Here is a 56504-nt window from a genome sequence, read left to right as displayed (position 1 = left end):
TTTCACAGACGTTCCCACCCTTACTGCATCCACGTAATAACTGTCTTCGGTTTCGTAAACCACTTTCCAAAGTAAAAGATTCGCGAAACTTGGTTTGGCTTCAAGTTTAATCGGTGCGTGCTGTCTTTCTTGCGCCAATTGCCAGCCTGCCGCTTCCGCTCTGTCTCTTTGAATCATTCCAAACGTTAGATAGACCAGTACCCAAAGAAAGGCGACACGGGCGAACAAAGGGGTTCGCTTCAGTATTCCAAATATAAGTAGTACCAGTATAGGTAGCGTAAATACAGGATCAATAATAGACACCGTGTTCCAGGCATAACGCGCATTACTCAAGGGCCAAAACAGCTGCGTGCCGTAGCTGGTGCAAGAATCCAGCAGTGCATGAGTACCATAACCTAGCGCACAAAAGATCCAGCTTTGCCTGAACGATAGCCCCTGTCTTTTTGCGATCAGCGGATGCAAGACCAAGGCACAGATTAAGCTTCCAATAGGGATGAAAAGGAGTGAATGAGTGAACTGCCGGTGGAATTCCAAATACAGCAGTGGGTCGGTTGATGAACGAATGAGCACGTCCAAATCCGGAGCCATTCCTGCGAGCAGCCCTAACGCCCCAGCAACAACCACGTTCTGTTTTTTGCTCACCGACTGAGGCAAAGAAGCGCCTAGTAAGCCCTGCGTTAATGGATCCATCAAGTATTCTCAATTAGAGTTAAACCGAACACAGTTATACTGTATTACTTAATAGCAAGATCATCAAAAGTGCTTTGATTTCAGTGTAAAAGGGAATGAACGAGTTCGCTAATCTGAGTATCCAAAACGCGTTGTGGACACACAAAAAAACCTCGAAGATCGATATGGTCTTCGAGGTCTTTTAATCAATAGCTTGAAATCAATGCGACGACAATTTTAAGATTTCAGTTAACTCTTTCCGATCGTCATCAGTCAAATTATCATTTACATATTTTGTCAACCAGTCTATCGGATACTCAATAGTCGCCGGATGGTTACGCTCATTCCTAACACCAAAATTTTTCGATGCGCCATTATCGAGAAGTAGCTGTATTAAATCCTTGCTGGCATATCTGACTGCGTAATGTAGAGGTGACATATTCGATGTTCGGAGGGTATATTGGCACCTATCATCAGGAATAATTGTGCCAGTGTTCACTTGAGCTCCCGCTTCAATAAGTAGCTTAGTTGATTCATAACTATCATACTGAGCCGCATACATTAGCGGAGTCTTGTTGAAGACATTTTTATTATTAGGGTCAAACCCTTTTTCTAAAAGATATGCAATCGCTCTTGGATATTTGACGGAAGCATTTAATATGCTTTCATTCGTATCGTACCATCCAATTTTTTGAGAGCTTTTTTCCATATGAGATACATCTATTTTCATTATCTGATCAATAGGTAGCTTTTGCAAAATTGCCCTTCTTAACTGGATTTCTTCTTCAGTTTCAAAGGGTTTATACATATAAAACCTTATTCCAGAACTAATAGCACTTTTTAAGGCATAATTTGCTATTTTTTCCGCCTCAACTGCCCCCCAATGAAAATGGTCTTGGTAGAATTGAGTCAATTCAACTGTTGCAGAATTAATTTTTCTAACATAGGAATTAAAAGCTTCATATTCACTTAAGCCTTGTAGCGCCCAAAGCTCCAAGTTTCTAAAATCTATTTCATATGTAGAATCATCGTAATTATTGTAATTTACTTTTTCCGGTGTTTGTTTTGGTGCATGAAGTAATCTTTTAAACTCATCGCTTATCCTGATAGACCAACGTCCATGAGTTGCCATTGAACCACAGAAACTAGCCGATCCAGACTGTCGTCTCAGACCTCGTACATACCCTCTCAAACTTAAAAGAGTATCTTGCATTTCATAGTAATCGCTTTTTATTAATTTGATTTGCTCAGTCGTTGGCATTTTATTTACAGTGCAAAGATGCTTCCAAGAAGCATCACCGAGTAACTGGTGAAGTTGATCTTCTTCCTTCCCAGAGACATAAAGGTAATACTTCCCATCATCTGAAGATAAAATGTGCCCTTCTCCTATTGGAGGTGATCTTTCTGATAATTCATTATAAAAATCCCTGTCGTCCCTCCGGTTAGGAAATGGCTGAACTGATGCTAGATATTGATATCTTTCACAAGCACCTCCACAGCCTGCATGCCTAAAATAAGTTAAATAGATAGTATTTCCGTTTATTTTAATTTCTTTACCTGCATTGCGTTCTAAAGAAGATGGAAAGTTTCGATCTATATCTCCATCCCATAGTTCTTTTGTTTTTGGAAGCATCGTTTGACAAACAGGATCATTATTTACCTTTAGAGTTGGCTGAAACCATGATTTTGAGAATCCAGCCGCTTCTGAATTTAATGACATTAACGGACTAAATAACAACAGAAATAATCGACTATTCTTCATAACTTACCTTTTTAGGTTCATTTAAAGTATGTAACGTGAAGTAAAGAAGTCTATGCTCAAGTCAACGCTAACAGATAAATCAAAAGTCAAACCTATTAGGAATCACAAAATAATAATGTTAAAGAATTATATATGAGAAAAACATTTATTATTCAAAGTTTAAGTAGTATTTGTAATAAATAAAAAGCCTCGAAGATCGATATGATCTTCGAGGCTTTTTAAATGCATATAGCAATGGAATTGCGGAATCCAAATGTATTGGATTAAAGCGCTTCTTCCTGGGCTTGCTTTACCAATGCCTGACGTTGAGCTTCCTTCTCGCATGACGAGTTATCTTTGTTATCTTGCTCGTTTTCCAAATCACTTGGTACGAACACATAGTATTTATTGAACATCTTAGAACCTCAAACTGCATGATTTACTGCGCCTGAACAATGAGTGCGACGCAACAAAGAAGCAGATACTAATGACTTTGTGCTCAATATTCAATCAGGATTGTGTAATCAATTGTCAGAAGTTAGTGTTTGCGATGAGCTTCATACGGCATGATTCAAGAGGGGAAGGTAGACGGTTTCGTAACCCAAACTGATCGCGACACCAACGAGTAGCCAAGCTAATACTTTGTTAAAAATAGAGAAAACCCTTGGGATCCGGAATTTGTGACCGACTACTTCCCCTAGCATTGAATAAGAAGTGGGGGCACCAAAAGCTAATGTGGCAAGTACGCCAGACCAAAGTATTGCTTCGCTCCCCTGAATCCCTATTGCAGGAAACTGTACAGCGGCAACGGGCAAAACGGCAGCTGGCGCTTTTGGGTTAAGCAACTGCATAACAAAGCCGTCTTTAAAGTTAAGAACATGAGTTGCCACGTTTAGCGACGCAACCTGACTGCGATAGAGTTTCCAGGCGATGTAAAGGATATAACTGCACCCAATCACCGCCACAACGGGTAGCCATGCTGTTGGAATTAATGCTTTCCCTGCCCAGCTGATCGAGGCAAATAAAATGAACATTGCGCCACCAACTCCAGCGTAAAAGCCGATGTATTGTTTGGTGTTATTTTGCAGCCCAGCGTTGAGTGCCAATAGGTTTACAGGTCCGGGCGTGTACATGACCCCTATGGCGTAGGCGAAGATTTCTAACATTGGATCTATCTCTTGATAAAAGTCTAGGGTCTGTTGACCCTAGGAAAGGCGTTGTTTTTGGTATTGTGCTGGCGTCATTCCATAGACACGTTTGAAGCGCCGGTTGAAATGGCTGCTGTCAGCGAATCCGGCTATTTGGGCTATGTCGGTAGCTGTTTTCCCTAATTCAAGAAACCTTCTCGCCAGATTTAGTCGGCAATTGAGCACGTATTGATGAGGCGTCATGCCGTATTGCGCTTTAAACACCCGAATCAGATGGTATTTCGACATACTGCATGCGTGGCTGATGTCATCAATTGAGATGTCCTCTCTGGCATGCGCATGAATAAAGGCTTTGGCTCTTTGAAGCAGTGTTTCACGACGTGTGTTTTTCACGAGCACTTCGGGTGCCTGCCCACTCATTCGAATAATGGAATGAGCAACTTCAAGCAATGCGGCATCGTATTCCACAGCAGATACGCCGTCTTCAGACATCCAGCGTGACAGGGTCAAAATTTGCTGACGAAGTATCGGGTCGTTCGACAACGTTTCTTTGACTCTTGCATGATTGGGGTTTACGACTCCCAAAGTCTGAAAGTGCGAAACCAATTCGTCTGGATGAACATAGAGCATGACGTATTCAAGATCTTCTGTTCCCCCGGATTGCCCGTCGTGCACATCTTCTGGGTTGAATACCATCACCCCACCCGCTGGACTTTGGTGAAACTGAGTTCGACAGAAGAAGTCTTGCCGACCTTTTAAAGTTACGCCAAAGGAATATTCTTCATGGGCGTGTTTGTCGTACGTAAAATCGCTCATGCTAGCGCTCAGAAGCATCAGCCCATCAATGCTCTGATTTCCCTGATAGTGAAATTGATTTTTATCCTGCATGGTCAATTTCCCGTTCATCCTTCATGAGTTCAGATTACGCCTTTTATCATCGCTCAGCTTGAACAAAATTGCTCGTTTTAGAAAGCAGTTAAAATAGCAGTAGCAAACTTATAAAAGTTACCGTAATCCCACCAAAGCCGAGTGCCTGCAAAACACCTTCAGGGTATTCCTGCTGCCAACTTGGGAATAGAATAGCCATGTATGAAGCAAAGGGGACTCCAATAGCAAAGCTTCCTATCCGATGATGGTCAGGTAGTTCGACAAAGAAAGTGAGATAGATGGCGTAAACCAAAAAGTAGAATGTTCCTATCCATTCCGTGCGATGCAAATCTCTCCATACAAAAAACAGAGAAACGAAAGGAATGAAGATTAAAGCCATTGTTGCCTCGAAAATATAATTTATCTATTGCAGATAACCATACTTCAATGACTAGGTAGAAAGGGGCTATTTTTCACATACGAGTTTGCAATTGTGATCCAATTTCAGGATATAGAAGCTTTAAAAAGTAAAAAGGGCGCCGATTGGCACCCTTTGAATTTGGATTACGAAGCAATTAAACGTCGTAAGTAGTAGACGCAGTGTCGCCGCCTGTACCAGTCCAGTTCGTGTGGAAGAATTCGCCACGCTCACGGTCGATACGCTCGTAAGTGTGAGCACCGAAGTAGTCACGCTGAGCTTGAAGCAGGTTAGCTGGTAGACGTGAAGTTGTGTAACCGTCTAAGAAAGATAGCGCAGAAATCGTACATGGCATTGGGATACCAGACTCAAGAGATTTCGCTGCTACTTTACGCCATGCTGCCAGGCTGTTTTGTAGGATGTTTTTGAAGTACTCGTCAGAACCTAGGAACGCGATGTCTGGGTTTGCTTCGTACGCATCACGGATGTTGCCTAGGAATGCGCTGCGGATGATACAACCACCACGCCACATTAGTGCTACGTTACCGTAGTTTAGGTCCCAGCCGTTTTCGTTCGACGCTTCACGCATTAGCATGAAGCCTTGAGCGTAAGAGATAATCTTAGATGCAAGAAGCGCTTGGCGAAGTGCGTCGATCCACTCTTTCTTGTCGCCTTCAACTGGAGTGATCGTCTTACCGAACAGTTTTTCAGCTTCAACACGCTGGTCTTTCAGTGCAGACAGGCAACGAGAGAATACAGACTCAGAGATAAGCGTTAGAGGAATACCCAGGTCTAGTGCGTTGATACCCGTCCACTTACCAGTACCTTTCTGACCGGCTGTGTCTAGGATTTTCTCAACAAGCGCTTCACCGTCTTCATCTTTGTAGCCAAGGATGTCAGCCGTGATTTCAACTAGGTAGCTGTCTAGTTCAGTTTTGTTCCAGTCAGCGAATACTGCTTGCATTTCGTCAGCTGAAAGACCAAGACCGTCTTTCATGAACTGGTATGCTTCAGTGATAAGCTGCATGTCACCGTATTCGATGCCGTTGTGTACCATCTTAACGAAGTGGCCCGCACCATCGTTACCAACCCAGTCACAGCAAGGCTCACCAGCGTCAGTTTTTGCAGAGATACCTTGGAAGATTGGCTTAACCGCTTCCCAAGCTTCAGGCGCACCGCCTGGCATGATTGAAGGACCAAAGCGTGCACCTTCTTCACCACCAGATACACCAGTACCGATGAAGTGGATGCCTTTCTCGCGACAATGCGCTACGCGACGGTTTGTATCTGGGTAGTTAGTGTTACCACCGTCGATAATGATGTCGCCTTCGTCCAGAAGTGGGATTAGGTTTTCGATGAACGTGTCTACAACGTCACCAGCACGAACCATCAGCATCACTTTACGTGGTGCTTCTAGCTTTTCTACTAGCTCTTCTAGAGAGTAAGCACCAACGATGTTTGTGCCTTTCGCCGGGCCTTCTAGGAACTCGTCTACCTTCGCAGCAGTACGGTTGTGAGCAACCACTTTAAAGCCGTGGTCGTTCATGTTTAGGATAAGGTTTTGACCCATTACTGCTAGGCCAATAACACCGATATCACCTTTCATTATTTATCTCCATTAATCGATCAGGCAATTTTACTTGCTGCGTCTGAATCTAAGTACCACTCGGTTTCGCCCGCTTTGGACTGAATTTTCGCTGCCGGATAAGGCAGTGCTTCCGCAGGAGTGGTGTGAATTTCGTGTACGATCTCGATCTTGCCTGCACCTAGCACCAAGTAGCTAATGCGCTTTGCCGCTTCCAGAACTTTTGCTGTTTTGGATACGCGGATTTGACCGGATTCAGGATGAGAAGCCAAAACGGCTAGATTCTCATCGTTGTAATTGGTTTGCCCTGGGAACAGGGAGGCAGTGTGACCATCTGCACCAACACCCAACAGGATCCAGTCAAACACTGGCGTGCCGTTTTCGGTTGGGATTACGTCTGCCATTTCTTTCGCAAAGCGTTCAGCTTCAACCGCTGGCTCGTCTTCACCACGGATGCGGTGAATGTTTTCTACCGGAATCTCTACTTGGCTGAACAACAATGCGTTCGCTTCACCGTAGTTACTTTCCGCATCATCCGGGGCTACACAGCGCTCATCACCCCACCAGAAGTGAAGGTTGTTCCACTGAATGGATGTAGCGTAAGCGTCTGTCGCAAGCAGCTTGAACAACATCTTTGGCGTGCTGCCGCCAGACAAAGAAATGTGAACAGGTTTGCCTTGCTCGCTGAACGCTTTCAGCTCGTTTGCCAGGCTTTCTACTACCTGATCCGCAGTTTGGAAGATCTTATGATTGATCATAGTTCGCAGTAATCCGTGTCGGTAAGGTTCTTACAAGGGAAGCGCCATGCGCGTCCGTCGCGCTGAAGCAGCTTGTCGGATTCGATTGGTCCCCATGTTCCACATGCGTAGCCAAACAGCGCTTGAGGATCTTGTTTGAAGTCCAGAATCGGCTGAACATATTGCCAACAAGCTTCTACTGCATCACTACGGGCAAACAGAGTAGCATCACCGTTTAGCGCATCAAGAAGCAAACGTTCGTATGCTGTCAGCATTTGCGTTTCTTCCAGAGAAGCGTAATGGAAGTTCATTTTCACTTCTTTTGCGTTGAAACCTGCACCCGGCTCTTTCAAACCAAAGCTCATTTGAATGCCTTCGTCTGGTTGAATACGGATGATCAGTTTGTTTTCTGGCGCATCCAAACCGAATACTGGGTGAGGCGTGCGTTTAAAGTGAATGACCACTTCTGTTACACGAGTTGGCAAACGCTTACCAGTACGCACGTAGAATGGCACACCATTCCAACGCCAGTTGTTGATGTAAGCTTTCAAGCCAACATAAGTCTCGGTACGAGAATCTTCTGCCACACCCGGCTCTTCACGGTAACCCGGTAGGAATTCACCACGTACATCCGAACCTGTGTACTGACCTAAAACAAGGTTGTTTCGAAGGTCTGATTCATCAAGCGGCTTCAGGCACTGAAGCACTTTTACCACTTCATCACGCATAGAGTCTGCGTTGATTTGAGCAGGCGGCTCCATACCCACCATTGCCAGTACTTGCAGCAAGTGGTTTTGGAACATGTCGCGAACCGCACCAGAGCCGTCGTAGTATCCACCGCGCTCTTCAACACCTAAGAACTCTGCACCTGTGATTTCAACGTAATCAATGAAGTTACGGTTCCACAGTGGTTCAAACATCGCGTTAGAGAAGCGGAAAACCAACAGGTTTTGAACCGTCTCTTTACCTAGGTAATGGTCGATGCGGTAAATCTGGTGTTCCTGAAAATGTTCGTGGATTTCTTTATCCAGCTTCTGAGCCGATTCCAGATCGTAACCAAATGGTTTTTCGATAATAAGACGACGCCAGCCTTTACTTTCGTCGTTAAGACCATGAGCAGCAAGTGCTGCTGGAATCACGCTGTACAGGCTTGGTGGAGTGGCTAGGTAGAAGAGGATGTTGCTTTGTTCAAACTGGTAAGTGTCGGACAGTGTATCCAGACGTGTTGCCAGTTTTGCGTAATCGCTAGTGTCAGAAGTATTGATCGCTTGGTAATGAAGGTGATCAATAAACGCATCTAACGTTTCAGGTTCCGTTTTTTCCATTTCCTGAAGAGAGCGTTTCAACTTGTCGCGATAAGACTCGTCGCTGTACTCGGTACGACTCACGCCTAAAATCGCAAAGGACTCTGGAAGCTGCTTATTTGCATACAAATGGTATAAAGCAGGGATCAGCTTACGGTAAGTCAAATCGCCAGAGGCACCGAAGATAACGATGCAGCTGTTTTCAGGTATTACCATCATCTTTCCTTAAAAGAGGGATTTTAATGGGACACAAACTATCAGTGTCCCAAGTAAATTAACAATAGGTGTTAACTATCAGTCCGAGAGGTAAGAGCTATGGGCTACTTAGTGTTCAACTGAGGTAAAACAGCGTGCTACTTTACCTCAGCTAACCGCGATACGCATCCCAAAAACTTACCTATTTCAAATTTGTTGAGAAAAACTACAAAATTTCTGTAACGTTTACAATATATCAAACAATAATAATTATCATTTACAACAAAAACAGCTCAATCATTTGGAAATATGGTATTCCAGAAAATTCGTTACTTCGCGAGGTAAGACAACCCTTTTGTAGCACATGCTTTTGAATATTTATTGATCTTCCAGTGTTCTGGACTCCATCCCTCTAGGAACCTTAGAAAATCCGCCCAAGCCAGGTAGTAAAAGGGACGCCAGCTTTCGGTGATCTGCTTTGCGTCTTGTTCTGGATGATAGAACAAAATCGCCTCTTCAAATTGAGAAAAGTAGTAATCTAACAACAATTCCTCAAAATCTTTTGCCTGATCGACAGGTACGCAGCTGCTGATGAACAGCATCACGTCTTTCATCGCACAACCATGCCCGACGTATTGAAAATCGACAGCCGCGACCTGAGTGTTGTCCTCGGAAAAACAAAAATTTGCTAGCTTGGCATCGCCATGAACCAGGGTAGGAAATGGGGCACGTTTTAACGCCTCGTCAATGGCTGACGCTTGCTGTTTTAAGTCGCTGTCTGGCATCGCTTCCCATTCATCTGGTCGGGTGTCGAAATGCCAGTATGTCCCCTGCTCCCAAAGATTGGTTTCCTCACAACCTAAATGTTTTGCATGAAAGTTGGCGAGCCACTTGAGGCAGAGCTTCCAATGAACAAGAGAGGACTCTTTGACTATCTGAGTTAGCCCCCAATCATTGAGGTCAGACATAACGATCACATAGTTGGCTGGATCGGGGTCCACATCCAGACCAATGGGCATTAGACAGCGAGGATCTTTCTGTTTGGAAAAATGCAGATACCAGTTTGCTTCAATCACGTAGGAAGCCAGCTTTCGTTCTGTCGATCTCGCTGTATTCCACCCTCTGGGATGAGCAAGTGTGTCCGGCAGTTCTATCCATTTGGCAATAACAGACTGACGACACTCAGAGTCCAGATACCAGCGCTCAAGCCGCCCAAAATCACCCCACAGTTTTTGGATGAGTGCTTTCTTACACGGCGCAAAGGGTGGCTGCAATTTGTCCATTTCAGAATTTCTTAGAGTATTGATGAATGCTGTGTATTCTCGCTCAATTGGCAAGAATTAGCTAACAGAGTGAGTTATTACTAAACTAAACACATACAATGACTCAAATTTGAGCTTTTGAATGTATGTGCCGGACCGATGCTGGAAAATTGAGCGCAATTTATTCGCACAGCTCACATTAGGCAATGATGATTTAGCTGTTTTATAAATCATTCCTTATAATGACATCGTAGTCACTAACTTTGTTAATAAGTACTTCAATCTATTGACCTTATTGTAGATGATGAGTACCGTTGTAATCGGAAAAACAACGATAAGATAAAGCATTACAAAGACTTAAAGTCGAAAAGGAACACCATGGCTGGAAACTCTGCAGAGGCTAACCTTCAAAGCAATACTGAGCAAGAAGTATTTAAAGGCGCAGAAACAACACTAAAAAGCTCTGATGCATTAGGGATGATTGAGCACAATAGTGACACGACGATCAATATCTCGACACCTGTAGGTATCAATTACAAGGGGATTACGCCCTTTATCGGTACGTATGGATCAGATTTTATTCTACTTGCAGCCCCAGATATTTCAGACGAAGACTACGAATACTTCTTTCAGGAAGGGTTTTGGGTGAACGTGAAAGCCATTTCACCCCGCGGAGAAGGTGCACTCATCTATTTCAGAAGTCAGATCATGCACATTGTGAACGAGCCCGTTCGCATGATCATGATTTCTATCCCAAGCACCATGAAAGTACTTCAGCTAAGAAAAGAACCAAGATACGACGTTTCTCTTGCCGCGGTTGTGGCATATAACGGTCAGCGTTTGGAGTGTGAGGTACGTGATCTTTCGAAAGGTGGTTGTCGAATCGTAACCAGCCCGCTGATTCGGACCTTCCAGATCGAAGAGAAAGTTCAGATTGCGATTGTTGAACGAACCCGCAGCAAACTTGATTTGCCTATTTTGAGTGGAACAATCTGTAATATGCAGCGTTCTCATCACTATGCCCGCTACGGGATGATGTTTGATGAGAAGGGTAAAAAGAATGTGCAGAAACTCCTAAGCCATCTCAAATTTGATGGTTCAAAATTGGCACTCAAAGCCTAACGTAAATTATATTTTCTATAGAAAACAAAGGGTAAGAAACACACTTTCTTATCCTAAAAACAAATTCGCCCCGCTCTCTCAAAGAGAAAGCGGGGCGCGATATTCTGATCTAATCTAAACGATTAAATTAGATTTTTTCTACGTTCGCAGCCTGTGGACCTTTCTGACCTTGTTCTACTTCGAACGACACTTTTTGGCCTTCAGCAAGTGTTTTGAATCCGTCACCAGTGATAGCGCGGAAGTGTACAAATACGTCTGCACCACCGTCTTCCTGAGTAATAAAACCAAAACCTTTTTCTTCGTTAAACCACTTAACTGTGCCAGTTGTCTTAGACATGGGTATTTCCTAAATTGAATCTTTGTATCTCGTAGCACGACAATCGTGCCAATATATCAGCCGGAATTAGAATTACTTATGAGAGGTCTTAACATCGAAAAGAAAACACTTCAGGAACAGACCGCAGAGCAGTAGGTTAGAGAAGACTTCTTGAGTCAGAAACAGCAAATAAATAGGTCTGTGTACAGGCCAACCTCCAAGTTACGCGAGTTTCCGCTGTGTGTATATGTTTTTCTTCGATTATCGTCAAAAAATAACGTTGATTGTGATATCTGTGTGCAAATTCCACAATATTCACACAGAGTTCATGAAAGTTTTGTAGGAATTTCTCGTTTTTCCAATTTCCGAACCCTCTGTTTGTCAAAAAAATTTTCTTATTTTTGGGAATATTTTCCGCTAAACCTGGGTCTATTCCCTCGCAATAGATACAACTCTTTTGCCAGATTCTTCTATCAGCTCAGGTTTCGTGTTCATCAAACCATGAAAACGCAGCCCTGATCACTATCCTTTCGCTCCCGAATTTGGGTATTAGGTATACAATTTCAAAAGATATGAGAAACCAACACGCATCTGACATCATGCCTAACTACCCTAAGTTGCTGCTACTTCTGCTGCTCTTTTTCTGTATTTTGCCGAGTGTTGCGGCGAATACAACCGGGTGGATGGAGAATGAGCAGCACCCTCCAGTACAAGTGAAGTTATCGTTGCCCGGCACCACGAATGAAGACCAAAAGGTGGTGCACGCGCTGTTAGAAGTAACGCTGCAGGATAACTGGAAAACCTACTGGCGATCGCCCGGAGAGGGCGGTGTAGCACCTTCCATCATGTTATCGCCATCTACAAACATCGATAAGGTAAACTGGCACTGGCCAAGTCCAAACTACTTCCAGCAGTTTGGCTTAACAGTTCAGGGCTATAAAAACTACGTGGCGTTTCCGCTCGATATTCAGCTTAAAAACTGGGACGAAAGTGCCACGTTTAACGCAACCATAACTTTGCCAAGCTGCACCGACATCTGTGTGCTCACCGACTACCCAGTTTCTCTTAGTTTTACTCCAGTTGAACTAGTTCCTGACTCTGAAGTCTTGTTACGTCACAACCAGGCGATGTCCAAAGTGCCTTTGAAAGAGGGAAAAACCGAAATCAGAGAAGTTGTCTGGGACAAAACAAGCTCAATGATCCAGGTGACTTTGTTTCATCCTGATGGCTGGCAGAATCCAAACGTATTCATCGAAACCACAGAAAATTCAGACGATCAATTCCAGCAACCTTCTCTATCAATAGAAGGAACAACGTTAACAGCCGTAAGCCAGGTATCGAATACCTTTGGCAAAGTTCAATTTGATTTGCCTTCTTTGCGAGTTACGGTTCTTGATGATCTACTCGCGCAGGAACTATCGACGACGTGGAAGAAAGGAAACGTCTTCCAGATCAGTGGCAATCTGCTTTCCATGCTCTGGTTTGCTTTTGTTGGCGGTCTCATTCTTAACGTCATGCCATGCGTGTTACCTGTGCTCGGCATCAAAATAAACAGTTTGCTTTTATCTGCGCCTAACAAGCGAACCCAACAAGCCCAGTTTTTTGCATCTGCTGCTGGAATATTGGTTTCATTCTGGCTGATTGCGTTTGCCCTGATTGGCTTAAAGTGGGCAGGATACACCATCGGATGGGGTATCCAGTTTCAGCAGCCATGGTTTCTTGCCTTTCTGGCACTGATTACCCTGGCATTCAGCCTAAACCTATTTGGTGTATTCGAAATCAAATTGCCAGGACAAGTGTCAGACTCACTGGCGAAGGATCGCGGAAAAGGGTTGGGTAATCATTTTGCTCAGGGGGCATTTGCGACTTTATTGGCGACACCTTGCAGCGCTCCGTTTTTAGGCACCGCCGTCGCATTTGCGCTTGGTGGAAGCGTTCAGAATGTCTTGCTTGTCTTTACGTTTCTTGGATTGGGTTTTGCAGCGCCATGGCTCGTCTTCGCACTCTTCCCGAATAGTACGCGCTTTCTTCCCAAGCCCGGCGCATGGATGAATAAGCTGAAGATTGTCTTTGCATTGATGATGTCGCTCACCACTTTCTGGCTGATCTCGCTACTGCATGCGCATATCGGTCAGTTTGGCACCGTCGTCACGGGAATCGCGACCTTGGTTTTACTCTTGGTCCTTCTCACTTCAAAGTACGGTGCAAGGCTTGTAGCAATATTCAGCAGCGCGACGTTACTGGTGGTTGGACTGGGTATGATCATCGCAGGTTCAACATCATCATACTGGGCTGAGCCAATCGTCGATGACTTAAACTGGCAGCCGCTGGATTCGCAAGCCATTCGAGCTCACGTCGCTGATGGCAAGCTGGTGTTTGTCGACGTTACGGCGGATTGGTGCATCACTTGTAAAGCCAACAAAATCGGCACACTTCTTCAGTCTCCTACGTATGAACATTTACAGGAAAAAAATGTCGTACTGATGCGCGGAGACTGGACGACTGCCAACAGTAAAATTACCGAATTTTTAATGAGCCACGGACGTTATGGCGTACCACTAAACGTCGTCTATGGACCAGATTCACCTTTAGGCACTCCATTGCCTGTTTTGCTTACACATGATTCGATTTCACGCTCTTTAGAAGCGGCGAGAGGAAACTGACCCAATGTTTAAAATAATAAGAAACCTCACTGGCTACCTGTTACTGATTGTCCTTATTACTGGCTTACTGGATTGGTGGAGAACCAAGCATGTCGACTTTTATGACATGCCAGAAACACGGGGAATGACCATAGATGGCACCTACGTTGATTTAAAAGAGCTCAGCAAGGAAAAACCTGTTCTGGTTTATTTCTGGGCGACCTGGTGTGGCGTGTGTACCCTGACCAGCCCAACCATTGATTTGCTTTCCGGTCACTATGAAGTGGTCTCAATAGCGCTTGCTTCTGGTGAAGACGAACGCCTTCAGGAATACATGACACATAAAAACTATGACTTCAAAGTAATCAACGACTTGAAAGGCAGCATTAATCAATACTGGCGAGCTCAAGTTACCCCAACTATTGCCATCGTCAAAGATGGTGAAATTCATTCAATGACCACAGGTTTCTCAACTCCATGGGGATTGTGGCTCAGATTGTTGCTGGCATAAGGAACCAGAAAATGACTCAAATAACCAAGTGGCTTGGCGGAATAGGCCTTGCCTTCAGTATGGTGAGCGTAAGTGTCGCCGATGCCGTCAAACCTTCAGAACAGCTCACACCGGAGCAAAGTGTTCAACTGGCGGAAATCGATTCTATTCTTCGCAGTCATCCACAAATCATTGCAGACTTAAATCAGAGCCTGAAAGGTTACGTTGCGCAGTTGGAGCGCACGGAAAAGGCATTAGAAGATCAAAGAGAATGGCTGACTAAAGCGCCAGAACACAGTAAAGCAGGTTCGGACAATCCGAAACTGACCATCATCAACTTCACGGATTACAACTGTCCTTATTGTAAGCGGTTGGAAATCGGTCTGGCGAAGTTACTTACTGAAGTTAAAGATGTGCAGGTGGTGAATGTTTACGTGCCATTACAGCAGCAGATTGCAAGTGGTACCAACACCAACTCTGCTTTCTACGCTTTGAAAGTGTGGGAAAAAGAGCCAGAGAAATTTGCCGAAGTTCACCGCCAGTTGGTGGCTCACCCAACCCGTCACGATGCCGACTCACTCAATCGCATCGCTAAAGACACAGGAACAGAAAAGTACTTGGAAACAGGTGAGCGAGAGCAAAGCATCGTGTCGAAAAACATGCAGGCTTTCGGCGAACTGGGTCTGAGAGGTACTCCGGCAATCATCATTAACGATGAGATCGTTCCGGGCTTTATTCCATACGCTCAGCTTAAAGAAACGGTAGACAAAGCTCTGAACTAAGTTTTCTCTACCCTGAACTTGCCTCACGAGGCAGCGTTTTCAGGGGCACAGCGGTGGTTTTTAAGCCGCTGTGCACATGTTGATCCCGCCCGTTCTCTTTTGCCTGATACAAAGCAATATCGGCATCTTTCAATAACCCTTCCACACCATTGGATGATTCTGGGTAGGTTGCGATACCGATCGAAACCGTCACCTTTCCAAGCATTTGACCATTAAGTTTTGGGTTGATGTCTCTGACGGCGTTACATACGTTATCGGCAGCAAGAATAGACTCTTCCAGTGACGTATCGGGCAGTAAAATGGCGATTTCTTCTCCGCCAATCCGGCACACTTTGTCCTGCTCCCGAGTGGCTTTCAGCAACACGCCTGCGAGCTGCTTAAGCACAAAATCTCCGGCATCGTGCCCGAAATTGTCGTTGAAGATTTTGAAATGATCCATATCGACCATAAGCAGCGAGAAACTCTGTTTCTTGCGGCTTGCAACATTCATGTCCTGCTCGATGGCATCTTCCATATAGCGGCGATTAAACAGACCAGTCAGAGGATCTCTCAGTGCCTGTCTTCGAAGTTCTTCCTGTAGTTCTAAGTTCGCAATGGCCAATCCGATATGTTCTGCGACCGTGCGGCAGAGGTTGTACTGACGCCGGCACTCCTCTTCGTCTCCAAAAGCCAGATGCATCATACCCACTGTGTTGCCGTGCGCGATTAGAGGAATACAGAGCACTTGCTCATCATTTACATTTGGCATGTGCTTACAGGGCATGGCAGCGAGATCGTCTCTCGCCATATGACTCTTCCCTTTACGCAGTGCCCAGCAATCATCCGGCGGGTAGATGTTATCGCCAATCCAGTCACCGCCCCACACCAGTTTTACTTCAAGCAAATTTCTTGAAGAACGCATTATTGAAACCGCCCCTAAAACATCCCCAAGTATTTTTAGGCGCCAGATCTTTCACCACCTGCTCCGCTTCATGGATGGTACTGCATGCCGCCAGCAGGCTGGCAAGGCGGTTGAGTAACTCCACTTCCCGAGTCTGCTGTGCATACTGTGCTTTGTATCTGTCTTCTTTTTTTGCCAGATGTTGAACTATCTGGCGGTTGTTTAGGTAGGTAATCACCAGCATCACCGCCAGCGCAGTACACATGACCAAGAAAAAGAAGGTAATGAACCTGTCTATGGCTGAGTTGATGTATTCGATGGGAACCGATATCCGTGCGACGCCATAAAAATCGCGTAAGGCGAAAGGTTTAGCGACATGCAGATATTCGATCCCCTTGGTTTCACTGAAGCGCATCGCATTGCCTACTCCCAGCTTCAGTGCGTTTGAAAACTCTGGATGGTTATTTTGTGGAGGCTGGCGAATCAGTTGGGCTTTGGATAATCCTGTATCAAAAATCAGCTTACCCTGCTCCGAAATAATGCTGATCTCATGCCGTTTCTGAGCAAAAGGCGTTTTCTCAATAAATTCATCAAGGGCTTGATGAGAAGGGGAATCTACGGAAACCGACAACCCATAAATAATACTATCCAGCTCAATGTGTAGTTCATTTGTGATCAGGCTGACGTATGATTCTGACAAGGCTTTCTGAAGCACAGCAATCGAGCCGACGAACAATGCAGTCATCGCAATGGCGGGCATATAGAGCTGTTTCGCTTTAATCACACTCTTTCTCCAATCACATGCTCTCTCCGTTTATCAGCAGCTTCGCTTGTCGTTTTTCATACCTACCGCTCGGTCACGCCCCCATCAAACCTGAAAGTCACAGGGCTTTATAGTTACTAATATTTCTTTTTATATAGCTCAAATAATAAGCTTAGTTGCAGATACTGGTTTTGTATTCCTCTCTGAAATTAAATATATCTTCATATGAAGATACTTTACATAAATGTAAAATAGGCGTACATTAGCCACCATTATCTTCACATTGATATAGTTAACATGAATATATTCCTAGCCATGATCCCCGCTTTCTTTTGGGGTACCACTTACGCAGTTACCCAGTACACCGTTCCGGACTGGCCACCTCTGCTGCTGGGTTTTGTTCGTGCGCTGCCTGCTGGCTTACTGCTTTTCGCATTGAAACCCGTGATACCTGCAAGACATCAATGGCAACCTCTACTTATCTTGTCCGTGATTAACATTGGCGCTTTCTTTGCGATGATCTTCCTGATGGCGGCAACGCTACCCGCAGCAATTTCCGGTGTTGGTATGGTCTCCGTCCCTATTTTTGCGATGATTTTTCAATGGCTTTGGTTCAAAAAGCGACCATCTATGGTTCAGGTGGTATCCGGGGGAATTCTGGTGGCATTTGCGTGGTTCTTATTTGATCCTAGCCAGTTGTCGCTCAGCGTTGTCGGACTGGTCGCCATGTTCTGTGCCATCTGCTGTATTGTTATTGGCAGCATGCTCACTCAGAATTTGTCTAAGAACATGCACTGGTGGGGAGTGCTGAGCTGGCAGCTCATTATTGGCGGGGTAGTTCTGGGGCTGGTTACCGGGCTTCAGTTTTGGGTTGATCCAACCACTTATCAAGCCGTTCTAAGTAACGACATCAGCATTCGAAACTGGGCGGGTATTACATGGATAGTGCTTCTGAATACCGCACTTGCGTATGGTATGTATGTCTGGCTGATTCGTAAGATGACGGTTGTTGAGTTCACATTCAGTGGAATCGCAAACCCGGTAGCGGGTATCACTGGTGGAGTATTGCTCATGAATGAAAGTTACAGTGCCGCTCAAATCGGACTAATGATGGGTATGATCGCCGCTTCACTGCTGCCTAACTTTATCAACCTGTGGCGAACCAAACGTCGAATCAAAGCTCCAGCCGCTAAAACAGAGAATACTCAGGATAATGTTCCTGTAACGGATTGAAGAGATACCCCTGATATCCCCAAAACGCAAAGGGTAGCAATTGATTGAGCGAATCTTGATCTTCTACCCTTTCCACAATCCACTTCGCGTCGCTGGCGGCTTTCTGACTAAGAATGATGTCCAGCTTCTGATTAGGTTCAGCGAGTCCGGATTCAAGATTAAAAAAGGGATTGTCTACTTTCACGTAATCGTAAAAGCCAGCACTGAGCTCGTCGTCCCGAAAGTCATCACCCACCTGATAATCATCCAGAGCCAGTTTGACTCCAACCTGTTTCAGCTTTTCAATTCCAGACAGGTAGTCTTTGTTTTCAATTGAATATTGTCTTTCAGTGGTCTCAATAACCAGAGACTTACCATAGCTCCGCAAATGAGAGTGCACAGCTATCAGTAGATTAACGGTCTTCTTATTGCCAAGGGCATGACGTTCAACATTCAGGAATAGACATTCAAATGGGAAAGAAGCGGGATCGACAGAAATAAGGAAGTGAAGCTGCTGGTCCAGAATATCTTTGGCAAGGCGTTTTCCAAGTTCTCCCTTCATAAACGAAGTGTGGATAGAGGCGTCTTCCTGCGACAATAACAACTCGCTGGCAAGTAACTTCTTATTTTCGCTAACGATGATTTCGTTTTTAAACTGAAAGCGGGTTTTGTCTTGCCCGGAGAAGTCTTGGGGGGGCAGAGGCACAGAACCAGTTTGGTTCCGTAAACAGAGATCGTGACCAGATTGTTTTACGTCTATGCCCATTTAGCAACTACCTTTCAGCTTGGACTACTACTCATTCCTTTTTAAGGCACGCTGATCGGATCAGTGATGCGCAAGTGCCTTTGAATACAAACATAAGCAGTAGGGGATCTCGAATCAAACCGTTTTGACTCAAAACCACATTAATAGTCGACTAATATCTCTATTTCGCATTTGTGAGACAGAAATAATTGTAACAACACATGTTTTCAAGGGAGGCTTTTACTTTCTTCTTACATTCAGAGAAAGAGATTGTGATAGGAAATTGGCATTTTCACTGCTTACATTAGCTAAAGCACATATTCGAATTGAAATCGGTAGAAATTCCAACCCATCCAGAAAGTCCTGCTGAGATTTAGCTTCTAACCAGCTAGTAATCCTAAGAGTTTCATTGAAAACATCACAATAACCATTCAAGAGAATGCGGAAAAACCCGGGCTTTAAGCTAATTTCCTGCGCAAAACGTTTTTGGGGGAGAAACCTGTAACCAACATAGTGCCACTGACCACCAGTAGGGTTCCAATCATAGTATTGAAACCAATTGGCTCATCCAGCACCAGATTGCCCCATAGAATCCCGGAGAAAGGAATCAGGAAGGTCACTGATAACGTAGAGGCGGGACCAATATCATCCACCAGCCGGAAATAAAGAAGGTAAGCCAGACCAGTGCATAACACCCCAAGTACTACGACAGAGGACCATTCCACCGTTGTGGGTGTTTGCGGCATGGGAAGCCAGGGTAACAGGGGCAACACCAGAATAACCGCTCCCCACATGCTGCCGTGTGCGTTATCGAACGACGATATTTTAGGGGCGTTTTTTGCATAGTTAGTCGCAATGCCATAACAAGAGGCAGCCATCACTCCAGCAATAATAGGTAGGGTTGCACCTTCACCGATTTTCACCGCATCCCACCCAACTAACACTGCCACACCAATCACACCGAGCACTAAGCCTAATGCCCCTTTCATCGACAAAGGCGTGCGATGCCAGAAATAGGCAATCACTGCCCCCCAGATGACGGCGGTGGAATTTAGAATCGACAGAGTAGACGCATTCAGGGTCTGAGCGGCATAGGCAAACAACATAAAAGGCATAGCCGTGTTGAATGATGCAATGATCAGAAAGTGCTTCGGATATTTGAATAAAACTAATCGACGACGAAGAAACAGCGACACCAGTAACAGGCTAATGGCAGCAAAAAGCACACGAAACTCGATCAGGTAAGCAGGACCAAAGCTGTGGGCAGCGATCCGCATAAAAAGGAATGACGCGCCCCAAATGGCGGCCAGACATACCAATCGAAAAAAGCTTGCTGCTGTCATTGATTACTCCTTTTCATTTAGAAATCACACTCTGTATTAGGTTGATAGAAAAGACAATTACAAATGTTATTGCAGTTCCGATAATGGCGAACCTACCCACAGGTTTGGGGTTTGGAAGGCGCTTTCGAACAAAATTTCGCCCCTAATTAACATTAAATCAATAAGCAGGATAGTATGATGAAGGTTCGTGTCTCTGTGTGAGGTAAGTGAAATGGATTTCAATATCTTAGGTGTTATGTCTTTAGAAAACTGGCTGGCGTTTTTGTCGATTGCCTTTCTTGCCACCGTTACTCCCGGTCCTGCCATTCTGTTGGTAATGACTCACTCATTAAGTAAAGGATTTAAACGCTCACTCATGGCGATTGCTGGCAACGTCAGCGGATTATTCATTATGTCTCTGTGTTCGGTATTGGGGCTCAGTGCTTTAGTCCTCAGTTCTACATCTGCATTCCTGGCGATCAAGTTTATTGGCGCTTTGTATTTGATGTACATGGGCTGGAAAATGTGGAGACATGGGATTCAGTTTGACTTTGATGCTTCTGAATCACCTAACCAGTATCGTAAATCTAACCTGTATTTTCAGGGCATTATGGTGGCACTCACCAACCCGAAAGCCATAGTCTTTACTACCGCTCTGTTTCCACAATTTATTACACCGAGTGAGCCTCTTGCCGCGCAGTTTTCCCTGCTCGTTGGCACTTTGATTGTCTGTTCGGCTTTGTGTTTAACCGCTTATGGTTACTGGGGCACTAAGCTTTTGCGACGTTCAACGAAAACTGTGCCTGTTCGGCGATTATCCCGTATTTTTGGCACCACATTTATTGGTGCAGGCGTCACGTTGGCGGCGACAGCAAATCGCTGATCGAGAGTTAAAGTACATTCACCAGAAATCGATAAGTAAGATTTAGATTTTTTTAGTTGTCCGAAGAATCGTTCAGGAATACTATCGACCCAACCAATTTGATGAGCGACTTATATTAATGAGAACTCTGGCAGTCCTGCTGTTTTCGCTACTGCTGACTTTTAGCCAATCCGCGTTTGCACAGGCGGAGGTTTCTGGCTATCCCTCTCAGTCCCATCAAATTGAAATACAACTCGGTGATGAATCTCCCTCTTCCATCGAGGTTAGCCAATCTGGCGATTTTGATTCCCACTCCAAGCGCATACCCGAAGGGCTTATAGCTTCTTCTCGTGTTGTCTCGTGGGCACAGGAACGCGTCGTTCCCACCCCAGATTACGAACTTATTGCTCAGTTGGGCGGAGAAGATCGCCCGCCGAGTTACCTATTTTTTACTCTTTCTATCCCATCTGTCCTCTGGTCTGAAAAAGCGGTCGGCTCAAATCCGCACCGGGTCTCAGGCTGGAAAGACTCCAATCAACTTTACGTCCAGCTCAATCAGAGAAGCTAGCCTTTAAACTCCCGACGCACTGGCGTCCACTTCCTTTTTTCATGAGTTTATTGCGATATCAGGCAACCCTGATGTCGTGCCGTATGCGTTGGCATTCGGCATCAAAGAGGTATGACTATGTCTTCTCCACGCACTCGCGCGAAAGCGCCCGAGCGAATGAATCACTACGCCATCTGGAAATACGTAGTGCTTCTTACCGCTATTGTTTTACTGGCTTTAAGTGCCCTACCTTCATGGTATGGCGACAAGCCCGCTTTAATTATCGACCAGCCTAAAGCAGATCTGAGTATTGAACAGGTTTCACTTGGGCTAAAACATCACAATATTCCTGTTCGTGAAATCACTGAAACCGGCAACCAAATGGTAGTACTGCTTGAAAGTGAGCACGACCAAGCCAATGCCAAAGCCGCTCTGCTCCCTACTCTTGGCGCAGAAACGCAAATCACTTTGGCTTACCAGTCAGTCGCACCAGTCTGGTTAACCCAGATGGGCTTTCAGCCCGTCGATTTAGGGTTAGACTTGCGTGGTGGCGTTCAGTTTTTACTGAAAGTGGACGTAGACCAAGCTTTGAATGAAAAACAGCAAACCTTAGCGGATGACATTCGTACTACAGCCAGAAAATTGCACATTCGAGGCATTCAGATCAGCCACTCTGTTGATCATCAAATTACTGTCACCACACAAACCGAAGACGCCAGAAGCGAGATCGGTAAATCGATTCAGGAAGCGTTTCCACAATGGCAACAACATGGGCAATCCAACAAACTGGTTTTGTCGATGCCAAAACAAAGCATCGATGAATTTGCTCAGCAAACACTGAAGCAAAACCTCACTATTCTCCGTTCGCGCATTGAAGAGCTCGGTATTACCGAAGCGTCCGTGCAGCGTCAGGGGGACGACTACATACGAATCGAATTACCCGGCGTGCAGGATCCTTCTCAGGCAAAAAGTGTGATTGGCGCTACCGCCAGTCTGGCGTTTCACGAGGTAGAAACCGAGAGCTCAAAAGGTCGGGTTTTTAGTGCATTTGATGAAGACGGAAACCGAGTGCGACTGGTCTCTAAACCCGTAGTGAAAGGCGAACACATTGTGGATGCCCGAGCAGGCATAGATGAGATGGGACGCGCAGTGGTGAACATTTCCCTTGATCTAGCTGGTGGTGGTGACATCAGTGACTTTTCAGCGACTCATGTTGGTAAGCCGATGGCAACCCTGTTCAGTGAGTACGTGTCTGATGCACAGGGTAACTTGAGTAAGCAAGACAAAGTAATCAGTGTGGCAACCATTCAAAGTCAGCTAGGTACGCGCTTTCAGATAACAGGTACTGGCAGCATGCAAGACGCGCAAGAACTGGCGCTGCTGCTTCGTGCTGGCTCATTAACTGCACCAGTCACCATTGTAGAAGAACAGGCTATTGGGGCGTCGTTAGGGGCTGAAAATATCGAAAACGGATTCTCTGCTCTGGCTCTGGGAATGGGGCTTACTCTGGCATTTATGGCGGTCTGGTATCGCCGGTTAGGGTGGGTTGCCAACCTTGCGTTGCTCAGCAATATGGTCTGCTTGTTAGGTCTGATTGCTTTGATTCCGGGGGCAGTTCTTACCCTACCCGGAATAGCTGGCTTGGTATTGACGGTTGGCATGGCGGTAGACACCAATGTCCTGATTTTCGAGCGCATTAAAGACAAACTTGGTGAAGGGCGCAGTTTCGCTCAATCCATCAACCTCGGCTTTAACAGTGCTGTCAGCACCATAATGGACGCCAATATCACCACCTTAATCACCGCCGTGGTGCTTTACGCCATTGGCAATGGTCCGGTTCAGGGCTTTGCACTTACTCTGGGGCTGGGGATTCTAACCAGCATGTTTACGGGCATCTTCCTTTCCCGTGCCATCATCAACCTCATTTGGGGGCAGGATGCCCGCCGTGACGTTCGCGTATAGGAGTTTAGTATGAATATTAAAAACAACATGACTCAAATTCGTCGCTGGACGGGCATTTTCTCTATTGCTCTGGTCATTATCTCCATCGCTCTTTTATCAGTGCGAGGGCTGAATTTAGGGTTAGATTTTACCGGTGGAATGGTGAGTGAATTTCGCCTGTCACCAGACGTTAGCCAAACGGAGCTGACTCAGTCTCTTAGCCCAGTAGTTGGCGACTCTCTCTCCATCGTCAAAGGGGGAGAACTGGGTCGTTGGACACTGCGTTATTCCTCAGAAAGTCACGCAACTCTAGATCAAGTGAAATCGACGTTAGCTGAATTGGATACCCACGCCGAAGTGATCAGCAGCAGTATGATTGGCGCACAAGTTGGCGACGAGTTATTTGATCAGGGGGGCATGGCGATTCTGGTCAGCATGCTTTGCATTATGGGTTATCTCTGTTTTCGTTTTGAATGGAGACTGGCGAGCGGTGCACTTCTGGCGCTGTTCCACGATGTAATTGTGGTACTCGGCTTCTTTGCATTAACCCAACAAGAGTTCAACTTAACCGTATTTGCTGCGCTGCTCGCGATACTGGGTTATTCGCTGAATGATTCGATCATCATTGCAGATCGAATCCGGGAGCAGATTCTGGCAAAACTGGACTGGAAAACCAGTGATGTGATCAACTCAGCGGTGATCAGCACCTTCTCCCGTACCATGGTGACTTCAGGCACCACTCTGGTCACCGTTGGTGCGCTGTGGCTGATGGGCGGAGCACCGTTGCAAGGGTTTGCCAGCGCCATGTTTATCGGCATTGTTTCAGGCACCTGGTCGTCCATTTCGATTGCTACGGTTTTACCGGAAATGTGTGAGCTAAAAACAGAGCACTATATTCCCGCAGAAATTGATAGTAACCCTTAAGCACATCAACTCAACGAGCTCGCTTTCTGAGGAAGCGAGCTTAATTTTCACTTTGTCCGCTCAGTCACATCCCTAATTAGTAAAAATAACAAGAATCTTGCAGAGGCTCTGTTCGTTCATTAAGTTTGAAAAAGACCCTAAAGGAAGAACAATGAACTTCAAACGCATCGAAACTTTCGTACTCGTCGCCACATTAGGCAGCTTTCGCAAAGCTGCTGAGCAGCAATTTACTACTCAGCCTGCTATTTCCACTCGTATTGCGGGTTTGGAAGAAGAGCTCGGCGTAAAACTCTTTGATCGCGATGCGTCCCCTATCGTATTGACTTCGCAAGGCAAAGAACTCTTACCCTACGCAGAAAAAATGCTCTATATGGCAGAGCAAATGCACAAGCGTGCCGATATCAGCCGGCTGCTTTCTGGCACTCTGCGTTTGGGGGTATCAGAGACGATTGTTCATACTTGGCTCACCGATTTTCTCAAAGTTTTGCACCAAGAGTTGCCTAACCTGGACGTAGATATGACAGTGGATGTGACTGGCAATCTTCGCAATGGCTTGCTTGATCGCTCCTTGGATCTCGCTTTTTTGATGGGTCCGGTTTCCGAACCGACCGTCAACAACCTAGAATTATGCCAGTTCCCCTTAGTTTGGATCGCCAGCACTCAACTGGATTTGCCAGACAAAACCATTGAGCTGGAAGAACTGGTTCAATATCCCATTATCACTTACGCACGCAACACGCGCCCGTTCACCGAAATCAGCGAAAAGTTTATGCAGATTGATGGGCTTCCCGCGCGTTTCTTCTCATCCAGTTCCCTCTCTGCTTGTTTAAAACTGACTCAGGACCAAATCGGAATTTCCTCACTGCCCTACGCCATGGTCGCACCTGAAATCGCGGCGGGTTCACTCAAAAAATTGAATGCGAAATGGGAGCCTTCAGCGCTTAGCTTCACCGCCTCTTATCCATCAGTTCCATTTAACAGCGCCGCCAAGCTGGCAGCTGACATCGCGGTGAATGTCGCGTCTGAGTTCGAACTCAATGCCAATAAATAAAATTTATCGCCAGACTTAAAAAACCATAATTGGACTTAATGCGCTAACAGAGCAACACTTGATTTACATTTCATTAACAACGGACTGCTTTGCGAAATGCTCATCAAGAATTCTCAGCCTTCTGCGTACAAGTCGCAGCTGTTTGCTCAAGCCTCGGAAGTCAGAAAACAAATCCGAATCGGTAAATTCAACCAACCCACCAGCGGCGTGGCATCTGGACTGGTTCAAGGCAATATCGTCATTCTCCCTCAAGAGTGGGCAAATGATTTTCTTCGATACTGTCAAAACAACCCTGTCGCCTGCCCACTTATCGCGGTCTCGCAGCCAGGTTACCCGCTCCTCAATACGTTAGGTGAAGACATCGACATCCGCACCGATGTGCCTGAATTCAATGTTTTTCGCCACGGAAAACTCACTGAAACCGTCACCGACATCAATAGCCTGTGGCAGTCAGATTTTGTCACCTTTGTTCTCGGATGCTCGTTCTCTTTCGAAGACGCATTAGAGCGCGCAGGTCTGACGGTGCGAAACATTGAATCCAACACCAATGTATCTATGTACCGAACCAACATAGAGACAACTGCGAGTGGTCGGTTTCACGGAAACATGGTGGTGTCGATGCGCCCGTTTTTAGCCGCAGATGCCATTCGCGCTATTCAGGTGACCTCTCGTCTGCCAAAAGCCCATGGTGCCCCTGTTCATATCGGGGATCCTAAACTGATCGGTATCGACGATTTATCGAAACCAGATTTTGGTGACACGGCAGAGGTACACCCGCACGAACTACCTGTTTTCTGGGCTTGCGGTGTGACCCCGCAGGTGGCAATTGCACATGCCAAACCACCGATTGCGATCACACACGTACCCGGAAAAATGCTCATCACAGATTGCCTTAACGACGAACTGGCGGTTCTGTAATCCGCCGATTCCCGTTAGGCAAACATACAAAAGCAAAATAAAAATGGAGATACACAACATGAAATGGATAGCAAAAACCGCAGCAGTATTGCTCAGTGGTCTGGCTGCTCACGGAGCCATGGCAGCAAAGTGGCATATGCCCACTCCTTATGGTGACGGACATCTACCCACACAAATCGCCTACCAATTTGCTAAGGATATTAAGAGCTACACCGACGGTGACATCGACATTACGGTCTATTCCGGTGCTTCTTTGATGAAACACCCAGAAATTCCACGTGCGGTTCGAACTGGTCAGGTTCAACTGGGCGAGGTCTTCATTGGCATCATGGGTAACACGCACCCAATCTTCAAACACGACAACATTCCATTCTTAGCCACTGACTACGAACAGGCGAAAAAACTGTGGCTAGCAGCGAAGCCTGAAGTGGAAAAGCAACTCAGCAAAGAAGGGTTGATGCTGCTTTACACTGTGCCGTGGCCAGCCCAAAGCCTGTACACCAAGCAGCCTGTCAATTCACTCGATGATCTGAAAGGCAGCAAAATGCGCGCGTACAGCCCATCCACTTCTCGCCTTGCAGATCTGATGAATACCACCCCGACCACTGTGCAGCTTCCTGATATTCCACAAGCTTTTAGTACCGGAATCATCGACGCCATGATCACCTCACCTTCTACTGGTGCCAATGGGCAAGCGTGGGATTACTTAAGCCACTTCACCGAAGTAAAAGCGTGGATTCCTAAAAACTTTGTCGTGGTGAATAAGCGCGCATTCAAACGTTTGAACAAAAGTGAGCAACAAGCGATTCGCCAGGCCGCTGAAAAGGCAGAAAAATCAGCTTGGGATTTGGTGGTAGAGCGCGAAGCGCGTGACACAGCCATTCTGGCGGACAACGGCATCAAAGTGACTCAACCGTCTGACAAGCTGATCGCTGAACTGCAAGCTATTGGTGTGACCATGACTAAAGAATGGGAACAGGAAGCACCAAAAGAAGTAAAAGCAGTGCTCAACAAGTACAACCAATAATACGAGAGGCTCTGCTCGGTGGAGCCTTATTTTTAAAGTAAACAGACCCTAGGTATTGCTGTGAGGTTTTTCAGTGAATACGTTTAAACACACTCTATACATGTTGTCCGGCTATTCTTCTGGGCTGTGCATTGTGCTTATGATGCTGATCATACTGGCTCAGGTTATTGGTCGAATGTTTGGGTTTATTGTCCCCTCAGCGGAAGATTTTTCCGGTTATGCACTAGCAGCGTCTACCTTTTTTGGACTGGCGTATGCCTTTCGCGAAGGTGGGCACATTCGGGTCACATTAGTGATTCAGCGATTACCTGCAAGTGTTCAGAAGTATCAGGAAACCGCCATACTCATTTTTGCGTTCCTTTTAGTGACGTTCATGAGCTTCTACTGTGCCCACATGGTATGGGAATCGTACGATTTCGAAGAAGTTACCCATGGCTATATCCCTATTCCGTTATGGATCCCTCAGGTGCCCGTTGCCATTGGCATGATAGGGCTCAACCTCGCAGTGCTTGATAACTTGATCATCGCACTGAAAGGCGGAACACCGACATACAAAGCCCATGAAGGCGAAACACAATAAAGGAAGCCGACATGGATATTTCAATCATTTCTATCATTCTTGCCCTGACGATGATTCTCATGCTCGCTGCGGGGATCTGGGTGTCGTTAGCACTCGTCGGTGTTGGGGTCTTTGGGCTCTACCTAACAGGAAACGAGCAAATTGGGCTGCTCTTTGCTACCTCAAGTTGGGGAGGCAGCACCAGTTGGTCATTGACTGCTCTTCCCATGTTTATCTGGATGGGTGAATTGCTTTTCCGTACCCGATTATCGGAAGACTTGTTTAAAGGGTTGTCACCATGGCTTAGCAGTTTTCCAGGTAAGTTGCTCCATGTGAATGTGCTCAGTTGTGGCATTTTCGCGGCAGTTTCCGGATCGTCTGCAGCTACCGCTGCCACCATTGGTCGTATGACTTTGCCCGAGCTCAAAGCGCAGGGCTACAGTGAAAAGATGGCGGTTGGGACACTCGCAGGTTCAGGCACCTTGGGGCTACTGATTCCTCCTTCCATCATCTTAATTGTCTATGGTGTCGCCGCGGAAGTGTCCATTGGCCGCTTATTCATTGCAGGAGCACTCCCGGGTCTCATGTTAGTCGCCATGTTTATGGGCTATACCGCACTTTGGGCTTTAATGAATAAAGACGGCTTACCCGAACACAACTCAGAGCAAATCTCTTTTTCCGCAAAACTGGCGGCACTCAAGAAATTATTGCCTATCGTTGGGCTGATCCTTTTCGTTCTGGGTTCTATTTATGGCGGGTTAACCACACCAACAGAAGCAGCGGCATTGGGCGTCTTCGGGGCTATCGTGTTGGCAAAAGCGACAGGTTCGTTATCAATGGATAACTTTCTGGACAGTTTGCTCGGGGCGGTCAAAAGCTCATGTATGATCGGGCTGATCCTAGTCGGCGCGCACTTCCTGACGTTAGCAATGGGCTTTCTCGGGATCCCTCGTGCACTGGCGGAATGGATTGCGACATTCACCTTATCCCCCTTTGAACTCCTGCTCTACCTCACGGTGCTGTTTGTGATTCTCGGCTGCTTTCTGGATGGCATTTCGGTCGTAGTACTGACGGTTGCTGTTGTAATGCCAATGGTGCAACAGGCGGGTATCGACTTACTGTGGTTTGGTATTTTCATCGTACTGGTGGTGGAAATGTCTCAAATTACACCACCTGTAGGGTTTAACCTATTTGTCATTCAAGCGCTTACCGGAAAAGACATTTTGTATGTCGCCAGAGCCGCTTTGCCTTTCTTCTTATTGATACTAATTGGGTTGGTGTTGATCACGATATTCCCAGACATCGTCACTTACCTGCCCACCACCATGACACAAAGATAACGAGCGTTATTTAAGAGAAAAACCAATGAAACTAAATTGTGATATGGGTGAGTCCTTTGGCTGCTGGGCCAAAGGACAGGATTCTGACGTCATGCCGTTTATCGATATGGCTAATATTGCGTGTGGTTTTCACGCCTCAGACCCGCTAACGATGGACACTACCGTAAGACTGGCGGTAGAAAACACTGTCGAGATTGGCGCCCATCCCGGATACCCAGATTTAGTGGGGTTTGGTCGCAGAAACATGCACTGCCAGCCCGACGAACTCGAAGCCATGCTGGTTTACCAAATTGGAGCATTGGATGCGATTTGCCAGAAATACGGAACAGAAGTCAGCTACATCAAACCCCATGGCGCCATGTATAACCAAATGATGAAAGACAAGCAGATGCTATCCACCATCATGAAAACGGTACGTAAAGTGCGTCCACTTTGCCCATTAGTGGTGATGGCTACACCCAACAACGACATCATTCGCACCATGGCACATGAGCATGGCATCGAAGTTTGGTTTGAAGCCTTTTCCGATCGCGCATACAACGACGATGGCTACCTAGTGCCCCGTACTATTAGCGGCTCGGTTTACCACGACTTCACGAGCATTCGGAACCAGATCTGCCAGATCATGGAAGAAGGCTGCGTGACCACCATTACAGGGAAAAAACTTGCGATTGATGTCGATACCATATGCGTTCATGGAGACGGCGAACATGCAGCAAGTGTTTGCCAAGCGGCGGCTGTGATGAGGAGGTCTGCCTAATGCGGATTGAAGCTGTCAACGAGATGACTTGTATCGTTTATTTTGGAGATACTATCAGTGAACAAACTGCCCAAAAAGTCAGTTGGGCAATCGGTCGTCTTCGTCAAAAGCTGAGTGACCAGATCGTCGATATCATTCCGTCATACACCTCGATATTGGTGTGTTATGACGTAAACAAAACCGACCGATTCGCCATCATCGCACAGTTAAAAAAAACATTGCGAGGCATCAAGTCAGCTCACACCAATATTCAGGCATCCAGCGTGATTGATTTGCCCGTTTACTACGGCGAAGAAGTCTCGCTCGATATCGAGGAGGTATGTGAACACAATGGGCTAGGTCGAGATCAGGTAATTCAAATTCATAGCGAAAAGCTGTATCAAGTATACGCGATAGGATTTAGCCCCGGCTTCGCGTATTTAGGCACAACGGACGAGCGCATTGCCACACCACGTAAGTCAACTCCACGATTAAAGGTTCCAACAGGCAGTGTCGGGATTGCCGACAACCAAACCGCTATTTACCCCAGCCCAACCCCCGGTGGTTGGCAGATCATTGGACGAACCCCCACCAAAATGATCGATTGGGAAAGTGACGGACTCGCCAAAGTTGCAGTCGGTGACTACGTCCGGTTTCGGTCAGTGTCTAAACCGGAATTTCTGGAATTAGGAGGCAGTTTCGATGAGCTTTAATGTCATCAAACCCGGATTTCTTACCTTAATTCAGGACTTAGGACGCTATGGTTACCAACACATGGGTATCACCACTGGAGGGCCCATGGATGAGCATGCATTTTGCTGGGCAAATCGGCTACTCGACAATGAGTTAAACGCTCCCCAGCTTGAAATCACGCTGGGAAAACTTGAACTTCAGGCCAGTGCCAATACCTGCATCGCCTTAACTGGTGCTGACTTGAATGCGCGCCTGAATGACCAGAAAATCCGACCCTGGCACACTTACACGGTTAAAAAGGGGGACACTCTGAGTTTCGATGCTCCAGTCAGCGGGCTTCGTGCGTATTTGGCGGTTGTCGGAGGCTTTCAAATGGCAGAAACATTAGGCAGCGTCGCCTCGGTTCCACGGGAAAAAAATTGGGGGGCTAATGCAAGGTCAGCCATTAAAAGAAGGAGACACACTCCATTTTAATGCTTCCAGTAAGGACTTTAAGTCCCGCACGCCAAAATGGGCAATTCCAGATTACAACGCCCCTCTTGATCTGGGTGTGATGTTGGGATATCAAAGCGCATCTTTCCCAAAAAGTGCGCTGATGACCATGCTTTCAAGCACTTACGAAGTATCACAAAATATTGACCGCATGGGTTATCGCCTTACAGGGAAACCGATTCACGGGGAGAGAGACGGTATTGTTTCTGAAGGCATCGCTTATGGTGCTATCCAGATCCCCAAAGACGGACAACCCATCGTCTTAATGAGAGACAGACAAACCATTGGTGGCTATCCGAAAATTGGCTCACTGAGCGCTTTAGGCGCAGGTCAACTGGCGCAAAGAGCTCCGGGTTCCCCCGTCAGTTTCTCAATTATGGATGTCGGGGAAGCTGAGGCGCAAAGAGTCATCTTTAACCGTGTGATTCAAGCCTAGTATGTAAAATCAGATAAGATTTCCACCGCAATTTCAGACGTCTTTGTTGGATGAACGGCAAAGACTTCTGGCTTGTCATACAGAGCTTGGTACACCTCTTCTCCGTCTGCAGAAATGACTTTGCTGCCACCCATATTCTTCGCATCAGGCACATTGGTACCGTTTGGCCAATTGCACTGAATCATTATGGTACCTAAACGCTTAGCCATCGCTCTGGCTTCACGTTCGTAAACTGGACCTTCAGATCCATTCGTGCTTTTTTGTGTGTCATAGCCAATGTAACTTGGCCATAAGATCAGATCGACACCAGAATTCGACAGTTCAGCCTCAACCTCTTTTAAATCCAAAACTTCTCGACATAACACGACTGATAAGGTTACCCCTTCAATTTGCATCACAGGGCGACTCTTACCCGGAGTAAAAAATATTTGCTCGCTTGGAGTGAGCCCTATTTTGTCCCAGACACACACTTTTTTGCCGCTTGGCGCAAAACAGAAGTAGGAATTGTATACGTCAGAACCATCGATTCTGGGCATTCCTACAAACAAGTGAACCTGATGTTTTTGAGCCAACTCAGACAGAAGCACTTCCCATTTATGGCAATTTTCTGGAGTGGTCAAATCCACCACTTTGCGATTAAAGCCGGGGATGGCAAGTTCGGGGAATACGAAAATACGATACCCCTCCTTCGCACCTTGAATGACCAGATTCTGAACCAATTCAATTTGAGACAGGGCATCTTGCTGCATCCACATTTGCGCGACAATACATCTCATATAACAACCTCTCTTTCTCCAAGGTCGGAGATATTATCGACAAGGATGTTATGCGCCAGAATTGACATTATTAACTTGCTAAGCATGGCTCAAACATAGAAGAAACCACCTACAATCAGCCAGATACAGATTGACTTTCCAGCACCTCTAGCGCTGCCTGAACAAAGCCTGCAATTCGTTCAAAAACTCGGCATAAACGGAACAAAAAATCGCCTATAATTCGATGATATTTACTCTTATGGGTGTTTGTATGTTTAAACGAGTTTTGGTGCTGTTTCTTTCACTGCCTGTTTTGTCCACCACTATGGCTGCTAACTTATGTGAGTCGGAACAGCAGATGATCCAACAGTGCAGCTTTGGTAAGAAAAGTGTGTCTGTCTGCACCGCAAGCGAAGACACCATTACCTACCGTTTTGGTACACCCGAGAAAATTGAAATGGAGATTGAATCGCCAGTCACCAAATACCACGAGGGTTACAGTGGTGGTGGCGCAGGGTATCTGTTGTTTGAAAACGGTCCGTACGGGTACACGGTTTTCAGTCGAAGTATGCGTGGAGAAAGGCTCGGAGACGGCAGTTATGAGCACCTGACAGAAGCGGGGATCATCGTCAGCAAAGGGAAGAATGTGATTGCTGAACTGGATTGTGTGAAGGGTGACATGACTTTTGGCGAAGGAAAATTGCCTGATTATGAGCCTATCGATACATTGCCATTTTTCTAGCTTAGTGGATACGAAATGAAAACCGTCAGTTACCTCGTTCAGGTTCATACTTTACCGAAAGATTTAGCAGAAGCCGCTGAAAACCCAAATCATGATTTGTATACCGCTTCCAAGATCTATTCCAAGCTGATCGATACTGACCATTTATGGGAGGTCGATTCCATAGATGAAAATGGGCAGGTCTGGATTGCGGTGAACTTTATAAATACAGAAGGCGATGCTGAGTTTCACACAATCAAAATTGATTCAGGTACTTACAATAAAGTCGATTACGACAACTACCCAATCAACTGATCATACATTCAACATTTCTCATATTCGAAACGGTTAATAATTAACCAACCCTGATACCGTAAGTTTTATAAAAACTTCACACAACGTCACGGTACAGGGATATGAAAGATCCAGTGTTCAGTTTCTCCACACCGAGAAACCACCAAACGATCAGCCATCAGGATGAACGGGATTTCGCCATTCGGCTGACAGCTAACGCGCATGCTGCCACGCACTATTTATCGCAGCTTCCCACTTCCAGCTCACAACGCATGCAGGCAGCAGCACGCTCACTAAGCGACAGCTTTCAAAACCTGCGTTCTCTGGCACAGTTGCAAATTCAGTTCGCAAGCCTGATCCAGTTCCACAGAGAGGTACACGACGAACGTTATCGAACCTCTTTTGATGATATCGACGATGCGATTACCAGTGCTACTCCCAGTATGCTGTCGCCTACCGAGCAAAGTTTATTGTGGGATAATCTGATCCACCGTCTTTGGGTGGAATACAGCCAGGTCACCATAGAACACATTCTTGCGATTCTCTCCTGTGACCATTTCCTTAGGGTTCACCGAGATGTAAGGGGTGACGACTCTCTTGAAGAGGCACAGATCCACCGACGGCTAACACTGGCCAAAAATGCCAGAGCGGTGATTTCAGCGATTGTCGATAACCGCGTCAGTACTGAACCTGATTTTGGGCTCACGACAGTGCAACACCGATTGCTGGAAAACATTCATAAGCGAAACATCCGCGCAGATAAGTTAGTACAGACTCGTCAGCTAAAAGATCAAATCCGACGCGAGGTAAAAAGGATTGGGCGAGCCAGGTCTCAATCTCAAATAGCAACGCCGACCTCAATCACATCATCAGCATCCACTACTCCAGCAGCAACAGCAACTAGCGCTATCAGCGATTTGGATACCGTAATAACACCCATTCAGGCATTTCGGTCAGCCGTTATTTCGCTTGATGATTTGACACTCAATCTGTCCTCTTCTCAGACCCGCACGTTTCAGCGTCTATCCACAGATTCGGCGGATGCTCATGAGTTACTCAGTATGGTAGAAGAGGAATCCAAGGATGCCGAACTTGCCCTAGCTGACGAAGATGACGATGAAATCGAGCAGGAAAGCACCATTCTGGTTATGGGCACGGAGATCGCAGTTGAAGAACGCATTCCCAATAGAGCCGTTATGGCGGGGATCTCGGAAGAGGAAGGAGAATCGCAGCTTCATGTGACTTATTTCAGAGAGCAGGGTGATCCGATGCTAAGCAATGCAGAAGCCCAGATCAACGGCCGCACTTTACGCGGTGAACCTATGCCCGAACGTGTCGGTGGCTTTCAGACTTTCAGGTTTGACTTGCCTGATTCTTCTCACCAGCCAGTGAACGTTGATCTGCACCTGACTACTGCCGATTCTCAAACTGCCACTATTATGCCGACGATGTTAGTCAGTCAACTTCAGACGGGATCAACGACTCTGCCATGGGTACCGGAAGGGCTGGACGAGCTTGGTACACCTCCTCCAACCTTGTTTGGAGTAAACCAAATCGGCATGGTGGATTTTTATCGGGTGGAACAGGAACTGGCGTGTATCGAAGCGGGAGAACCGTCCCGAACTGAAAACCTGTTAGCACGAGAATACAAAGAGCGCACGACTCGTCGTTTGGATGTGACAGAAGTTGAAACCGAAGCGACCAGCGAAAGTGCCTACGAGCAGCAATCGGATTTAGAAAGCACAACAAGACACGAGATCAGCTCTGCGGTTGAAGAAGTGTTAGAACAGGATTCCTCACGTAACATCAATGTGAATGCGGGGGTATCGGGTGGTCCTAAGTATTTGCAGTTTTATGCCAATACGGCAATGACATTTGCGACCTCTCGCTCTCGTCAGGAAAGCCGTTCCCAAGCCTTGCAGTACGCCCAAAGTGTCACCGAACGCGTACAGCAAAAAATTATGTCTAAAACCACCAGCAAAAGGCGAGAGCTGCGCCAGCACCAATATGAAGAAATCACCAAACACGGTTTGGACAACCGAGCAGGCGAAGACCATGTGTTTGGCATTTATCGCTGGCTGGATAAAATCTATCGCCACCGCCTGGTTCATGTTGGTCAGCGGGCTTTGATTGAGTTCAGTATTCCAGAACCAGCCAAGCGTTTCATTCAGGCTCAGGAACTGGCTGTGCCTGAAGATGATTTCACCAAACGTGCCCCTAAAAAGCCAAAACGCTTTGGTGTGAAAGTGCCGAATGATGTTACCCGAGATAATTATCGAAAACTGGCAGCCCGTTACGGTATTTCGATTGAAGCACCACCACCTCACCAAATAAACCTAATGCGCGGCTATTCCGAGAGCAAACCACCGCTTGCAGAGCCCATCGACCTGAATAACAAGCCTTACGAGGATGTCTTGTCTTCCACTTATGAAATAGAAATTCCAGAAAACTATGCGGCTTTTTTGGTGAAGGTAGCTGCCCGAGCTGCGCCGAGTTACCATGATGCGATTCGCCATGCGAGAGTAGACGAAAGCAAACAGGCTATTCCTTTGATTCCAGGGTTCTACGTCACTGTAGGAACGGAGTCTATCCCCGATGACAACTCCCCTTACAGCGAGATACGTGTCAACCGGTATCTCGAACCCAGCATCAGCGCTATGCTGCCGGTTTCGGTGATTTTGCCTTGGTATCACCGTTCTTTCAGCTGTCATTTGGAAGTGCACTGCCGACTCAGAAGACGTATTTATCGAGAATGGCAGTTACGGGCATTCAACGACATTATGGATGCCTACCGCGAACAGAAAGCGCAATATGACGAAGAAAAGGAGCGGCATGAGGCTCAACTCGGCAGCGCGAACACCAACCCGAGATTCAAAAACGAAATCATCCAGAAAGAGTTGCGCCAGCTCGCCATGTATATGATTCAGGAACCGTTCAATATCAAGGTTGCAAAGAATCATTACATTGAACGAGAAGGCAAGCTGCCCAAATTGCGTTTGTCTGACAAGCTCGACAAACACAGCGAAATGGTGCGCTTTTTCGAGCAGGCGTTTGACTGGGATGACATGGCCTACCATCTGTATCCCTATTACTACGCGAAGAAGCGGGACTGGACGGCGAAACTCAGTGCGCAAGTCACCAAAAATCGTAAGTTCAACGCTTTTATCACCTCTGGAATGGCGCGGGTTGTGGTGCCTTTGCGACCGGGGTTTGAAGATGCCGTCACCTACTATCTGCAAACCGGGCAGGTCTGGTTTGGTCAGGGCTTAGTGATGGATTCTGAGAACGACCTGTACCTTTCTATCGCTCAGGAAGTGTCTCAGGCAGAGGAAACGACCATCACCGAAACCTGGGATACTAAAGTGCCGACCAACCTTACCATCGTGCAGGATCAGGCGGCTGCCATGGTTGGAAACGGTCTGCCCTGTATTGATGGCGAAGGCATTGGTCAGGGTGACAGTCGACTCGCCCCATTACCGGCGTCTAACGACGACAGTGAAGTCTAATTCGCTATGAACGAACATCGGCGACTCCATCACTATGCCGACAGAATGATGGCAGAGCAGCCAATCTCTGGACGATGTGATTACGCCATTCTGAATCCGGGGAAAACCAAAATGCTCAGGCTTCGGGTGACATATACGCCCGAAGTGCTCGAAGTGCCGTATTTGGGAAAGCTGAATAATCCGCAGCCCGGCGAGAGTTATGAATATGATATCTATCTTGGGAGCAGCGCGGTTGAGTTACTTGCTCACTACCACAAGCAAGGTAATACAGCAGCTGATGGCACCGTTTACGCGGAAGTTAACGAAGGGGATGTGCTGTCCAAATCAGTCTTAATTTTGGCTGTCCCCGATAATCGTCGAGAAAATGCAATAGACATGAGTGGGCGCCTTATTCATTTAACACCCATTTTTTTCGATATGTTTGATGGCAAAGCCACCACCAGTCTGGTAACTCTGCTGGATTTAAAAAATGATGGGCAAGATTCTGAAAACGGAGAACAATCGGAGGAAAGCGATTTCAAAACATTTATCGTGGAGTCTCTTGAGTCACTCGCAAAGATTTTAGATGGGTTTAGCAAGGATCTGGTGTCCGATATTCATGTGCCCAGAGAGCTCTGGCATCCAAAAGAGCGTCCGGCGGATTTCAACCAGATGGTTCAGGAGGCGGGTGAAACCATCAATAATGGTATGAACAGTATGCTAGTCGCCATGGAGTCGGTGATCAGTGACATACAGTCCGCCATTGATTACGCGCTAAAGGAGCTCGAAAGCTGGGTGGTAGGTGCAATGGATGCGATTGTGGATATATTCAAAGGCATTGTGGACACACTGGATGATGCAATCGAATTTGCAGAAGGGTTAGTCGTATCACTCACCCTTTTACTCAAGAGATTTAAGGCGGGGTTTGCTTCTTTTCTTGCCCATGCCAAAAGTGCTTTACTCTGGATGGATAAAAACCGCCCTGATTTCAACGAAAGCATCGATACCTTTATCGGATTTTTTGGTGGGGTATGGGACGGTATTGTGGACTCTATTCTTGGCTTTATTGATACCCTTTCCCTAATTTTACAATTGATCATTGGCGCATTTAAACATGGTGGAAAACTGGGTGATGCCTTCAATCTTATGTTGGAAGTCGCAGATGATTTCATCGCGGTGTTGCGCAAAATTCCGTGGGACAACTTGTGGTCTCTTTTCACCGAAGAACTCTACCCAGAGGTAAAAACGTTCTTTACGGAAACCAGTGACGAGCTGATGTTCGCCATTGGAGACGCGATATCCCGAACCCCAGCCGCTTCTGGCTACTACTTTGGCTATCTTGTCTACAACTTAGTTGAAATGTTCTTTCCCCCATTAAAGTTTTCCAAAATCTCAGGGGCTGCCAACGAAGCAGCGGATCTCACCAGCAAGTTCTTCCAGAAAATGGCGAAAATGAATGGCTAGCAAAGTTCAAAAAGGGGTTGCTGGCAGAAAAGCGGCTAAAGCGCTAGACCTCACCCCTCCGCTCAAGATTTCGAAGATCGTCATTGCTCTGGATACCATTACTATGTCCTTGAGAAAGCGACTGATGAAGTCGAAAAATGCCTCAACCAAAGGCATGAGCAAAGCCGTTTCTGAATATTCCGATGCCCTGAAAGCAGCAAAAAAAAGAGGGGCGTATCTGCGCGCCAAAAAAATGCTGAATAGTGCTACCGAGCCCGTTAAAGCCATCCTTGATATTAAAGACAAAGGCGACTGGCTTCCTGCTGCCCCTAAGAATGCCAAGATCTGGCTATCAATGAAGCTGGACCAGAAAAAATGGGCGCAAACCCGACTCACTGGTGCAATACAAGAGATGCGAGCGCTCATCCTCCCCAACAAACAGGTTCGGTTCGACATTGCAGGGGAAGTCAAACCCTCTATTTCGCCAATAAGGGGAGAAAAAGGCATGGACTTTAAAGATGAGCTGCCATCTCCCTCCAAAAAGCTTTACAACGGGCATTCTCTTAAAGGGTATGAAAGAGCGCATCTCTGGGGACATGGCTTTGGTGATGAAGCCAAACTTGGTTTGATGTATGCGCCAAAAGCACTCAATCAAGAAGTGCAGAATTTTGGTTTTGAGAAGTTTATCCGCGAACTACAAGTCCTTTCTCAACAAGAAGGAAGAAAGGTATTTTGTCGCTGTAAAGCGTTCAGTCACCCACCCAAAGGAAAAAGCCTGAATGCGGCGAAAGGGGAGCTTCTGATATCAGAAGTATTTTACGAAGTGATCTACGAAGCCAAAGATGGCAGAAAGATTGTCGGAAAGTTCGCAGCCTCGATCACCGAGCCGCCAGAGAGCAAGGTCATCTTAAACGAAGCCGAGTCTCTGTTAACCGAAATTTAAAAAGGCACGCCGTAGCGTGCCTTCGATTTCGTTCAGAGCTATCACTAAACCTTAAAGCGGCTCAGCAATTTGTCCTGTTCCTCAACCACTTTCTGCTGTTCGCTGATTGACCCCGTCAGGTTGCCCATAAAGTCAGAAACATCCACTGAAATGTCTTTGGTTTTCTGAGCATTACGGTTGACCTCTTCACTTACAATGCTCTGTTGCTCTGCGGCAGATGCGATCTGATGAATCATATCGGTGATCTGTCCCATTGCCTGGCGGATCGCTTGCAGAGCTGAGTCCGCATCTTGTGAATGCTGCAGAGTCTGAACCACTTCTTTCTGGCTTGATTCCATGACCACCAATGCAGATTTCGACCCCGCCTGAAGCTCATCAATCATGGTGCCGATTTCTTCAGTTGAAGCCTGAGTTCTTTGTGCCAGAGTTCGTACTTCATCCGCCACTACGGCAAACCCGCGACCCGATGCACCCGCCCTTGCGGCTTCAATCGCGGCGTTCAGCGCCAGCAAGTTAGTCTGATCTGCAATGTCGTTGATCACTTCAAGCACAGACTCAATTCGTTTGGTCGCCTGATTAAGTTCCGTCACCACTGACACGGCTTCCTGAACCTTCTGAGACAATGCATCTGTAGATTGGGCTGAATCTTCTACCAGAATGGCACTCTTCTCGATATTGCCATTTGCACTTTGGATTGCTGTCGAAGCTTGCTGAGAATGGTTTGCCACCTCTTTGGCGCTCACAGACATTTCGTCAATTGCCGCAGCAAGCTGATCCACTTCCTGCATCTGGTCAGCGATAAAGCTCTGCGCTTTATTCGCACCTTCTGCCGACGCAGTCATGCTGGTCGAGATGTCTTTACCCAGCGATTTAGTGTCGGAAATCAGGTTCTGAAGCTGGGACATCAAAGCATTAATGCTTATGGCTACTTTGCCAATTTCATCTTCGTTAGTGACGTCGATACTCTTGGTCAGATCGCCGTCACCGTTTGTCAGATCATCCACTTTGGATTGCAGACGATTCATCGGCTTAAACAGCATCTGCAGTGTCAGCATAATGCCGAGTACAGAGAGAATAATTAGCCCCGCTGCCACCAGAACCATGTTGAAGACAAGGTCGCTCAGGCTCTGGTATGCCTTTGCCTGATCTACGCTTACCAGGTAATACCACGAAACGCCGTAACCCAAATGAACTTCGTCGTGGTAACCGATACGATTGCGACCCGCGCTGTCGAACACGAATGAACCGTAACCCGAACTCAGAACTGTGGTTTTGTGTGGAGCAAGTGATGCAATATCAGACAGGTTGGTTTCGCCCGCTGTGCTTTTCGGTGACGAGGAAGCAATGACAGTACCTTGTGAGTCAAACAGCGAAGCAATGGCGCCTTCTGGAAGGTTGTCATTGATTCTTTCATTCATGATTTCCAACGTAAGATCGGCCAGAAGAACACCTTTTAACGCAGTACCTTCGTAGAAGGGTTCTGCAACACTCACCATGAGTTTTTTGGTGGACGATCCGCGGTAAATACCTGTAATTACCGTACTGCGCTTGGCTTTTGCCTGTTTGTACCAACCACGTACTCGCGGGTCATAGCTGTTTGAATCGTATTTACCTGAGCGTGAACTAAACGCGCTGCCGTTTTCAAAACCGACAACAATCGCAAATACCTGAGAAGAGTCTGCCACTTGTTTAAGAAGTAATTGAGTATCCTCTTCTGAATACTCTGTAGCGAAAGTCGGAGCAACATTCTGTAGTGTACGGCTAACGTTGCTCATCCAGGTTTCTATGGAGTTACTGACTGCGTCTGTTTTCAAAGACGCACTGTAATCAATACTTTGCTGCTTATCTTGAGCTAAAAAGTAATATGAGATGTAAAGTGAAACGCTAAGGGATAAAACAAGCAGCAAGGCGGCTACCGCAATGACTCGCTGCTTAAAACCAAAATTAATCATTCTTGTACCTGTCAGTTTTTTCGTCACCTTCGCGGTGAGCCAATAATTACAGGATAAGAATTGTACTGATTTGCAAAAATATTGGGAGTAATATCACATTAACAGTTTATCATTCTGACCATAATAAATTTAATATCTTTATGTTTTATAAAAATAAAATGGATTATGTAAAAATATATCTATATTGTATGTAAATGTAACTTTACCCAATCATATTCATAATTTATTTATTGAAACGGTCGATTTTAGAACAACTAATGAGCTTTAAATTAAAAATATCAACTTAGTAATCCGACAAAATATGGGATGATTAAAGCGTTGGCGAGGTCGATAAAAAATGCACAGACCAGCGGCACTATGATGAAGGCCTGATGGCTGTTTCCATATTTTTGCGCAACGGCAGACATATTTGCCATCGCCGTCGGGGTCGACCCCAGTGAAATACCTCCAAAACCGGCACAAACAACCGCAGCATCGTAGGTTTTGCCCATAAGTGGAAATACAACAAAAATAGCGACACAGATTGCGACCACAAACTGCGCACCTAAGATGACGAAGATAGGTCCAGCCAAATCAACTAAAGCCCAAAGCTGCATACTCATTAAAGACATCGCCAGAAATGCTCCCAGCGCAATGTCGGCTATCAGGGCGATGGCTGGGGTACGTTTTGGCCAACGTGTTCCGGTTAAGCGAGGGTAAGAGTCCGGAATCAGATTAGAAATAAGAATACCCGCGAACAGACAAGTCACGAACAATGGCAAATCCAGTCCGAATTCTGAAACCGCTTCATTAAGAAATGCCCCCAATATCACACAGATATGGATGGCCAGTACCGCATCTAGAAAGTCATACGCATTAATACTGGGTTTAGGGTTGTCAGCCGATGTTCCGACGTCCATTTTTTCGACTTTAGCCGGGCTTAAGTTGTGACGGTTAATCAGAAATTTAGCGATGGGACCGCCCATAATACTGGCTAAGATCAGCCCAAAAGTCGCACTGGCTATGCCTATTTCCATTGCCGTGTTTAAACCGAAGCTTTCACCAATTTTAGGTGACCAGGCAATCGCTGTTCCGTGTCCGCCTATCAGTGAAACCGTACCACTCAACAAGCCCACGATATCCGGCTGCCCCAACATGGTCGCAATGCCAATACCCGTTAGGTTCTGGATAAACATGTACCCTATCGTGATGGTAAGCAAAATGATAAGTGGTTTCCCACCTTTGAAGAGATCTTTCAGGCTGGCATTGATGCCGATAGTGGTGAAGAAGTAGACAAGAAGAAGATCACGCGCCGCCAAATCGAATTCGACATCCACTTGAGTCACGTAGTGCAGAATAGCAAAAAGAACGGAGACCAAAATGCCCCCGGAGACAGGTTCAGGGATGCTGAATTCCCTTAGCCAGTGGCTCGCCTGAGTCAGGCGACGACCCAAGAACAGAACAATGATTCCCAGAGTCACCGCCAGAAATGATTCTACCTGTAGCACTCCATCTACGTAGTTCATGCTTTCTCCCTAAAATGAACATCTTCAAAGGCTTATTTAAGGAAGTTAATCTAGCACAGCTAATTTAATGGGCAACATGTGGAGTATCATTACCACTTATTCAAGGTGCACTTTATACAAAGTCGTATTCAAAATCGTAGTAGTGCTGACCTTCTTCAATTCGGATATTCATTTTGCCCGCCAGCCCCTGTAACTCATCAGATCCCGAGTTGGGCACCACTTCCAGTATTAACGAATCGCTCCCATTCGCCATAATGCCATAGTGCTGCAACACGAAGCTTCCTTTTTTACCACCGAGGGTTCCAACTACTTGCTCAATGGCGACATAGCCTGCGGATCCTTTTACTGCCGTCACTGCGCTGAGCATTTCACCTTTGCTGTGCGCTGAAAGCTCGCCTTTAAATTCTTTATCAATCGACATGCGGCCGAGGTTGACGCCATCCACCCCCTGAGCAAACGTCTCCATTGGTTCTAGCTTTACTTCAAATTCACCCGAAATTTTCATCGGTTTTCTCCCTGTTATTGTCCCTATTCGTCACTACCAAAGAATGCTTTCATGGTTTCGGTCAGTGTAATAATTTCACTTGCACCACCGGTCGCGAAGACAGCGCCTAAATCCACAACCTTCTCACCCGATTTGGTCGCCACTCCAGATAGAAAGTCTTGTAACAATGCTTTGAAATCAATGAAGTCTTCTTCTGGAATCACCTGATTCACGTCCTGCAGAATTTTTTCTCGCTCACTTTGACTAAAGAAGTGATCGATAAGATCCACAAATGAAGACTGAGTTATTTTTACGATCTCGCTGTTAAATGAGTTGTCTGCAAAGTGCCCTAAAGCTTTCAATTTCGCCTGCACACCCTGCTTAACAAACGCATCTTCTATCACCATTACAATCTTGGCGGGCGCGCCCTGTTTGCGCTCCCCTTGCAACTTAGATTGGTGCAGTAATGAAAAGAACTCCGCCTTGATGAATTCGTCTGCATTGTCCAGAAACAGCAACTTGGCTTTGTGTTTGATGGTCTTGATGCGCGACTCGGTAATTTGAAGTTGTAAACTCAACTCGAAATTGGATTTGTGTTTTAGGTCGCTGTGTTCCAACAACAGGTACATCACCAAGGTATCAATTTCGCTTTTTGACAGGCTACCAAAACCCCTGTCGAGATAATGCTCAAGAAACGTATCTACAAAACCCTCTTTATTGTCGATGTTCATTTCTGTCCCCTAGTTTCTATAGTCGTCTTTTCTTTTAAGACCTATTTTCTCTTGAGATTTGCGCCTCTACTTTTGCCCCAATTTTCAACGCAATTGTGTCTGCGCTTTCCTTGCTAGTGTCAACCCACATGTCGTATTCAACATTTTTGTGTACGCGGCACAACTGCTCCCTGGCCGACCCCAGCTTTCTGTCTCCACGTGACTTTTCCCGTTGTTCCAAAAGCGACTCTTCACAGATTACCCCAACAAAAAGGCAGTCTTTTCCTTTGAGTACATCTCGCCACAGGGTTATCTCTTCATTCCCATCAGCAACGTCATCTACGATCACTTTTAGCCCGCTTTCAACCAGATGTTTAACCGTTGTTCGGTAGGCGTCATTCACCTGAATACCGTATTGCCCCTTACGCACACGAAATACGTCGCGCCCTTCTAAGCATTCCTTTTCCCAATAGAATCCATCAGCGTGCTGAGTTTCGTCTCCAAGACTGTTTGCCTTATCCGGCATCATCGAGATAAAAGTATCAATACCAATGTGCAGGTAGTACCCCGGCAGCTGAGATTGAAGTGCTTTAGCGATTGTGCTTTTTCCGCTGCTGCTCGGTCCATTGAGAAAAATCACGTCCATATCTTTTCTTTATTCCTGCTTAAGATCCGTTTGAGCAATTTACAATGTAAATCATAGAAACTGATTGAGAGCTAATCCTATCATTTCAGGATGTTCCTGATGTGTCGCATGTTCAGAAAACGGAACATTCATAAACGCGCAGTCTGGCAGTAGATCGACAAGGTAAGTCGCTTCTTCCCTCGAAAAAAGGAAATCATTGTCACCTCTTATGATCAATACTGGGCAAGTGATATTGGTCATTTGATTGACAGGGTAACCCGTTTCCGATCTATCCAGCCAAACAGCCTTTACTCTATCAATCAGAGTAGAAAAATCGGGTTGCGGATTAATTTCTTCATATCTGGAGACATCTTTCGGGAATTTCTCCCGCCACATTTCCACAGATAAGGATGACAAAATGGGTTCTACCGGGTCGTTCTCTGTCAGCCGCCACTGTGAACCCAGCGTCACCACCTTTTCGACTGAATCTGGATGAGCCGAAGCCAATCTGTAGGCAACGATCCCTCCATCGCTAAACCCGAATATTGAGTATCGGGTGACTTTTAAATGGGAAAGCAGCGCTTCAATGTCTTCCTGATAACGCTGGTAGCTTAGTGGTAATTCGCCTATTGTCGATTGCCCGTGACCACGAAAATCGACGGATATCACTTTGTACCCGTTGGGAACAAAATCCAGCAATGGATTCAGGTCATACATGCAACCCAACCCACCATGCAAAAACAGCAGCGGTTTACCCATCGGATCCCCGCTCACTTCGTAGTAAATACTCGCGCCGTCTATTTTAAGATGCCCTTCTTGCTGAAACATGGTGACCCCTCGTTATTTGGAATTGATATCAACTCATTCTATCTAAAGAAGATGTCAGCTTTTGTCAGCAGGATTTTGCTCCCAGCAATCTTTCTGCGTTAGGTGTATGTTGTCGCCAATTCATCAGGAGCAATGCCTAAATTAATGCAATAATACACATAACAATTAACAACAACAGTCAGCTAGGAACCATGTATGACAGCGTCAGCAAAAACCGTTGATAAAACGGCCTGGGGGCGAACGCCTCACTTTGAACACTTTAGCCAGCGAGATTACCCTTATGTCGGATTTTGCGCTGATGTAGAACTCACCAACAGCTATTACTTCGCAAAAGCGCATTCCATTTCGATATTTAACTTGGTGTCTTACGCGGTACTCGCGGCAGCCAACGAGATTAGAGAGTTCAGGTTGAGGATCCACGGTGAAGAGGTTGTGGAATATGAGTCTTTGCGATTTGGCTTTATCGCCATGACCAAAGAGCCACCTCTTTTCAGTTTTGGTGAAGTAGAGCATGGAAAGAGTTTTTCTCAGTTTGCAGAGTATCTTGAGGCAGAAAAGGCTCGTATCTCTGAGAAGGTGACTCTAGAAGGCGGACCGGACAAAGACGACGTTATCTACACATCTTGCCTGCCATGGCTAAGGTTTACGTCCTTTGTTCACCCAGTGAACCTGAATGTCCCTTCTAGTATTCCGCTCATTTCCTGGGGAAAGATCATTGATAAAGATGGGTATGTGGATATGCCCGTCTCTGTTCAGACCAACCACGCCTTAATGGACGGTTGGCACATTTCTCTTTACTACAAAAGGCTTCAGGAGTTGCTGGCTGAGCCTGAAAAGTTAGTGAGTGAGATGGGGTAAATCCTACAAAGAATGGGAGTGAGAGCTCCTATTCTTTTATTGCTGCATAATAAGGCTATTTAACGAAATGAAATCCTTTTGGGTATTCGTGTAAACCATCAAAATCTCCTTTCCCTAGCTCTACCCCATTCGATTTGGCAATCGCATAAACCATACTCATATGAAACAATAAGTTAGGAACGATATAAAGAGAAATGAATTCAGATTGAGGTAAGCTGACATCGGCGAAACCCGCTCTATCCTGAAGCATTACATTGTCGTCGAACGATTTTATATCTGGTGCTTGTTTGAGGTAACTTAAGGTTTCATCGATCTGTGTTATCAAAGACGCAAGTCCACTTTCTCGTTGATCAAACGATATCACTTCGACACCCAAAAGTGGGCAATATCCCCTCAAAGCAAAGTTAGTGGCTATTTTGGCATGTCCTTCCAAAGGAAACATTCCTTCAGAGAGTGAGCACTGAAGTGTATCTGATGGCACTTTTAAGAGAATGACCTTTAGCTGAGTTAAGTAACGCATAAAAACTTTTTTCACGATTCTGAATTCCCTGCGGATACCTATGATTAGGTTAGTTCTCAGGCAATACTCAATTCAAGTCTTTACAGGTGAATCGTCGTCCTAAGTATTAGGATTGAACAAACTCAGCGATGCCCAAGCCACTACTATCAATATGATTGATCCCTCAGGACAACCGTTTCTGGTTCAAAACACACAAAGACATTTTCTGTGTTTGACTGAAAATCTAAGAATCGTTTGTTCCAAGAAGACTTATCGTCACCTAAATACTTAGTTAGTAAGCGTTCCGCACGATGACTGTCGAAGCTTTTAAGGCTTGCACTACCTCTAAAACCTACGTGTATAGACTTCCCGGAAAACCTATCCCAGTCGACGATGCTTATTGCGCAGTTTGGCTGTTTCGCTATCCGTTTGGGGAAAGAATCTCCTTTAACAGAGATGATCCATATCTTCTCTTCTTCCCAAAGAAACCAGACTGGTGAACAGCACGGATTAAAATCGGTATCACTTGCAAGGAAGGCATAAAGCGGATTTGACATGAATTCGTCAAGCTCAAGCCCCTTAGTTTTCTCAATAATTTTCATATAACATTCAGTTTCTACATAACGCCAGAACAAGTGGCTTAAGCATCGACAAAAACATCAAGCGTGGGAAGAACGCTCAAATGGTTTCGCAATTTATGCCTTATAAGAATTTAGTTTCTAATTTAGCTCTAAGAGTTGCTAAGTTGTATTGGCTGAAAACCTTAATGCCAGCACTTTCTAACAGTGCTGCGGTAACGCCTGAACCGTCGATTTTGGTTCCACTAAAAGTTCCATCATAGATTTTTGAGCTACCGCATGAAGGGCTTCCTTCTGCAAGTACCGCATACTTTATTTGATGCTCTTTACACATTTCTAATGTGTTTTGGGCTCCTTCGATAAACTGGTTGGTAACATCAATTCCGTCGTCACCTACGACAGAAGCTGCGCCTAAGATAACGTCGTTACCTTTGCCTTGAATTATCTCAGCTGGAGCCCTAGGAATTGGCATTCCCGCTGATAACTCAGGACAAAAAACTACAAGTTCTAGATTGGAATGGAGCCAATCTAAATCTGACTCTGGTACAGACAAGCAACTCGCATTGTATCGAACTTTATTTCCAACCAAGCAAGAACTGATTAAAACTTTTTCCAAAAAAACTCCTTAATTTAAAGCGATTAGCGAAATCTAAAAATCAATTCTCGCTAATGTATCTCCATGGGCATCCGTTCCATACTCTTTGAAACCAAAACTCTCGTACAAATTTTTTGCCGCAGTGTTTTTCGCACAATAAACGATATGAATGGCTTTTGGCTGATTCATTTTTATTTCATTGAGCACCAACACCATCAACTGTCGTCCGTAACCTTTGCCTTGGTGTGACTTATCAATCATAACCCTTGGAATATAATATTCACCTGGCTTTTGCTCTTTCATCCAAACCGCATTCACCCATTCGGTATACATGACAAACCCAACTATTTTTTCACCTACGACTGCTGCTCTTGTTCGATAATCAGGATTAACCGATGACTCCGCAATTGAGAGTGCATTTGAAGAGACGAAGCCTTTTTGACTCTCCTTTAATCCCAAGCGCATCACTTCATATATATTGTGTTTTGTAATTTTATCTAATTTCACGTTCTACCCTGTTGAGTGAGTTTTGTAGTAAAGAATAGTTTCGCCTAAATTACTTCAGCCATGATCAGCCAGTCACTCACGTTCAAGTTCTGGATTCATTTCATACAACTTATCTATAAGTTGTTGTGCGTTAATACTGTAGTGAAGAGAACGATGGCAGTTAGGACACAAAGCGACGCAGTTAGATACGGAGTCGGAACCTCCGGATGATAAACGTCTAACGTGGTGGACTTCTAGATAAGGTTTACCGGATAGTGCTGTAAAAGGAGCCTGTTCTAAACATAGTTCACATACACCGTTAGCTCGATTTAGCACCCAAGCCTTTACTTTCGCCGAACGTTCATAAACACGAGTAGAACTGTAATTAACCTTAGGTTCATTTATCCCCTCTGGTTTATCAGTTGCCTTCCTTTTTTGATAGGAAGAAACTTCTATTTCAAAGCCTACCTCAGGATTTGAAGGTCGATTTTCAAGCTCAGCAATTATACCTTCAATTTTATCACCGATTACCCGACCCACATTTTTAGCGGGCTTTAAACCAGACACCCAACTTCGACCTAATAGAGCAAATATATACGAAATGTTTTGCATCCTATATTCGTATGCTTTCTCTGTACGCCCATATTCTTGTGACAGTTTTCGGTAATACGCTTTCTTGTTGAACTTCTCTCCCTTTTGTTCTTGGGTAGACATTTTTAAATATATTCTAACTGTGGCTCTTAATTCTTCCTCGGACCAACTGCCGTTCATACTGCATTACTTCCTGAACGTTTACTTTTTACAATTGAATTTCAATCAACTAACCATATAAAAATCAGCAAGTAACTATATGATAAAAATAACATTTAAGTCCATCGCCATCTTGCATGCCACTAATAAAACATGAGCATTAATTGGACAAAAAATCACAGTAAGTGACGTTCAAATGATGAGTTAGCTGGCGAATCAAACGGTTTGTAAGCTTCCAACTAAACAAAGCATCAAAACTAGATCCTAAACCTCAAAAGCTCCGAAACCGTCACGAATTGATAACCTTGCTCTATAAGCCCTTCGATCACCAAAGGTAAAGACTGGCGTGAAACTTCGTTGTTGCTACCAAAGACATGTAGCAGAATGATGGAGCCGGGTGCAGCTTGTTCATTTATGTGTTTTGCTATTGAAGAGGGGCTTTTAGCAATATCTGGGTAGGTTTCTGGCTCAATGTTCCACGTAACGGTGGTGATCCCGTTTTGATTCAGGTAGTAGGGAAGCGTAAATAGCTTGCTTCCATAGGGCGGTCTGAAAGTTATCTCACCAGAATACCCGATTGAACGGATGAGATCGTTCGTGCTTTCAATTTCTTGCTCGATTTCACTTATGCTTTTTAGCACCAATCGATTATGAGTGTAGCCATGGTTACCGACCTCATGACCATCGAGAACGATATGTTTGGCAGCTTGAAAATTCGACTGAATTCCACGACCGTTTAAGTAGAAGGTCGCTTTTACTCCATATTCATTTAGGGTCGCTAGCACTCTAGCTGTATTTCCTTGGTTCCAGGGACCATCATCAAACGTAAGAGCGATGACCTTTTCTAACGTTCTAACCTCAGAAATTATATCACCGAACAACTGATAGCTTCTTGCTTTGCTGAGTTGCCACAAGCCGACAGCAACAGAAAAAAGTATAAGGATAGATGTTATTATTTTCTTCATCTGTCCCTCTCTTTTCATTTCATCGGTTTCCACTGGTACAGTTTTTCGTCGGCTAATTCCAACATTGGAAGATCTTCATAAGTATCCCCATAAGCGTACACTTTATCGTAGTCAGCCAGGTCAACAGCGCGTTTGAGAAATGTCACTTTATTTTCTTTGCTGCAATCCCCTTGAACGTACCGCCCGGTATAACGACCATTTCGCACTTCGAGCTCGCTGCAGACAGGTGTAATACCTAAAGGTTTGCACCAAACTTTCAAATACACATCGAGAGACGCTGAAACCAGATAAATCTGGTCACCTCTTTTTCGGTGCCAGTCCAGTTTTTCTTTGGCTTCGGGTCGGATAACCGTATTGAGATATTCATCGGCATACCGTTCTGCAATCTGAGCAACATCATTTTCTTTACGCATCCAGAACGCGACTTTTGAGAGTACAGGTCGGGTTTTAGACGCTTGTAGCCAACCTAACTTGTAGAGAAGAATTACAGGCAACGCCAACAGCCCACCTATTGCGATACGCAGCTTAGGCGTGGCATAGAAAAGAAACTTGGTATAGGTATCTTCGGTGGTGATGGTGCCGTCAAAGTCAAATAGCGCGATATTCATTACGTGGGTTTGGTCCAAACTTGATTTACGAAAGAAGGAGGCTGCCTTCGCGGGGTTATAGCCTATTTCTTTTTTCATATTAATAAGGCAAAAGTATCACACCTAAAAATTTCAATAAAACCAAAGGGTAAAATATCAGATATAGCCAAGAGAACCTTGTAACAAGGGGAAAGATCACTATGGTCGACGCGATAAACTTTATGCCTATATGAGCTTAAAAATCCTCATTGGATAACATAGGGCTAGTCGCATTAATTAAGTTCAACATAATTAATCTGGATTTGCAGGGTAAAGGTTCCTCTGTCATTACATAGCTAAGCAGCACTGCAGAAATTAACTTTGTTTCTTCACTCGCCTCAGCTTTTAGCCAAACATGATCATGAATTTTCCAAGGCGCCGGAGAGAACTCAGCGACAACCCTGTCGTTGAGGAAAATAGTTTGTGGGTCAATTCGGAACTGGTTTCCAGCACGATCATCCAATACCCATTGTTCGAGATACCATTGTTTACCATTGAGTTCAAACCCACCAAGATTCGGGGCTTGGGTCATTTTAACGCGTTTCCGGTGTAGTTCATTTTCGTAGGACGAATGATACCTTTTGATGGCACAGTGCTGCTTATATTTTAATGATATATGACTTCCATCAGGGCCAGCCTGAGTGATTACCACTTCTCGGTTGTAGTCTTCTTCTTCATACCTTTCCGTGGAGCTATAGTGACTGTCGCTGGTGGTTTTTCCTTTGTTTATTTCGCTAGCATAACTGCCAAACCTGATGTTTTTCCCAGGCATCCAGCCTTGACGCCCATGCGCTTCATATCTTTGGCTGCCTTTTAAAAAATGGGGTTCTCCAGTATTGAGTTGCGTTATAATGCAACCGGACAATACTCCTGTTGACGCCAAAGCAACCCACCATTTTTTGATCATCTACCTAGCCTACTTATTTTTTATGTTGATATGGCAAAGTATCACACCTAAAAACATCAATAAAACCAAAGAGTAAAATATCAGAGGTAGCAAAAAATCTTTAAATGGGCTTAAGAAGCCTTATGCTCCACACAGACTAATTCAACATCTTGTGAGCTCAGAGGCACTTGGGTAAGCCCACAAAAGTGGCTACCGTTATCAAGTGTTTGATTGTGGGTGCAGGTTTTACAAACACCAAAAGATTTGTACTGATTCTCTTTCTGAGCATTCAAAAGCAACAGTTCCAACTGCTTTTGCAATGTATCTACATCCAGCCCTGGAGACTGCGCCTTATCCCCCTCTAGGGCAGAAAGCAATGAACGTGAAGGGTATCTTTGTTCAATCAACTCCCTGCCCTGATGGTTGATAACCAGATGCGTGACCCGCTTATCATCAGGGTCAGCCACTTTTTCTACATAGCCTTTATTTTCCAAGACCTTAAGGCTTTGAGATACCGTCCCTTTTGTCAGCCCTAAATACTCGGTTACCGCTTTGGGTGTGTCGGAAAAGCGGTTGCAGATCGACAGATAATACAAAGCATCCAGCTGAACAGGTTGCAAGCCGTGTTCGGCTAGACCTGCTCTGGATTCATTTCGGATTAAGTTTCCGATTCTGTCGAGTAATTGATGAATAACGATTGTGCTCATAACTGAATAGTATCGACTCAAAACCTTATTGACAAGTTTATTTATAGTCTGGTAGATCTAACTTAGTTTCGACTCGAAACCAAATTAAGGATAGCAATATGAGTACTAAAAATTCCAATGTCACGGTTCTTTCTGCCGCCATCTCGGTCGTGTTTCTGGCAAGTTCACCTGCAACCTTTGCACACACGGCTCACACAGGTGGCTTGCAAGCGGAAAAAAGCAATGCAACGGTGTCTGCGTTTGACATTGTTCACACCAAAGTCACCACACAGGGAAATACAGCAACGTTTCACATTGCCGTGTCTGGTCAGGCTGGAACCGTTAAGCCCACGCCAACAGGGAAACTGGCAGGCAGTGATGTGTTTTCTTACGTTTGGCCAACAACGCTGAACAGCGCCGAGGTCGGATTCGAAAAAGACGCAGGGATACTGGCTTTTGCCGTTACCTCTCATCCCGATTTTGATGATACGCCCTTGTACGACGAAAATGGCGATGGCGATAAAGCGAACGATGGCGATGTATGGCACAGCCATTGGGTAGTGCTTCACCCCAATGAACAATGCGGACCCGGTGCGCTGGGCGTAGTCGACATTCCAGAGGGATCAAAACCAAAACTGCCCGCAACCTGGCCAGAATTACCGCTTCTGATTGATAGCCCGGACTACACACCAAACTTCGACGGAGAGTCACTCAATGTAGAGGTTAAGTTTGAAGACATTGATGCCCTTAAACTGGCGAATTTTGATGGCGTTACCGCTGGGCTTCGAGTTAACGCAAGTGCTCACTCACCATTGCTTTGCGTTAAAGATGTATTTGATGTGGCGTCTGGCAACCTTAGTTTGCCGGGCGTTGTGAATCAGTAAGGAGGCAACAATGAACACTCTTCCCATTGCACCAGAGTGGAAAACTTCCGCTTGGCTGAATGCCGATGTGCCAATCACCCTGAAAGATCTGCGTGGAAAAGTCGTGGTATTACACACTTTTCAGATGCTTTGCCCTGGCTGCGTTAGCCATGGGCTTCCTCAGGCATCAAAAATACACAAAGTATTCAGGGATGACGATGTAGAAGTAATCGGGCTTCATACTGTGTTTGAACATCATCAGGCGATGCAGCTCGACTCCCTGAAAGCCTTTATTCATGAGTATCGGCTGAGTTTTCCTATCGGGGTAGATGCGCCATCCGGTGGAGACATTCCGCTTACGATGGCTGAATACGGCTTGCCCGGTACACCTACCTTGATTCTTATTGATAAGTCGGGGCAACTGCGATTCAGTCATCACGGAATCATAGACGATATGGTGGTTGCAAAAATGATTACAGACTTACTTCATGAGGAGTTTAAGCCTGTAACACCGCAGGCAGAGGATTCATTCAGTCACTGCGATGATGAAAAATGCAGCACTGGTTAAGCTGAATTCGAGATATTAAAAAACGGCAACTAGCGTCGTTTTTTAGGCGTGGTGCTTCCACTCATCCACGCCTTTTTTATCAACCATTTTCAGCCTCACAAACCCAGAACTATTCCCCTCTATTCTCAAGGAGAGGGTTACTCTTTGTTTCTTTATTGGTTTCAAGAGGAACGAATTCAGTCTGCCCACCCACAACTTTGGCTTTACCTTTTGCTCCTAACGCCCATAAGAAGTCTTTCTCTGAAGCGATTTGCGGACGCACCACGATCTCACCAGACGCAACGGCATCGACGTTAAACTTGGTAATGGCGTTGCCATCGTTATCGTTAATCTGAACATCTTGAAGGGGGGTTTTGGTGGTGAGTTTGATTGGTCCCTCTGACCAGCCATTAATGTTCAGGGTTTTACTGTTCCCCTGACTGTCTGTGACGACGACATCGTAACCCAAAGTGTTTTGACGCCAGTCAGTCGATCCGTACGGTATGGATTGCAACGTGTAGTTGTATGAATCTGTGGGGTCGACCAGTTTGGGCTCTGTCGCGGCATAAGCGCCAGATATAAAAAAACTCATTGTCGTTGATTTAGGTGCAGTATCCCCTGCTCCTTTCTTTTCCGTGGTTTTCTCGACTCCTCCAACAATACTGGCGATTAAGGCTGGTGCCGCAATGCCTGCAATAATGAAATCCCGGACTTTACGACTGTTTTCCACAGTACTGACCGCCACGATCCCCCCGATCCCGAAGAGCATGAGCAGCCCAACAAAAAAGCTCCAGGAAATGGGTTCGGTCAATTTTGCGTTTGTGGTTTGGGTTAAAACCGTTGCCAGCATAACCAGTTTGGGCAGTACACCTCCTACTCCACCTGCCAGAAAGTACTTCGCGCTATCAAACATTTTCCTATCCTCACAAGAGATTCGGGCTAGAAAAGCATAGAAAATAAGGCAACCATTTGCAGTGAAAGAATGAGCTAAATACGCATAGTATCAATTATGGGAAAGGCAGGTGGGCTGTTGGGTGAACTCTTCACGAATAAGGAAATAGTGATTTAATCTTCTTTTCGTTTTTCAAGCTCGTTCTGATACCAGGTTTCGTTCACAAACCAGCTTAGCGCACCAAAAATCAAACCCGCTACAAAACCGATTCCTGTTACAACAGTCAGGTCAAGAGAAACAACGACCGTCTCATCAAGCGCTGGCACAACATACCCAGAGAGCAAAGCAAAAAAGGCAGGAATAATTGCCCATGTAATTATGTACCTGGTTTTGCCAGCTTTGCGTTTCTTTTTCCAACGTTTAAATTTGTGCTCTAAGGCGTTCATACCTATCTCCTCATACGGCATTAAGCAGCCGCTACGATAATGCATATTTTAGCCGAAGACAAAGCAAGACAGGTCGTTTATCCGTTTCTTATCCTACGACTTAAGTTCTCTACAAATTCAGCAGGACAATCGACACCAAGATAAATGAGATTTCCAGACCGCAAGGCGATTCTCACATTAGGCACTCCAGACAGGTTTAACACCTGAGTTGTCCTATTCGATTTCACGGCTTGGTCATGTAACTGTACCGAGCGTATCTTTGCGTACTCGATTTCCCGAGAGTGAATAACACCATACCGAATGTATAAACGATCTTCGCCCAGCGAGATCGGTCTGCGACTCAATGCTTTGTATTCGGCAATCATAAAATGCATCCCGGCGAGTGTAAGCACAGTAACCACGTTTGCAACCAAAGGATTGATAAGGAAGTGAAGCAAGATGTGCGTGAAGGGAATTTCAAACACGATGATGAGAATAAACCCCAAGACATTACTTTGTGCGCCATCTTTTTGGTGGTAGCTAAAGTGCTTTTCGCCAAGGAAATGGGTCTTCGCTATCTTTTGGGAGAAAAGCGCGTACGCCCAGACTCGAATTTCAAATGCCGCCCATTTGGTCAGCAAGCTTTTCCCAAACTTGTCTTCCAGTGGCTGACTTATTGCTCTGTCTGGATCTCCCCCATAGTTCAACTTTTGCCGAATCATAAGAATGACCGTGGCTAGCACTGCGCCTTCAAAGATAAGAAATAAAGGCACAATTAAATATCGGGCATACTCTAAATAAGACCAGAGAAACTTAGAACTGGCAGGAAGAATAAAGCTTCCGAGTGTGACAACCGCACCAAAATAGATCATAGCAACTGTTGTTGCCTGCTTTTTGTCTTTAATGCACAGATAACACAGTAAAGGTAAGGCAATTAGCCCATCGACCAATAAAAACCACTCGGGCTTGTCTGACGGAAAATGTATCCAGGTTCCGGAAGTAAGATAAAAGTAAGACCAGAAGAGGCAGAGCACAAAGAAGAAAGCAAAAGGAATGACATAACGGGTGCGAGTGGACATGGCGTTCCCCCTATCTGGACAATATCCAACTGCTATTCATTAAATCAGACATGCACCTAAAGCGACATTAAGCCGCCTTATTCCCTGAACCGATTTACTGCCCCCCTAAGACTGTTTAGAAACCAGTAGGCTTCCACCTGAAACACCTAAAAACAGAGCGCATCCCCGATTAAACAACCTTGCCATACGTGGCTTTTCAAACCAATGACGCAGGTACAAACCCGATAGTGCATACAAACTTATGGCACACAGTTCTAGCAATAAAAACAGGCTCCCTAAAATCGTAAATTGAGTA

Annotated in this window: 60 protein-coding genes and 1 pseudogene; 26 read left to right on the top strand and 35 right to left on the bottom strand. The window is 45.6% G+C overall.

The window, feature by feature from the left end:
• The 10 genes from RH89_RS13770 to RH89_RS13730 form a co-directional block, all read right to left on the bottom strand.
• A partial coding sequence (locus RH89_RS13770) for a metal-dependent hydrolase (RefSeq protein WP_004402864.1) occupies positions 1–690 on the bottom strand: 690 nt, incomplete at its 3' end.
• Between the two features lie 199 nt (positions 691–889).
• Entirely contained in the window at positions 890–2431 is a 1542-nt protein-coding gene (locus tag RH89_RS13765; protein ID WP_004402863.1) for an ankyrin repeat domain-containing protein, read from the bottom strand.
• 263 nt (positions 2432–2694) lie between these two features.
• Positions 2695–2826, bottom strand: coding sequence for a hypothetical protein (locus RH89_RS30530; protein WP_004402862.1), 132 nt, complete (start codon positions 2824–2826; stop codon positions 2695–2697).
• A gap of 141 nt (positions 2827–2967) precedes the next feature.
• Entirely contained in the window at positions 2968–3576 is a 609-nt protein-coding gene (locus RH89_RS13760; protein WP_004402859.1) for a LysE family translocator, read from the bottom strand.
• Between the two features lie 39 nt (positions 3577–3615).
• Positions 3616–4446: an AraC family transcriptional regulator gene (locus tag RH89_RS13755; protein WP_004402858.1), complete on the bottom strand. Its 831-nt coding sequence runs from the start codon at positions 4444–4446 to the stop codon at positions 3616–3618.
• Between the two features lie 88 nt (positions 4447–4534).
• Positions 4535–4825 (bottom strand): hypothetical protein, encoded by a 291-nt coding sequence (locus tag RH89_RS13750; protein WP_004402856.1) that lies wholly within the window; start codon positions 4823–4825, stop codon positions 4535–4537.
• Positions 4826–5000: 175 nt separating this feature from the next.
• Positions 5001–6449, bottom strand: a complete 1449-nt coding sequence (gnd, locus tag RH89_RS13745) for a decarboxylating NADP(+)-dependent phosphogluconate dehydrogenase (protein WP_004402854.1) — start codon at positions 6447–6449, stop codon at positions 5001–5003.
• A gap of 20 nt (positions 6450–6469) precedes the next feature.
• On the bottom strand, positions 6470–7186 hold the full coding sequence (pgl, locus tag RH89_RS13740; RefSeq protein ID WP_004402853.1) for a 6-phosphogluconolactonase: 717 nt from the start codon (positions 7184–7186) through the stop codon (positions 6470–6472).
• Entirely contained in the window at positions 7183–8685 is a 1503-nt protein-coding gene (zwf, locus tag RH89_RS13735; RefSeq protein WP_004402851.1) for a glucose-6-phosphate dehydrogenase, read from the bottom strand. Before zwf ends, pgl begins: the two co-directional genes overlap by 4 nt.
• 308 nt (positions 8686–8993) lie before the next feature.
• On the bottom strand, positions 8994–9947 hold the full coding sequence (locus RH89_RS13730) for a phosphotransferase (protein WP_004402850.1): 954 nt from the start codon (positions 9945–9947) through the stop codon (positions 8994–8996).
• A gap of 357 nt (positions 9948–10304) precedes the next feature.
• Here RH89_RS13730 and RH89_RS13725 point away from each other — a divergent pair, with 357 nt between their 5' ends.
• Positions 10305–11048 (top strand): PilZ domain-containing protein, encoded by a 744-nt coding sequence (locus RH89_RS13725; RefSeq protein ID WP_004402849.1) that lies wholly within the window; start codon positions 10305–10307, stop codon positions 11046–11048.
• Between the two features lie 127 nt (positions 11049–11175).
• Here the strand turns inward: RH89_RS13725 and cspE are convergent, their stop codons facing one another.
• Positions 11176–11385: a transcription antiterminator/RNA stability regulator CspE gene (gene cspE, locus RH89_RS13720; protein ID WP_004402847.1), complete on the bottom strand. Its 210-nt coding sequence runs from the start codon at positions 11383–11385 to the stop codon at positions 11176–11178.
• A 551-nt stretch (positions 11386–11936) separates the two neighbouring features.
• On the opposite strand from cspE, the gene RH89_RS13715 reads away from it, so the two are divergent.
• From RH89_RS13715 to RH89_RS13705, 3 genes are read left to right on the top strand one after another with little or no spacing between them, the layout of a single operon-like run.
• A complete protein-coding gene (locus tag RH89_RS13715; RefSeq protein WP_004402845.1) occupies positions 11937–14027 on the top strand; it encodes a protein-disulfide reductase DsbD family protein in 2091 nt (696 codons plus the stop codon).
• A 4-nt stretch (positions 14028–14031) separates the two neighbouring features.
• Complete coding sequence (locus RH89_RS13710) at positions 14032–14517, top strand: protein disulfide oxidoreductase (protein ID WP_004402844.1); 486 nt, start codon at positions 14032–14034, stop codon at positions 14515–14517.
• A gap of 11 nt (positions 14518–14528) precedes the next feature.
• The gene (locus RH89_RS13705) at positions 14529–15278 is read left to right on the top strand and encodes a DsbA family protein (RefSeq protein ID WP_004402841.1); all 750 of its coding nucleotides are present in this window, start codon (positions 14529–14531) and stop codon (positions 15276–15278) included.
• A 7-nt stretch (positions 15279–15285) separates the two neighbouring features.
• Here the strand turns inward: RH89_RS13705 and RH89_RS28705 are convergent, their stop codons facing one another.
• The gene (locus RH89_RS28705; RefSeq protein WP_004402840.1) at positions 15286–16179 is read right to left on the bottom strand and encodes a sensor domain-containing diguanylate cyclase; all 894 of its coding nucleotides are present in this window, start codon (positions 16177–16179) and stop codon (positions 15286–15288) included.
• Positions 16154–16942, bottom strand: coding sequence for a hypothetical protein (locus RH89_RS28700; RefSeq protein ID WP_004402838.1), 789 nt, complete (start codon positions 16940–16942; stop codon positions 16154–16156). The genes RH89_RS28705 and RH89_RS28700 overlap by 26 nt, the downstream gene beginning before the upstream one ends.
• A 276-nt stretch (positions 16943–17218) precedes the next feature.
• On the opposite strand from RH89_RS28700, the gene RH89_RS13695 reads away from it, so the two are divergent.
• Complete coding sequence (locus tag RH89_RS13695; RefSeq protein ID WP_050811533.1) at positions 17219–18154, top strand: DMT family transporter; 936 nt, start codon at positions 17219–17221, stop codon at positions 18152–18154.
• On the opposite strand, the gene RH89_RS13690 is transcribed toward RH89_RS13695, so the two are convergent.
• Positions 18111–18899, bottom strand: coding sequence for an EAL domain-containing protein (locus RH89_RS13690; protein ID WP_004402834.1), 789 nt, complete (start codon positions 18897–18899; stop codon positions 18111–18113). The two genes, RH89_RS13695 and RH89_RS13690, sit on opposite strands and share 44 nt — an antisense overlap.
• Before the next feature lie 437 nt (positions 18900–19336).
• Positions 19337–20221: a DMT family transporter gene (locus tag RH89_RS13685; protein WP_004402833.1), complete on the bottom strand. Its 885-nt coding sequence runs from the start codon at positions 20219–20221 to the stop codon at positions 19337–19339.
• Between the two features lie 211 nt (positions 20222–20432).
• Between RH89_RS13685 and RH89_RS13680 the strand changes: the two genes are divergently transcribed.
• From RH89_RS13680 to RH89_RS30365, 13 genes are all read left to right on the top strand, one after another.
• Positions 20433–21083 (top strand): LysE family translocator, encoded by a 651-nt coding sequence (locus RH89_RS13680; RefSeq protein ID WP_004402831.1) that lies wholly within the window; start codon positions 20433–20435, stop codon positions 21081–21083.
• A gap of 118 nt (positions 21084–21201) precedes the next feature.
• A complete protein-coding gene (locus tag RH89_RS13675; RefSeq protein ID WP_004402829.1) occupies positions 21202–21630 on the top strand; it encodes a hypothetical protein in 429 nt (142 codons plus the stop codon).
• 117 nt (positions 21631–21747) lie between these two features.
• Positions 21748–23571 carry a protein translocase subunit SecD gene (gene secD / locus RH89_RS13670; RefSeq protein ID WP_004402828.1) on the top strand — a complete coding sequence of 608 codons (1824 nt, stop codon included), beginning with the start codon at positions 21748–21750 and terminating at the stop codon, positions 23569–23571.
• 9 nt (positions 23572–23580) lie between these two features.
• Positions 23581–24474, top strand: a complete 894-nt coding sequence (gene secF, locus RH89_RS13665; RefSeq protein WP_004402827.1) for a protein translocase subunit SecF — start codon at positions 23581–23583, stop codon at positions 24472–24474.
• A gap of 151 nt (positions 24475–24625) precedes the next feature.
• Positions 24626–25525 (top strand): LysR family transcriptional regulator, encoded by a 900-nt coding sequence (locus tag RH89_RS13660; RefSeq protein WP_004402826.1) that lies wholly within the window; start codon positions 24626–24628, stop codon positions 25523–25525.
• A gap of 96 nt (positions 25526–25621) precedes the next feature.
• Positions 25622–26443 carry a putative hydro-lyase gene (locus RH89_RS13655; RefSeq protein WP_004402825.1) on the top strand — a complete coding sequence of 274 codons (822 nt, stop codon included), beginning with the start codon at positions 25622–25624 and terminating at the stop codon, positions 26441–26443.
• Between the two features lie 58 nt (positions 26444–26501).
• Positions 26502–27470: a TRAP transporter substrate-binding protein gene (locus tag RH89_RS13650; RefSeq protein ID WP_004402823.1), complete on the top strand. Its 969-nt coding sequence runs from the start codon at positions 26502–26504 to the stop codon at positions 27468–27470.
• 100 nt (positions 27471–27570) lie between these two features.
• Positions 27571–28050 carry a TRAP transporter small permease gene (locus tag RH89_RS13645; RefSeq protein WP_004402822.1) on the top strand — a complete coding sequence of 160 codons (480 nt, stop codon included), beginning with the start codon at positions 27571–27573 and terminating at the stop codon, positions 28048–28050.
• Positions 28051–28061: 11 nt separating this feature from the next.
• Positions 28062–29369, top strand: coding sequence for a TRAP transporter large permease (locus tag RH89_RS13640; RefSeq protein WP_004402821.1), 1308 nt, complete (start codon positions 28062–28064; stop codon positions 29367–29369).
• Positions 29370–29394: 25 nt separating this feature from the next.
• Positions 29395–30129, top strand: coding sequence for a 5-oxoprolinase subunit PxpA (locus RH89_RS13635; RefSeq protein WP_004402819.1), 735 nt, complete (start codon positions 29395–29397; stop codon positions 30127–30129).
• Positions 30129–30821 carry a 5-oxoprolinase subunit PxpB gene (gene pxpB / locus RH89_RS13630; RefSeq protein WP_004402817.1) on the top strand — a complete coding sequence of 231 codons (693 nt, stop codon included), beginning with the start codon at positions 30129–30131 and terminating at the stop codon, positions 30819–30821. Before RH89_RS13635 ends, pxpB begins: the two co-directional genes overlap by 1 nt.
• Positions 30811–31275 (top strand): 5-oxoprolinase subunit C family protein, encoded by a 465-nt coding sequence (locus RH89_RS30370; RefSeq protein WP_244410421.1) that lies wholly within the window; start codon positions 30811–30813, stop codon positions 31273–31275. Before pxpB ends, RH89_RS30370 begins: the two co-directional genes overlap by 11 nt.
• Entirely contained in the window at positions 31232–31729 is a 498-nt protein-coding gene (locus RH89_RS30365) for a 5-oxoprolinase subunit C family protein (RefSeq protein ID WP_244410420.1), read from the top strand. Before RH89_RS30370 ends, RH89_RS30365 begins: the two co-directional genes overlap by 44 nt.
• Here RH89_RS30365 and RH89_RS13620 read toward each other — a convergent pair.
• The gene (locus RH89_RS13620) at positions 31726–32505 is read right to left on the bottom strand and encodes a carbon-nitrogen hydrolase family protein (RefSeq protein ID WP_004402816.1); all 780 of its coding nucleotides are present in this window, start codon (positions 32503–32505) and stop codon (positions 31726–31728) included. The two genes, RH89_RS30365 and RH89_RS13620, sit on opposite strands and share 4 nt — an antisense overlap.
• A 250-nt stretch (positions 32506–32755) precedes the next feature.
• On the opposite strand from RH89_RS13620, the gene RH89_RS13615 reads away from it, so the two are divergent.
• From RH89_RS13615 to RH89_RS13595, 5 genes are all read left to right on the top strand, one after another.
• On the top strand, positions 32756–33226 hold the full coding sequence (locus RH89_RS13615; RefSeq protein ID WP_050811532.1) for a hypothetical protein: 471 nt from the start codon (positions 32756–32758) through the stop codon (positions 33224–33226).
• A gap of 15 nt (positions 33227–33241) precedes the next feature.
• Positions 33242–33520, top strand: a complete 279-nt coding sequence (locus RH89_RS13610; RefSeq protein ID WP_004402811.1) for a hypothetical protein — start codon at positions 33242–33244, stop codon at positions 33518–33520.
• 101 nt (positions 33521–33621) lie between these two features.
• On the top strand, positions 33622–37005 hold the full coding sequence (locus RH89_RS13605; protein WP_038145941.1) for a hypothetical protein: 3384 nt from the start codon (positions 33622–33624) through the stop codon (positions 37003–37005).
• 6 nt (positions 37006–37011) lie between these two features.
• On the top strand, positions 37012–38448 hold the full coding sequence (locus tag RH89_RS13600; RefSeq protein WP_139063284.1) for a phage tail family protein: 1437 nt from the start codon (positions 37012–37014) through the stop codon (positions 38446–38448).
• A complete protein-coding gene (locus RH89_RS13595; protein WP_004402806.1) occupies positions 38441–39370 on the top strand; it encodes a polymorphic toxin type 4 domain-containing protein in 930 nt (309 codons plus the stop codon). Before RH89_RS13600 ends, RH89_RS13595 begins: the two co-directional genes overlap by 8 nt.
• Before the next feature lie 44 nt (positions 39371–39414).
• Here the strand turns inward: RH89_RS13595 and RH89_RS13590 are convergent, their stop codons facing one another.
• The 6 genes from RH89_RS13590 to RH89_RS13565 all read right to left on the bottom strand — a co-directional run bounded on the left by RH89_RS13590 (position 39415) and on the right by RH89_RS13565 (position 45474).
• Positions 39415–41322, bottom strand: a complete 1908-nt coding sequence (locus RH89_RS13590; protein WP_004402804.1) for a methyl-accepting chemotaxis protein — start codon at positions 41320–41322, stop codon at positions 39415–39417.
• A gap of 278 nt (positions 41323–41600) precedes the next feature.
• Entirely contained in the window at positions 41601–42827 is a 1227-nt protein-coding gene (gene gltS / locus RH89_RS13585) for a sodium/glutamate symporter (RefSeq protein WP_004402802.1), read from the bottom strand.
• Between the two features lie 112 nt (positions 42828–42939).
• Positions 42940–43332: a DUF3224 domain-containing protein gene (locus tag RH89_RS13580; protein ID WP_004402801.1), complete on the bottom strand. Its 393-nt coding sequence runs from the start codon at positions 43330–43332 to the stop codon at positions 42940–42942.
• 23 nt (positions 43333–43355) lie between these two features.
• Positions 43356–44042: a hypothetical protein gene (locus RH89_RS13575; protein ID WP_004402798.1), complete on the bottom strand. Its 687-nt coding sequence runs from the start codon at positions 44040–44042 to the stop codon at positions 43356–43358.
• A 34-nt stretch (positions 44043–44076) separates the two neighbouring features.
• Positions 44077–44667 carry a chloramphenicol phosphotransferase CPT family protein gene (locus tag RH89_RS13570; RefSeq protein WP_004402797.1) on the bottom strand — a complete coding sequence of 197 codons (591 nt, stop codon included), beginning with the start codon at positions 44665–44667 and terminating at the stop codon, positions 44077–44079.
• A 51-nt stretch (positions 44668–44718) separates the two neighbouring features.
• A complete protein-coding gene (locus RH89_RS13565; protein ID WP_004402795.1) occupies positions 44719–45474 on the bottom strand; it encodes an alpha/beta fold hydrolase in 756 nt (251 codons plus the stop codon).
• Positions 45475–45669: 195 nt separating this feature from the next.
• Between RH89_RS13565 and RH89_RS13560 the strand changes: the two genes are divergently transcribed.
• Positions 45670–46332, top strand: coding sequence for a CatA-like O-acetyltransferase (locus RH89_RS13560; RefSeq protein WP_004402793.1), 663 nt, complete (start codon positions 45670–45672; stop codon positions 46330–46332).
• Between the two features lie 55 nt (positions 46333–46387).
• Here RH89_RS13560 and RH89_RS13555 read toward each other — a convergent pair whose 3' ends face one another.
• The 9 genes from RH89_RS13555 to RH89_RS13515 form a co-directional block, all read right to left on the bottom strand.
• Positions 46388–46867, bottom strand: coding sequence for a DUF1993 family protein (locus RH89_RS13555; protein ID WP_004402791.1), 480 nt, complete (start codon positions 46865–46867; stop codon positions 46388–46390).
• A 131-nt stretch (positions 46868–46998) separates the two neighbouring features.
• On the bottom strand, positions 46999–47433 hold the full coding sequence (locus tag RH89_RS13550; RefSeq protein ID WP_004402789.1) for a PNPOx family protein: 435 nt from the start codon (positions 47431–47433) through the stop codon (positions 46999–47001).
• Positions 47434–47533: 100 nt separating this feature from the next.
• Positions 47534–48025 carry a 2-thiouracil desulfurase family protein gene (locus RH89_RS13545; RefSeq protein WP_004402787.1) on the bottom strand — a complete coding sequence of 164 codons (492 nt, stop codon included), beginning with the start codon at positions 48023–48025 and terminating at the stop codon, positions 47534–47536.
• 33 nt (positions 48026–48058) lie between these two features.
• Entirely contained in the window at positions 48059–48511 is a 453-nt protein-coding gene (locus tag RH89_RS13540; RefSeq protein WP_022602423.1) for a GNAT family N-acetyltransferase, read from the bottom strand.
• A gap of 72 nt (positions 48512–48583) precedes the next feature.
• Positions 48584–49261, bottom strand: coding sequence for an HNH endonuclease (locus RH89_RS13535; RefSeq protein ID WP_004402784.1), 678 nt, complete (start codon positions 49259–49261; stop codon positions 48584–48586).
• Positions 49262–49497: 236 nt separating this feature from the next.
• The gene (locus RH89_RS13530; protein WP_206536135.1) at positions 49498–50238 is read right to left on the bottom strand and encodes a polysaccharide deacetylase family protein; all 741 of its coding nucleotides are present in this window, start codon (positions 50236–50238) and stop codon (positions 49498–49500) included.
• Entirely contained in the window at positions 50220–50813 is a 594-nt protein-coding gene (locus tag RH89_RS13525) for an HAD family hydrolase (protein WP_038145946.1), read from the bottom strand. Before RH89_RS13525 ends, RH89_RS13530 begins: the two co-directional genes overlap by 19 nt.
• A 214-nt stretch (positions 50814–51027) precedes the next feature.
• Positions 51028–51738: a hypothetical protein gene (locus tag RH89_RS13520; protein ID WP_004402775.1), complete on the bottom strand. Its 711-nt coding sequence runs from the start codon at positions 51736–51738 to the stop codon at positions 51028–51030.
• Positions 51739–51848: 110 nt separating this feature from the next.
• The gene (locus tag RH89_RS13515) at positions 51849–52424 is read right to left on the bottom strand and encodes a MarR family winged helix-turn-helix transcriptional regulator (RefSeq protein ID WP_004402773.1); all 576 of its coding nucleotides are present in this window, start codon (positions 52422–52424) and stop codon (positions 51849–51851) included.
• A gap of 98 nt (positions 52425–52522) precedes the next feature.
• Here RH89_RS13515 and RH89_RS13510 point away from each other — a divergent pair, with 98 nt between their 5' ends.
• Positions 52523–53287 carry a hypothetical protein gene (locus RH89_RS13510; protein WP_004402771.1) on the top strand — a complete coding sequence of 255 codons (765 nt, stop codon included), beginning with the start codon at positions 52523–52525 and terminating at the stop codon, positions 53285–53287.
• Between the two features lie 10 nt (positions 53288–53297).
• Positions 53298–53834, top strand: a complete 537-nt coding sequence (locus tag RH89_RS13505; RefSeq protein ID WP_004402768.1) for a peroxiredoxin family protein — start codon at positions 53298–53300, stop codon at positions 53832–53834.
• A 109-nt stretch (positions 53835–53943) separates the two neighbouring features.
• On the opposite strand, the gene RH89_RS13500 is transcribed toward RH89_RS13505, so the two are convergent.
• The 4 genes and pseudogenes from RH89_RS13500 to RH89_RS30220 all read right to left on the bottom strand — a co-directional run.
• Positions 53944–54726: a hypothetical protein gene (locus RH89_RS13500; RefSeq protein WP_004402766.1), complete on the bottom strand. Its 783-nt coding sequence runs from the start codon at positions 54724–54726 to the stop codon at positions 53944–53946.
• A 152-nt stretch (positions 54727–54878) separates the two neighbouring features.
• On the bottom strand, positions 54879–55151 hold the full coding sequence (locus tag RH89_RS13495) for a hypothetical protein (RefSeq protein WP_004402765.1): 273 nt from the start codon (positions 55149–55151) through the stop codon (positions 54879–54881).
• Between the two features lie 77 nt (positions 55152–55228).
• Positions 55229–56209, bottom strand: coding sequence for a hypothetical protein (locus RH89_RS13490; protein WP_004402764.1), 981 nt, complete (start codon positions 56207–56209; stop codon positions 55229–55231).
• A 105-nt stretch (positions 56210–56314) separates the two neighbouring features.
• Positions 56315–56504 (bottom strand): annotated as a pseudogene (locus RH89_RS30220) (LysE family translocator); the annotation flags it as partial.

Origin of the sequence: Vibrio nigripulchritudo ATCC 27043, from assembly GCF_000222685.1 — a bacterium.
GTDB lineage: Bacteria > Pseudomonadota > Gammaproteobacteria > Enterobacterales > Vibrionaceae > Vibrio > Vibrio nigripulchritudo.
This window is presented reverse-complemented; position numbering and strand designations above follow the sequence as displayed.

Bases quoted from the DNA above. Each gene is read 5' to 3' on its own strand.
- RH89_RS13750 (WP_004402856.1), bottom strand. From the start codon at position 4,825: ATGGCTTTAATCTTCATTCCTTTCGTTTCTCTGTTTTTTGTATGGAGA.
- RH89_RS13490 (WP_004402764.1), bottom strand. From the start codon at position 56,209: ATGTCCACTCGCACCCGTTATGTCATTCCTTTTGCTTTCTTCTTTGTG.
- RH89_RS13550 (WP_004402789.1), bottom strand. From the start codon at position 47,433: ATGAAAATTATTGAGAAAACTAAGGGGCTTGAGCTTGACGAATTCATG.
- RH89_RS13495 (WP_004402765.1), bottom strand. From the start codon at position 55,151: ATGAACGCCTTAGAGCACAAATTTAAACGTTGGAAAAAGAAACGCAAA.
- RH89_RS13710 (WP_004402844.1), top strand. From the start codon at position 14,032: ATGTTTAAAATAATAAGAAACCTCACTGGCTACCTGTTACTGATTGTC.
- secF (WP_004402827.1), top strand. From the start codon at position 23,581: ATGAATATTAAAAACAACATGACTCAAATTCGTCGCTGGACGGGCATT.
- RH89_RS13685 (WP_004402833.1), bottom strand. From the start codon at position 20,221: ATGACAGCAGCAAGCTTTTTTCGATTGGTATGTCTGGCCGCCATTTGG.
- RH89_RS13510 (WP_004402771.1), top strand. From the start codon at position 52,523: ATGAGTACTAAAAATTCCAATGTCACGGTTCTTTCTGCCGCCATCTCG.
- RH89_RS13690 (WP_004402834.1), bottom strand. From the start codon at position 18,899: ATGGGCATAGACGTAAAACAATCTGGTCACGATCTCTGTTTACGGAAC.
- RH89_RS30370 (WP_244410421.1), top strand. From the start codon at position 30,811: ATGAGCTTTAATGTCATCAAACCCGGATTTCTTACCTTAATTCAGGAC.
- RH89_RS13570 (WP_004402797.1), bottom strand. From the start codon at position 44,667: ATGGACGTGATTTTTCTCAATGGACCGAGCAGCAGCGGAAAAAGCACA.
- pgl (WP_004402853.1), bottom strand. From the start codon at position 7,186: ATGATCAATCATAAGATCTTCCAAACTGCGGATCAGGTAGTAGAAAGC.
- RH89_RS13660 (WP_004402826.1), top strand. From the start codon at position 24,626: ATGAACTTCAAACGCATCGAAACTTTCGTACTCGTCGCCACATTAGGC.
- RH89_RS30365 (WP_244410420.1), top strand. From the start codon at position 31,232: ATGCAAGGTCAGCCATTAAAAGAAGGAGACACACTCCATTTTAATGCT.
- RH89_RS13520 (WP_004402775.1), bottom strand. From the start codon at position 51,738: ATGATCAAAAAATGGTGGGTTGCTTTGGCGTCAACAGGAGTATTGTCC.
- RH89_RS13595 (WP_004402806.1), top strand. From the start codon at position 38,441: ATGGCTAGCAAAGTTCAAAAAGGGGTTGCTGGCAGAAAAGCGGCTAAA.
- RH89_RS13640 (WP_004402821.1), top strand. From the start codon at position 28,062: ATGGATATTTCAATCATTTCTATCATTCTTGCCCTGACGATGATTCTC.
- RH89_RS13590 (WP_004402804.1), bottom strand. From the start codon at position 41,322: ATGATTAATTTTGGTTTTAAGCAGCGAGTCATTGCGGTAGCCGCCTTG.
- RH89_RS13680 (WP_004402831.1), top strand. From the start codon at position 20,433: ATGGATTTCAATATCTTAGGTGTTATGTCTTTAGAAAACTGGCTGGCG.
- RH89_RS13500 (WP_004402766.1), bottom strand. From the start codon at position 54,726: ATGTTTGATAGCGCGAAGTACTTTCTGGCAGGTGGAGTAGGAGGTGTA.
- RH89_RS13715 (WP_004402845.1), top strand. From the start codon at position 11,937: ATGAGAAACCAACACGCATCTGACATCATGCCTAACTACCCTAAGTTG.
- RH89_RS30530 (WP_004402862.1), bottom strand. From the start codon at position 2,826: ATGTTCAATAAATACTATGTGTTCGTACCAAGTGATTTGGAAAACGAG.
- pxpB (WP_004402817.1), top strand. From the start codon at position 30,129: ATGCGGATTGAAGCTGTCAACGAGATGACTTGTATCGTTTATTTTGGA.
- RH89_RS13610 (WP_004402811.1), top strand. From the start codon at position 33,242: ATGAAAACCGTCAGTTACCTCGTTCAGGTTCATACTTTACCGAAAGAT.
- RH89_RS13565 (WP_004402795.1), bottom strand. From the start codon at position 45,474: ATGTTTCAGCAAGAAGGGCATCTTAAAATAGACGGCGCGAGTATTTAC.
- RH89_RS13755 (WP_004402858.1), bottom strand. From the start codon at position 4,446: ATGCAGGATAAAAATCAATTTCACTATCAGGGAAATCAGAGCATTGAT.
- RH89_RS13675 (WP_004402829.1), top strand. From the start codon at position 21,202: ATGAGAACTCTGGCAGTCCTGCTGTTTTCGCTACTGCTGACTTTTAGC.
- RH89_RS13615 (WP_050811532.1), top strand. From the start codon at position 32,756: ATGTTTAAACGAGTTTTGGTGCTGTTTCTTTCACTGCCTGTTTTGTCC.
- RH89_RS13705 (WP_004402841.1), top strand. From the start codon at position 14,529: ATGACTCAAATAACCAAGTGGCTTGGCGGAATAGGCCTTGCCTTCAGT.
- RH89_RS13730 (WP_004402850.1), bottom strand. From the start codon at position 9,947: ATGGACAAATTGCAGCCACCCTTTGCGCCGTGTAAGAAAGCACTCATC.
- RH89_RS13525 (WP_038145946.1), bottom strand. From the start codon at position 50,813: ATGAATATCGCGCTATTTGACTTTGACGGCACCATCACCACCGAAGAT.
- RH89_RS13650 (WP_004402823.1), top strand. From the start codon at position 26,502: ATGAAATGGATAGCAAAAACCGCAGCAGTATTGCTCAGTGGTCTGGCT.
- RH89_RS13655 (WP_004402825.1), top strand. From the start codon at position 25,622: ATGCTCATCAAGAATTCTCAGCCTTCTGCGTACAAGTCGCAGCTGTTT.
- RH89_RS13725 (WP_004402849.1), top strand. From the start codon at position 10,305: ATGGCTGGAAACTCTGCAGAGGCTAACCTTCAAAGCAATACTGAGCAA.
- RH89_RS13515 (WP_004402773.1), bottom strand. From the start codon at position 52,424: ATGAGCACAATCGTTATTCATCAATTACTCGACAGAATCGGAAACTTA.
- secD (WP_004402828.1), top strand. From the start codon at position 21,748: ATGTCTTCTCCACGCACTCGCGCGAAAGCGCCCGAGCGAATGAATCAC.
- gnd (WP_004402854.1), bottom strand. From the start codon at position 6,449: ATGAAAGGTGATATCGGTGTTATTGGCCTAGCAGTAATGGGTCAAAAC.
- RH89_RS13620 (WP_004402816.1), bottom strand. From the start codon at position 32,505: ATGAGATGTATTGTCGCGCAAATGTGGATGCAGCAAGATGCCCTGTCT.
- RH89_RS13535 (WP_004402784.1), bottom strand. From the start codon at position 49,261: ATGAACGGCAGTTGGTCCGAGGAAGAATTAAGAGCCACAGTTAGAATA.
- RH89_RS13605 (WP_038145941.1), top strand. From the start codon at position 33,622: ATGAAAGATCCAGTGTTCAGTTTCTCCACACCGAGAAACCACCAAACG.
- RH89_RS13560 (WP_004402793.1), top strand. From the start codon at position 45,670: ATGACAGCGTCAGCAAAAACCGTTGATAAAACGGCCTGGGGGCGAACG.
- RH89_RS13505 (WP_004402768.1), top strand. From the start codon at position 53,298: ATGAACACTCTTCCCATTGCACCAGAGTGGAAAACTTCCGCTTGGCTG.
- RH89_RS13600 (WP_139063284.1), top strand. From the start codon at position 37,012: ATGAACGAACATCGGCGACTCCATCACTATGCCGACAGAATGATGGCA.
- RH89_RS13645 (WP_004402822.1), top strand. From the start codon at position 27,571: ATGTTGTCCGGCTATTCTTCTGGGCTGTGCATTGTGCTTATGATGCTG.
- RH89_RS13695 (WP_050811533.1), top strand. From the start codon at position 17,219: ATGAATATATTCCTAGCCATGATCCCCGCTTTCTTTTGGGGTACCACT.
- RH89_RS13765 (WP_004402863.1), bottom strand. From the start codon at position 2,431: ATGAAGAATAGTCGATTATTTCTGTTGTTATTTAGTCCGTTAATGTCA.
- RH89_RS13760 (WP_004402859.1), bottom strand. From the start codon at position 3,576: ATGTTAGAAATCTTCGCCTACGCCATAGGGGTCATGTACACGCCCGGA.
- RH89_RS13635 (WP_004402819.1), top strand. From the start codon at position 29,395: ATGAAACTAAATTGTGATATGGGTGAGTCCTTTGGCTGCTGGGCCAAA.
- RH89_RS28705 (WP_004402840.1), bottom strand. From the start codon at position 16,179: ATGCGTTCTTCAAGAAATTTGCTTGAAGTAAAACTGGTGTGGGGCGGT.
- zwf (WP_004402851.1), bottom strand. From the start codon at position 8,685: ATGGTAATACCTGAAAACAGCTGCATCGTTATCTTCGGTGCCTCTGGC.
- gltS (WP_004402802.1), bottom strand. From the start codon at position 42,827: ATGAACTACGTAGATGGAGTGCTACAGGTAGAATCATTTCTGGCGGTG.
- RH89_RS13580 (WP_004402801.1), bottom strand. From the start codon at position 43,332: ATGAAAATTTCGGGTGAATTTGAAGTAAAGCTAGAACCAATGGAGACG.
- cspE (WP_004402847.1), bottom strand. From the start codon at position 11,385: ATGTCTAAGACAACTGGCACAGTTAAGTGGTTTAACGAAGAAAAAGGT.
- RH89_RS13575 (WP_004402798.1), bottom strand. From the start codon at position 44,042: ATGAACATCGACAATAAAGAGGGTTTTGTAGATACGTTTCTTGAGCAT.